Raw genomic sequence first — 48,374 nt, 5'->3', positions numbered from 1 at the left:
GACGACCGGCTCTTCCACGGTCCCGTGCTCGGTGATGGCCTCGCTCATCAGGCGTCTCCTTGATCATCGGATCCGCCGTTGATTAGACACTCCCTCGTTTCCTACAGGGACGCCGACGACGTGCAGGAGCGGCTGGAGGCGTACCTGTCGAGTCCTGAATTCCGCGCGGACATGGAGGGCTTCGACATCAGCCAGATCGTCGGCCTCGACGAGACCCTCCTGACGCCCACCGTGGACTCACCGTTGCGCTGACGGTCGGCCCGCGACGGGTGACCCGGCCAGAAGGGCCGGTATCCGGCGGCCCTGCGATGGTGGTTCCGGTGTCGTCGATGGCGACCCACCAGTGGTGGCCCTTGCCGGCATCGATACCGACCCATGAGCAGGGCACCTGTGTGGTCATGTGCATCTCCTCGGACTCGGACAGCGTGCCGTCCCGGCCCAAGGACACCCCGCCGTCAGCTCCGCAAACGGCGGCCGATTCCGAGACCTACCGGCACCGCGTCCAAGCCGCCACTCGCTTCGCCGGCCGAGTCCTGCGAACCAAGCGGCACGCCAACGCCATGCTCGCCAACCCCGACCTGCAGATCTTCCCCGGCAAGGGCATGACCTGCGTCCTGGACCCCATGCGGGCAGCCTGCCGCCTGCGCAGCGAGGAGGACAGCACCCGCCGCACCCCCGACCTCGACGACTGCCGCCCGAACTGCGTGTCAACATCGCGCGGACCGACCGCGACATCGGACAGGTCCTCGTCCAGATCGAGCGGCTCCGACCACTCGTCGACGACCCGCTGGCTCCCGCCTTCCGACACGCCCGCGAACAGCGGTGAGTACGACGGACGCGGTGATCCGCTTGCCCACGGGTTCACGAGTACCGCCACTCTGACCCACCTCGGCGAGCAGGGCGCCTCGCTGCTGATGCTCATGGCGAAGTCCCGGTACAAGAAGCCGGAGAACATCCGCCGCTACTTCAAGCCCTCCCCGGAGGCGATCGCCGAATTCACCCAGCCTGCTCGCCCCCGGTGAGCGTCCGCCGCTGAACCGTCGCCGCCCGGCAGGTGGGCGGCGGGGGCGGGGCCCGTGTCCAGGACGCGTGGCTGCTCGTCGGCCGCCCCGGGGCGATGAGCGAGGTGGCCGCCGATGGGGGGGAAGGGTGTCAGCCTTCGCGGCTGGGGAGCATGGCCAGGGCCTGGGAGCGCTGTGCGACGAGGTCGTCGTAGGTGCCTTCGCGCTCGGCCCAGCGGTGCATGAGGACGCCCTTCACGAGGATTTCGTGGGGGCTGGGGTCCTCTGAGAGCAGTTGCATGACCTCGGTGGCGAAGTCGTCGAGCGGCAGCGCGTGCGGGTTCACCTTTTCCTGGCCTGCTGTGGCGACGGCCGGGGGGACGAGCTCGACGACGCCGACACCGGTGCCGTCGAGCTGCGCGCGCAGTGCCTCGGAGTAGGCGTGCACCGCGGCCTTCGAGGCGGCGTAGCTGGGCATGGGCGGGAACGGTAGGAAGGCGATGCCGGAGGTGACGGTGATGAAGGTGCCGGCGCCCCGCCGGACCAGGTGCGGGGTGAAGGCGTCGATGACCCGGATGGTGCCGAGCAGGTTGGTGTCGATCGTCGTCTGTGCCGCCCCGAAGTGGGCGGGGTCGCGCAGGTCCTCCAGGAGCATGACGCCCGACATCGTCACCACGGTGTCCAGCTCGGGGTACCGAGCGAGCGCGGCGTCACGAACAGATGTGACAGAGGAATTGTCGGTGACGTCGATACCGAACGTGCCGAAACCCTCCCCGGCGAGTTCCGAGAGCGCCTGAGGGCTGCGGCCGCCAACGGCCACGGTGCTGCCGGCTGCGGCGAACCGCCGGGCCAGCTCTCGCCCGATACCCGAGGTCCCGCCGACGATGAGAACGGTGCGGTTGGAGAGATCCATGAGATCTTCCCTTCGGTCCAGGGCGCCGCCGGCGTTCAGGCCCGCGGCGCAGACAGTGATGTTCTCTGTCTCTTTCGAAACAGTGCTGCCGCAGTCTTGACGGCATCCGCCGGGTGTGGCAGGGCCCCTGTCTTCCCTGGTCCTGGCAGGGCCCCCTCTGAGACACTCGCACCGCATTACGGTGTCGGTATGAAGGATGAGGAATCCGGCAACCGGCTCGGCAGCTACCTACGTGCCCGGCGTGAGCTGGTCTCCCCGGCGCAGGCAGGCCTCCCGCCCGGCGGCAACCGTCGCGTGCCCGGCCTGCGCCGTGAGGAAGTCGCCCTGCTGGCCGGGATCAGTCCTGACTACTACCTGCGCCTGGAACGGGGCCGTGACAAGAACCCCTCACCCCAGGTGCTCGAATCCCTCGCGCGGGTCCTGCAGCTCGATGACATCGAGCGGGCGTATCTGCTCGGCCTTGCGGCGGCACGCCCCAGGGCGCGGCGCCGCAAGGCCGAGCATGTACCGGCGCGGGTGCACGAGCTACTCGCCCACCTTCAGATCCCCGCGTTCGTCGAAGGGCGCGCGTTCGATGTCCTGGCCTCCAACCCCATGGCCGTCGCGCTCTCCCCCCGGCTGCGGCCCGGCCAGAACCGGCTGCGTTCTCTCCTTCTTGATCCTGAGGAACAAGCCTTCCATCAGGACTGGGCGAAAGCCACCGCCGATTTCATCGCCGCCCTGCGTACCACCATCGGGGACGACACCGATGACCCCCGGTTCGTCGAGCTCGTCGGAGAACTCGCACTGTCAAGTCAGCGGTTCCGTACCCTGTGGGCCCGCCACGACGTCCGCAGTCTCGACGGAGGCACGACCATGGTCCACCACCCCGTCGTCGGTGAACTACGCCTCCACCGGGACAAACTCGCCATCGACGACGTCATCCTCGTCGTCTACTACCCCGACAAGGACAGCGGCAGCGACGAGAAACTGCGGCTCCTCGCCTCACTCTCACACACCGAGTCCGCCGGCACAGCACACGACAGGCCGACGGACATCCCGCACCCGAAGACACCCTGACGAACACGCGCCGTCCCGGCGTCGCAGCCAGAACGCCCGCGCCGGGGGTTCCGTCACCCGCGAGATCGCCTAGGGCCCTGGTCGCGAGCCGTCTGCGTCGTCCTTGTCGCGCAGCGGCCGCACGCCCCCGGGCAGCTGGAAGGAGTACCGGCCAAGCATGTTGATGTGGTGCCGCACAAACGGCGAGAGGCGGGCCACGTCCTCATCGCGGACATCGAAGCCGTCCGCGCGCAGCTGGTTCACCGCGGCGTCCATGTACCTGGTGTTGAACAAGACGAGGGCGTTCAGGACGTACCCCAGTGCCCCGATCTGGTCCTGCATACCGTCCTGGTAGCGCTGGTAGAGCTGCCCGTGCCTGGCGTGGAAGATCTTCCGGGCGAGGGAGTGGCGGCCCTCCTGGAGGTTGGCCTGCACCTTGATCTGCCTGCGGTAGCCGGGCTCGTCGGCCAGGCGCAGCATGTGCAGGGTCTTTGCGATCCGCCCGTAGTGCGCGATGGCGTCGCCGAGCGGGGGTGGGGCGGCCGTCACGGGACAGCATCCGGATCACGTCGTACGCGCGCACAGCGCCGGTGTGGATGGAGCAGATGATCCGAAGGATGTCCGCCCAGTGGCGTTCGATCCTGGCGAGGTCCCTGGAAGGCGCCGTGCAGCCACGACCTTCCCGCCCAGCCCGGCAGCCTGGTTGTTGATCATGTTGAGCCAGGTGGCTCCGCCCCGGCGTCCGAAGTACTTCGGGTTCGGCTGCGCGTACACCGACGGAACGGGGACGACGAACCGCATGCCGTCCACGGAGGCGACCAGGCCGCCGCCCCACGCCTGCGCGAGCGGGAGGGCCGTGGTCATGTTCAGGACATGATCACGGTGCCGCCCAGCACTCCGAAGAACAACCCTCCTGCACCGACTTCCCCACCATCACCATCACCAACGGCACAACACTGCCCGTTCGTCACGATGCTGAGTGGCTATCTACAGCTGCCTGGTAGTCGATCAGTGTGGTGTTCGCGGCCCGGTACGTCGCCAGCCGCAGATACGTCTGGTCGACATGGGACAGGCGCCCGTACTTCAGCGCGTCTGCGGCCCCGATGACCGGGGTGTAGCCGACGGTGCAGCTGTGCGCGACCAGGGACCCCGGACGTGATCGAGCCGGGTATTCTCCCGCTCGCCGTACACCTTCAGCACCGACGCATTCGCGATGCCGAGCTGATCGGCAAGGTAGTCGGCGACCTCCGCCGAAATGTCGATCGGGTCGTACGGGAACGCCCCGAGGTAACGCGCGGTCGTGAGCTGGGCCGCGAAGCCCAGCCGGTTGTGGGCCCGCCGCTTGCCCTCGATCAGCTTCCGGTCCGCGTCGTCCAGGAAGAAGAACCGCTCCAACTCCGCACGGGCCGGCGCCCCGTCGTACGCCGCATACTTCGCGGCCTGCTCATCCGTCAGAAACTCGACCGGCACTCCGGACCTCCAGACAGTCAGTGATCAACACGACTGCCGAAGGCTCTTCCTCTCACGAACCCCAGGTCAAGCGCTATCGGTCAACGGTGGGGCAGTGGTGTCTGCCCCGAGGTGGATCTCAGGTCCAGGTCGGCACGTTTCCCCCGGCGTAGCGGGCGCCGAAGCCGCCGTGGGGCAGGATCTCGTCGATGGCCTTGAGGTCGGCGTTGGTGAGGGTGAGGTCGGCGGCGCCGACGTTTTCCTCGATGCGCTTCGGGCTGCGGGTGCCGGGGATGGGCACGATGTGCTCGCCCCGGGTCAGGAGCCAGGCCAGGGCGAGCTGGGAGACGGTGGCGCCCTTGGTCGCCGCGAGGGCGGCGAGCCGGTTGACGGCTTCGACGTTCTTCTCGAAGTTGCCCGGCTGCCAGCGCGGGTCGACGTTGCGTATGTCGTTGCCTTCGTACCGGCCGGCGGGCTTGGCGGTGCCGGTGAGGAACCCGCGGCCGAGGGGTGAGTAGGCGACGAAGCCGATGCCGAGTTCGTCCAGGACCGGGAACAGCTGCTCGACGTCCCGTTCGAACAGGGAGTACTCGGTCTGCAGGACCGAGACCGGCTGCACGGCGTGCGCCCTTCGGATCGTCTCGGGCCCGGCCTCGCTGAGACCGAAGTACTTCACCCAGCCCGCGTCGATCAGCTCCTTGACGGTGCCCGCGACCTCCTCGATGGGCACCTCGGGGTCGACGCGGTGCTGATAGAAGACGTCGATGTGGTCCACGCCGAGGTAGCGCAGGCTGTTGTCGGCGACCTTGCGGATGTTGTCGGGCCGGCTGTTGAGAAGGCCGCCGATCTGCTCGGGCGGTACCGACATGTCGACGCCGAACTTGGTGGCCAGGACCACGTCGTCGCGGAAGTCCCTGACTGCCTTGCCGACGAGGATCTCGTTGGATCCGGTGCCCCAGCCGTACATCTCGGCGGTGTCGAAGAAGGTGACGCCCAGGTCGTGGGCGCGGCGGAGGGCGGCGACGCCGGCCTCCTCGTCGGTGGGTCCGTAGGCCATCGTCAGGCCCATCGCGCCGTAGCCAATCGCCGCGACCTCCAGGCCCTGGCTTCCGAGCGTCCGGTTCTGCATGGTGCGCTCCTCTGAAAGAAACTGCAAAAGTGACTTCTGAACGAAAGGCCCTTATGGGTGGTACGCCTCACGCGTCCTCTCGCCGAACCGAACGATTCTGCTGGGCACGCCTGCCGGCATGACCCTTTGGACCGGGGCAGACCCCACCCGTGACTTCCTGCGGAGTCGCTTTTCGCCTGTGCAGGGCGGGGCTGCCGGGGCGGTTCACGGACGGTTGTGTCAGTGCGTTGCGGCGGTCAGTCCGGCGCGGTGTATGCGGGTGTGCTCGGCAACGCGCTGGCCGAGGTGGCGGGCGGTGTTCAGGTCTGCATCGTGGACCGCGGGGGTGTCGTTGAAGCTTTGCGCGCCGGCGCCGAGGTAGAAGCCGAGGCGGTTGTCGTCCTGGGGGCTGGATGTGGTGGCGTTCCAGCCCGGCAGGAGGTTCAGGCTCACCCAGAGCATCCCGTGCTGGGCCGCCAGGAGCGCCAGGTACTGCAGGGTGTGCAGCTTGTCGCCGCTCATGGAGCCGGAGTTGGTGAATCCCGCCGCGAGCTTGTCGCTCCAGGCGCGGGTCATCCACCGCTTGCTTGTGGCCTCGGCGAAGGCGTGAAACGCCCCCGACGCGGTGCCCATGTAGGTGGGGGTACCGAAGATGATGGCGTCCGCGGCGTCCATCAGTTCCCAGTCGGCGTCGCTGAGGGAGGCGACGTCCACGCGGTGGACGCGCGTCCCGGCGATGGAGCGCGCGCCGTCGGCGACGGCAGTGGCAATCTGCGCGGTGTGGCCGTAGCCGGAATGCGACGCGATAACGATCGAGATATCGGACACGGGTGTTCCTATCCTGCCGCGATGGCGGCGTGTTCGGTGGTGTGCCGGCAGACGACGAGCTGCCCGGTGCGGCGGTCGGCCGCACTGCTCCACGAGTGGGGGGACTGACGTCCCGGGCCGGGGTGCGGCGCATGCCCAGGTGTCGCGGGCCGGCGCCGACCACCAGCAGCGTGGATCGTCGTTCCGGCTTAGACCGTATCACTGATAAGGCGGCGATACGCAACCTGGGATATCGTTGTTCCATGAACGAGGAACGACGCGCCGCGCGGCGCCAGGTACTGCAGGTGGCCGCCAAGCTTTTGGAAGAGGGCGGCAGCGAAGCGGTCTCCACGCGCGCTGTCGCCGCAGCCGCGGGCATCACGGCCCCCGCGCTCTACCGGATGTTCGACGACAAGGACGGACTCCTGGCCGAGCTGGCCGCCTACGGATTCGAGATGTACCTGGCCGAGAAGCAGGAGGCACTGGCGCTGACCCCCGACGACCCGGTGGCCGACCTCTACCGCGGCTGGGACCTGCACGTCGACTTCGGACTGCGGCACCCCGCGTTCTACGTGCTCATGTATGGCACTGCGCGGCCCGGGCGGCGGCCCCCGGCCGCGGACGAGGCGCACGCCCTGCTGGTGAGACTGCTGGGCCGGGCGGCCGAGGCCGGGCGCCTTCGGGTTCCGGTGGAGCAGGCGACCCGCGTCATCCATGCGGCGACGACGGGTGCCACGCTGGCACTGATCGGCGAAGAGCCCTCGCAGCGGGACCTGACCACTTCGACGCGGCTGCGGGACACCGTCATCGCCTCCATCACCACGGACTCGCCCGCCTCATCCGGGTCCGACCTGGCCTCGCACGCACTCGCCCTCGACGCCGCACTTGAAACCGCGCTCAGCACCGGGGTACCTCTGCGAGACACGGAGACAGCTCTGCTGCGCGAATGGCTACAGCAGTTGGCAGGCTGAAGGGGCCGCCAGTCAACTCGCCTGACAACGGGTCTCCTTGCTCGTGACCGGCCTCAACAACCACGTCACTACCAAGGGGCCCGTTTCTTCATGCCCACGACCACACTGGCATCTCTGCCCGAATGATCAACCGCACCGCAGGGTTCGAACGAGATCCGGTTTGCCACAACGCACTCCGATCGCACACGACTACGGAGCGTCTTCGTCATGTCGTGACTGAATCAGAGCCAGCCACCGACATCGAAAGCAACAGCTCGCAATCGGCGAGAGAACACAGTCGTGGCGTCGAGGACGGCCGGGTCGATGCCGGCCTCGGTCAGGTTGTTCGCCGCGACTCCGCGGCCGACCCTCGCTTGAGTGAGCGGCTTCAACGCCGCTCGGGTGCTCAGTAGGAACAACGTTGGATGCGCTGCTCGAACCAGATCGTCTTGCGGCTCTGGCTGTGGCGGCAGCCCCAGCGAGTGGTGAGGCTGGGTACTGCTGGAGTCGGTGACCTCTCAGACCAGAACGCCGTGGCGCATCAGCCGCAGCTCCGCCGGCTGACGGCAGAGCCGCCCCAGCAACCCGGACCGCGGTGCTGCTGTGACGACCGCGGTCGTCAGACCCACTTGCTCACGACCGTTCCTTCGGGTCGGGTGGTCACCGTGCGTCGGTGTCGAACAAGCGGCCAGCATTGTGGGTGGTGAGGTCCCGCCAGGTGACGGTGGCGGACGGGTGCACGGCGGAGTCGATGGAGGTGACCTGAGCGAGCACCGCGTCAATGGGCGTCCAGCAGTAGTCGCTGCCATAGAGGAGCCGCTCGGTGCCGAAGGCCGCGCCGAAGGCCGGGACCTGGCGGGGGAATGGCGTGCCGGCCATGTCGTACCAGAGTCGGCCGAGCTGCTCGACGGCGCTCGGCGCGTCGACGGCGCCGCCGCCGACGTGGGTGCGGAAGAGTTCCATCCGGTCGGCGAGCAGCGGCAGCACACCTCCGCCGCGTGTCAAGATCCAGCGGATCCGCGGACGGCGGGCGAGGACACCGCGCAAGAGTAGGTCGCTCGCAGAAGGACGGCCCCCGATTGCTCGTCGTCCCAACGCTCGGCGAGCACGTTCAGACGGTAGATGAGCTCCGCTCGCGGATCGTTGCCCGAAGCGGCCCGAAGCTCCTCGGGTACCGGAGGGAGAGGGGGCATGCCGGCCTCCAGCGCGGCCAGGCGGAGGTCGAGGAGGCTCGGCCAGTGCCGGTAGACGGTTGCCCTGCCGACGCCGGCACGAGTCGCAACCGTTTGATGTGTCACGGCCTCCAGCCCACCTTCCGTGAGCAACGCGGTGGCCGCCGCGACCATGGCCTGACGACTGCGCAAGAGACGCGGATCTGTTCGATCTTCCACCTGGTACACCTTCCGCTGATAGAACCCGAGTCGCTGCCACTATGGGACATCCATTGAGCAGGGGAGGGGAGCCGCAAAGACTCTGTTCGCCCCCCTCGAAGGTGGGCCCTCAAAGCACTGCTTGTCCCGCTACATGTGCACGACAGGTGCGGCGTTCTCGTTCTGCTGGGGCACACCCCGGCGGTAGAGCAGGGCGGTGACGACCAGGCCGGTGACGAAGACGGCCGCCGACCACCAGTAGGCCGTGGAATAGCCCTCCAGGCCGGCCTGAGCCAGCACGCCGGAGTTCTTGGGATTGCGACCGGAGAGGTAGCCGGTGGCGGCGTCGGAGGCCATCGTGCTGAGCAAGGCGATGCCAATGGAACCGCCCACCTGCTGAAGCGTGTTGACAGCGGCCGAGGCGACGCCCGCATCGGCGGCCGCCACCCCGGAGGTCGCCAGGCTCATGGCGGGCGCGATCACCGTGCCCAGCCCGATGCCGACGAGCACCAGCTGGGGCAGCACCTGCGTCACGTACCCGCTGCCCAGGTCCAACGTGGTCATCCACACCAGGCCCGCTGCCGCAATGGCCATGCCCACCGGTACCACCGGCTTCGGTCCTATGCGCGCCACCAGGACATTGTTGGCCACGGCGGAGGCGGACGACGAGGCCACGATCAGGGGCAGGAAGGCGAAGCCGGTGTTCAGGGCGCTGTAACCGAGGCTCTGCTGGAGGTAGTAGGTCAGGAACAGGAACACGCCGAACATGCCCGCACCGGTGACGAAGAGGGCGGCGAAGGAGGCGCCGCGGTTACGGTCCAGCAGGACCCGCAGGGGCAGCAGCGCATGCGCCGCCCTGCCCTGCCACCAGGCGAAGACGGCCACCAGTACGACGCCGACTGCCAGCATGCCCCAGGTCGCCACCGAGCCCCAGCCACGCGTTTCGGCGTTCGAGAATCCGTAGACCAGGCAGAACAGTCCGATGGAGGCCAGCAGAGTGCCGGGGACGTCGAGCTTGGAGGTCGTGTCGCGCGGAGTGCGGTGCAGCAGGGCCGCTCCACCGACGAACGCCACCACCGCGAAGATCACGTTGACGTACATGGTCCAGCGCCAGTCCAGGTACTGGGTCAGCACGCCGCCGAGGATCAGGCCGACGGCTCCGCCGGCACCGGCGACCGATCCCGCGACAGTGAAGGCTTTCGCCCGCTCGCGCGGATCGGTGAAGGTGGTCATCAGGACCGACAGGGCGGACGGGGCCAGCAGGGCGGCGAACAGGCCCTGGACGGCGCGCGTGATGACGAGCATGGCGAATCCGTTCGCCGCGCCTGCGACCATGGAGGCGGCCGCGAAGCCGGCCAGACCCACCAGGAACGTCACCTTCTGCCCGACCAGGTCGGTGACCCGGCCGCCGAGCAGCAGCAGGCTGCCGAAGGCGAGCGCGTAGGCGGTGACCACCCACTGCCGAGAGGCGTCGGAGAAGCCCAGGTCGTGCTGGGCGGACGGCAGGGCGATGTTCACGATGGTGCCGTCCAGGACGCCCATCAGCATCGACAGGGAAATGACCAACAGAATCCACCAGCGACGCCGGTGCGACAGGTCGGGCACATTCTCAGGTGCGGTCTCGGCGCCGCGAGCAGCGGCGGTGGCGTTCTGGGACATGGGGGCAGCCCTCCGGACAGCGGTGGGGGATGGCGTAAGAGAGAAAAGAACGGATGGAGTGATCCGGTACGGCTCATGCGGTACGGGGCGCCATTTCGCGCTCACGGGCGGGAGCAGTCGGCGGCTGCCCGCCTCGGTGAACGGAGGCGCGGTTATGCAGCTCGACGAGGCCGACGATTTCCTGCCTCAGAAAGGTTTACGAACACGCGCCCTTTGCACGCAGCGTCGGCATAGGGCTGCCGTGCAGGATTTGTGGAACCCCCCGTCGGGCGGTCTTCCCCGATGTCACGGGAGTGGCTCCGCCGTGTCGCAGCCCTGGCGTCGCCCGACTGCGGGCGCGGCTCAGGTGCGAGTGCCTGGGGCACAGCGCCTCAGGATGATCGGGTCAGCGGTCGGTGCCCTGGCCGTCACGATCGCCGGTGAGCCGGCTTTCCAGGCCCGTGATCAGCGTGTCCAGCACGAGGCGGAACATGTGGTCCTGGTCAGGGCCTTCATGTGCTGCAGCCGCAGGGCCGGGATCTGTGTCCGCGGCTTCCTCTTCGTCGATGTCGGGGCCGGGGGGTGTGAGGTTCGCCCACTGGTGGAGCGAGCCGTTGAGTTCGGCGCTGAGGACACCGACTACGACGGCGACCATCAGCGCGGCGATCTCCGAGACCCTTGACTGCGGCACTCCGGCAGCGGCCACGATGGCGGTGAGCGCGGTCCAGAACGGGTCGTCGGCCTGGATGAAGTCGGGCTGGTGGCTGAACGAGTAGGCCATCAGCTTGGGGTGCCGGTGCGCCAGCGTCCGGAAGTCCGTGGCGAGCAGGCGGATCCGCTCCTGCCAGGGAGCGTCCTCCAGCGTCACGGTGCGGAACTGGGCGCCCACCATTCTCGTCACGCCGCGCAGCACGGCTTCCTTGTTCGCTACATGGTGGTACAGCGACATCGGGTTCGCATCGAGCACGGTCGCGAGCTTGCGCATGGTGAGCGCCTCGACCCCGTCCGCGTCGATGAGCCGCAGGGAGGCGGCGTAGATCCCGGCCTCGGTCAGAGGCACGTCTCTCTTCCTTGTGCCCCGCGGGGGACGCCTCGGCTTTTCCATACCACGTACGGTATCAGTTCCATACGTCGTACGGAAATGAGCTTCCTCACAGCGGTCACCTGCCCACCCGGGTTGCACTCCGCTTTCCGTACCGCGTATGGTTTTGATGCCATACGACGTATGGTTCTGTCGTGCAGCGCGGCATCGACCGGCGCCCTTGCCCTTCCCCCTCTCTCCGTACAAAGGAGCAAGCCATGAGCACGAACACCGCGAACGACCTTCGCCCCATCCGGTCCCCGCGGGGGATCCCCCTCCTCGGCCACACGCCGCAGATCCCCGACACCAACCCGGTGGAGTACTTCGGTGAGCTGTCCAAGCAGTTCCCCGAGGGCCTCTACGGCATGGACATCGCCGGCATCGAGCAGGTCTTCGTCTACGACCCGGACCTGGTGGCCGAGGTCAGCGACGAGACGCGGTTCTTCAAGCAGATCGACAAGACGCCGCTGCACCACATCCGGGACTTCGCCGGCGCCGGCCTGTTCACCGCCCACCAGCACGAAGAGGAATGGGGCAGGGCACACCGGATCCTGCTGCCGGCCTTCAGCCAGCGGGCCATGAGGAACTACTTCGGGCAGATGCTGGAGATCGCCCAGAACCTGGTGGGCAAGTGGGAGCGCCGGGAGGGTCAGCCGGTCAACATCACCGACGACTACACCCGCCTGACGCTGGACACCATCGCCCTGTCGGGGTTCGGCTACCGGTTCGAGTCCTTCGACAAGGAGGAGCTGCACCCGTTCCTCAACGCGATGCTGGGCGCGCTGACCGAGTCGATGCGGCGCTCTCAGGAGCTGCCGATGATGACCAAGCTGCGCAGGGCCGATGCCAAGAAGTACGGCGAGAACATCCAGGTGATGCGCGAGCTGGTCGAGAGCGTGATCAAGGAGCGCCAGGAGGGCAAGGGCAGCGGTGAGGACGACCTGTTGGGCCTGATGCTGGAGGCCACCGACCCGGAGACCGGCAAGCGGCTGGACGTCGACAACGTGCGTGACCAGGTGCTGACGTTCCTGATCGCCGGGCATGAGACCACCAGTGGTCTGCTGTCGTTCGCCACGTACTCGCTGATGCGCAACCCGCATGTCCTGGCCCAGGCGTATGCCGAGGTGGACCGCCTGCTGCCCGGCGACACCGTGCCGGACTACGACACGATCATGCAGCTGGACGTGATCCCGCGGATCCTGGAGGAGACCCTGCGCCTGTGGGCTCCCATCCCGATGATCGCCAAGGCGCCCATCGACGACACCGTCATCGGCGGCCGCTACGAGCTGAAGAAGGGCACACGGGTCAGCATCCTTGAAGGCCCGCTGCACACCCATCCCAAGGCGTGGGAGCGGCCCGACGAGTTCGACATCGACCGGTGGCTGCCGGAGAACCGGGCCCAGCAGCACCCGCACGCCTACAAGCCGTTCGGCAACGGTGTGCGTGCCTGCATCGGCCGGCAGTTCGCGCTCACCGAGGCCCGCCTGGCCCTGACACTGGTGCTGCAGAAGTTCAAGTTCTCGGACACCACCGACTACAACATGGACGTGCGGGAGGCGCTGACGCGCAAGCCCGGCAACTTCGAGCTGATCGTCCGCAGGCGTCAGGAGCACCAGCGGACCGTCTTCGGCGCCGCGGACCTGCAGACCGACGACACCCAGGCGCAGACAGCGGTCAGCGGTGTGGGTGTGAACCTGACGGTGGCGTACGGCTCCAGCCTGGGTTCGTGCGAGGACCTGGCCCGCACCATCGCCGACCGCGGCGAGCGCTCCGGCTTCGGCACCACCCTCATCAGCCTGGACGAGCTGGGCGACAACCTGCCCACCGAGGGCCTGCTCGCCGTGGTGGCGGCCAGTTACAACGGCAAGGCACCCGACAACGCCCAGCGCTTCGACGACCTGCTCGCCGCCGGGCTGCCCGAGGGCTCGCTGGCGAACGTGCGGTACGCGCTGCTGGGCGCGGGCAACACCCAGTGGGTGGCCACCTACCAGGCCTTCCCCAAGCGGATCGAGGAAGGTCTGCTGGCCGCCGGCGCCACCCCCATCGTCGAGCGCGGCATCGCGGACGCCGCCGGCGACTTCGACGGCATGGCCACACGGTGGATGGACAACCTGTGGGCCACCCTGGCCGAGGAGTACGCCGCCGACACCTCCCAGGCCAGCGGCCCCCGCTACCAGGTCCAGCTGCTCACCGAGTCCGACGTACGCCCCGCCATCGTCTCCGAGCACGCGTACCCGCTCACCGTGGTGGCCAACGACGAGCTCGTGGCCGACGCGACCGGCCTGTGGGACTTCGCCATCGAGCCGCCGCGCCCGTCCGCGAAGTCCATCACCGTCGAGCTGCCCGAGGGCGTCACCTACGACACCGGCAACCACCTGGCCGTCTTCGCCAAGAACGAACTCGCCCTGGTGGAGCGCGCACTGAGGCGGCTCGGCGTCGACTACGACCAGGTGCTCCGGCTCGACCAGCCGGCCGGTGGCCGCACCCACCTGCCGGTGGGCACCCCGGTCACCGCCGGCATCCTGCTCACCGAGTTCCTGGAACTGCAGGACGTGGCCACCCGGTCCCAGATCCAGACGCTCGCCGAGCACACCGAGTGCCCGTGGACCCGGCCGCAGCTCCAGGCGTACACCGCCGACACCGAGGAGGCCGAGGAGCGCTACAGCAAGGAGATCCTCGGCAAGCGCGTCTCGGTGCTGGGCCTGCTGGAGCGCTTCCCGGCCGTCGAGCTGCCGCTCGCGGTCTTCCTGGAGATGATGGGCCCGATCCGTCCTCGCTTCTACTCCATCTCCTCCGCCCCGTCCGCCAACCCGCGCCACGTCCGCCTGACCGTCGGCCTGCTGGAAGGCCCGGCCCTGTCCGGCGACGGCCAGTACCGCGGCACCTGCTCCGCCTACATCGCCGGCCTCGAGCCCGGAGACGTCGTCTACGGCTACGTCCGCGTCCCCTCCCCCACCTTCGCACCGCCCGCCGACCCCGCCACCCCGCTGATCCTCATCGGCCCCGGCACCGGCATCGCACCGCTGCGCGGCTTCCTGGAGGAGCGGGCGACACAGCACGCGAACGGCACCCAGGTGGGCCTGTCCCAGGTGTTCGTCGGCTGCCGCCACCCCGAGCACGACTACTTCTACCGCCAGGAGATGCAGGACTGGGAGCAGGCCGGCATCGCCCAGATCCACACCGCCTACTCCGCGGTGACCGGCCACCCGGCCCGGTTCGTGCAGAACGCCATCGCCAACAACGCCGACACGGTGTGGCAGGCCATCCAGGACGGCGCGTACATCTACGTCTGCGGTGACGGCCGCCGCATGGCCCCCGCCGTCCGCGAAGCCCTCGCCGCCATCCACCGCCAGAAGACCGGCAGCGACGACGAGAGGGCCCAGCAGTGGCTCGCCCAGCTCGAAGCGGACGAGCGCTACCAGCAGGACGTCTTCGCCTGACCGTCGCACGCCGTCAAGGCGCGCCGACCCCCAGCCGCCGGGAGGCGTGCGGCACCCCCCGCTGCCGGCCGTACGCCTCCCGGCCACCACCAGCCCCTCACACACCCCATGGCACCCAGCGTCCCGGCTCATCGGGCGGTGCCGGTCACAGAAAGCAGACCTTCATGGACACCATGCTCGCCGGACGCTTCCACCTGGACAGCAAGAAGTTCGCCGTGGAAGAGGTCCCGATCCCCGTGCCGGGCCCGGGCGAGGTCCTCATCGAGGTCAAGGCCGCCGGCGTCTGCCTCTCCGACGTCCACCTCCTCGACGGCTCCCTCGTCCCGCTGTTCGCCACCTCCGACACCATCACCGTCGGCCACGAGGTCTCCGGTGTCATCCACACGCTCGGCCCCGACCTCAAGCGCGGCCTCACCGTCGGCACCCGCGTCACCCTGGAGGCCGGCAAGGCCTGCGGCACCTGCGCCGGATGCGTGCGCCACCGCCCCTGCACCCAGATGCTCACCGCCGGCATCGACTACGACGGAGGCTGGGCCGACTACGTCATCGCCCGCGAGGACACCCTCATCCCCATCCCCGACAGCCTCCCCTTCGACCAGGCCGCGATCATCCCCGACGCGGTCTCCACCCCCTACGCCGCCGTCGTCACCACCGCCGGCGTCCGTGCCGCCCAGTCCGTCGGCGTCTGGGGCGTCGGCGGAGTCGGCGCCCACAACGTACGCCTCGCCCGCCTGGTCGGCGCCGCCCCGATCATCGCCGTCGACCCGCTCCCCAGCGCCCGCGAGCGCGCCCTCGCCTTCGGCGCGGACCTCGCGCTCGACCCGGCAGCCCCCGACTTCGCCGACCAGGTCCGCACAGCCACCGGCGGACGCGGCCTCGACTTCGCCTTCGACTGCGCCGGCGTCCCCGCCGTCCGCGACCAGGCCGCCTCCGTGCTCGGCCTGGGCGGCTCCCTGATCCTGGTGGGCATCACACCCCGGCCACTGACCATCACCGAGGGCCTGACCTTCAACTACCTGCAGAAGCAGGTGCGCGGCCACTACGGCGGCTTCCCCGAGTCCGTCTCCGAGCTGGTGCAGCTGACCGCGGCCGGCCGCCTCGACCTGGCCCCCTCCATCACCGACCACATCCCGCTCGTCGACGCCGCCGACGCCGTCCACCGACTGGAGAACAAGATCGGCGACCCGATCCGCCTCATCCTCGTCCCCTGACACCCGTCAGCAGGACATCAAGCCACCCTGGGCAGGGGTGAGTGGGCGCCGGTGCGTGAGGGAACACCGGCGCCCACGGCTTTCCGGCAACCGCGGAGAGACACAACCATGCAGACGACCGACACCCCGGGCCGCGCACCGCAGCGCAGCGACGCTCGCGCGAACCGTCAACGCATCCTCACCACCGCTCGGCGGAAACTGCGGGACGACCCCGACGCAAGTCTCGACAGCATCGCTGTGGCGGCCGGCCTCGCGCGGCGCACCCTCTACGGACACTTCTCCAACCGGCACGCGCTCATCACCGAGTTGGCGCAGGAAGCAGCCCAGGCGCTTCGCCAAGCGTTCGCCATGACACGCATCCCGGGCGCTGATCCGCTGGAGGCGATGGCGCGGATGGCCCTGGCGGCATGGGCGGTGGGCGACCAGTACCGCATGCTCATCTCCCTCGGTCGCCGCCAGCTCGGAGAGGAGGCCATCCGCGCCACCCTGGCACCTGCCCGCCAAGAAGCCATCGCGGCCATACGGCGTGGCCAGCACGAAGGCATGTTCGCGAACCACGTCCCCGCGCCCGTCCTCGCACAAGCGCTGGAAGCACTGATGCTGGCCCTCGCCGCGGAGAACACCACGTCCACCTGGGCGGACCCCACGGGTGAGGCCGCGGCGACCGCGTTCCTCGTCGCCGCCGGCGTAGCACCACAGACCGCATCACGCCGGGTTCGAGCCGTGTTGCATGACCAAGTGGTGTCTGTGCTGCAGCCAGATGCAGCCATGACATGACCGGAACGCCGCCTGGCTGCGCGGTACTGGTGGTCACCCCGGTCGGAGCAGTTGTACCGACTCGTTGACCAGTGTGGATCGAAACGCCTCAGGCACGAAGTGCCGCGCCACTCGGTCCCGTCCACGTGGGAGCGAAGACCCTGACCCGCGGCACGAGGCTTCGACCTCTTTACCTGCTCTGTGCCGTTTCTTCGCTTCTCAATAGAAATATCCATCCTTGTAGGAGTTCGTTCATGCCTGCCATTCTGATCCACGGCGTACCCGACACCCACCACGTGTGGGACGGCGTGCGCGAGCACCTGACCCGCAGCGACGTGGAGGCTTGGGACCTGCCCGGTTTCGGTTCGCCGCGCCCCGAGGGCTTCCACTGCACCAAGGAGGAGTACGTCTCCTGGCTCATCGAGCGGTTGGAGGCACTCGGCGAGCCGGTCGACCTGGTCGGCCATGACTGGGGCTGCCTCCTCACCGCGCGCGTGGCTTCCGTACGGCCGGATCTGATCCGCACGTGGGCCGGCAGCAACGGCCCGATCAGCGCCGAGTATGTCTGGCATCCGCTGGCCAAGCTGTGGCAGGACCCGGTCGCGGGCGACCGCTGGGCCAAGGAGTACGACCCCGGCGCGTTCGCCAAGGACCTGACCGACAACCTCCAGATCCCGGCTGAGCTGGCTGAACAGACGGCCGGCCGTGTGGACGAGACCATGCGCGACAGCATTCTCAAGCTGTACCGCTCCGCATTGACGGTCGGTGCCGAGTGGGAGCCGGATCTGGCGGACCTGACCGGACCGTCCCTGGTGTTCTGGGGGGCGTTCGACCCAGTCTGCCCCGTCGACTTCGGCGAGAAGATGGCCGCTTCCGTGCGCGCCACCCGTTTTCTGAGGCTGGACAGCAGCCACTGGACGCCGATCCAGAAGCCGGCCGAGGTCGCCGCCGCCCTCGAGGAGCACTGGAGCAGCTCTCGGGGGTGACTGGCACGTCCAGCAACAGCGCCCGTGGGTGCATCTCGGGCGGCGCTGGCCCCATGCCGCCCGGCACCCATGGGAGGGCTCCCGCACCGCCGTGCATCCCGCCGAGCGGGGCGGGCGCTCATTCCAAGACGGCCGGAGCCTCGCTGTGGCGACGCCATGTCCCGTGGGACTGGCGATAGCGCCGCGGAGCTTGGCCAATGACACCGCAACGGGTCGCAAGCCTGGGCCGCCACGTGTCATCGGTGTCCACGACATCGTGGATCGCCGACGCCCCGGCCGGCAGGGCAACGGTGCCGTAGCACGGGGCCCACCCGACTTGGCCAGCAGCGGCGCACCAATCCGGACCCTCAGACGAGATCGGGCAGCGGGCGCCGCGTGACCTCGTGCGCGTCCTCCGGCGGGAGCCCGAGCATACGCAGGACCATCTCCGCCAGGTCGGAGGCGGCCTCGTCGCCGTCGAGGTCGGGGCGTCCCAGCCTCAACGCCACCAGCGACAGCAGGGTGCCGCCCAGGGCGGACAGGGCTGTGGTCGGGTCGGCAGCGGTGAAGCGGCCCGAGGCGATGCCGCGTTCCAGATCGCGACGTGCTCGTGGCGACAGGCCACTCTCGGAGTGGATGTGGGCCAGGCCGCGGTCGCGCAGGATCCGCATGAGCTCGGGGTGGGAGTCCGCCATCCGGGCGGAGAGCCGGAAACCCGCCGCAACCAACTCGGCGGGGTCCTCGATCCCTTGGACACGCTCGTCGATGACCTGGCCGAACTCCTCCAGCGCGTCCGTCACCGCCGCGTCGGAGAGCTCCGTCTTGGACTCGAAGTGGTTGTAGAAGCAGCCGAAACCGACATCGGCGCGCTCGGCGATGGCCTGGATGCCGGCGCTGGTGTCCCCGGTCTCCGCGAGGATCTGTCGGCCCACACGGATCAATGCCTGACGGGTCTCGGCGCGGGCCTGCGCCGTCCGTGCGGCAAGCGGCGTGGTTCGCCAATGGGTCCGGTCACACCACGGGGGTGAAGGTTTGCGGCGGAAGCAGCCGCTCCGGCCCTCGACTCCGTCTGGCGGACCGTCCGTCACGGCACCTTGTACTCGAGCTCAGCTCCTGGCCGATGGGCCGAGGGGCGAGACGGCCGCGATTTCGAGCGCCACGCGCACTTCCAGCGAGGTGATTGCCGTGGTGGTGACGGGCAGCAGTTCCTCCGCGCGTTTGACGCGGTACGTGACGGTGTTGCGGGCTACGTGCAGGCGTTCGGCCGCGGCGCGGGGACTGCGTTCCTCGGCGAGGTAGACGCGCAGAGTTTCGCGCAGCTCACGCAGGCGGGCCCCCTCGGAGGCCAGCGGCCCGAGCACCTCCTGCACGAACCAGCGTGCGTGTTCGGGGTCGGCCGTGACGAGGGCCGCCAGGCGGATGTCCTGGTAGTCGCAGAGCCAGGAGCCCGACGTGTGCGAGGCCATCCGTTGTGCCTGCAACGCCCCCAGATGGCTGCGCCGCATGCCGTGGGGCCCCGGTGCGGGCGGGCCGAGAGCCGCACGCACTCCTGCCGGCTCGGGCAGGGAGCCGCGCAGGTGCCGGACGTGGTCTTCGTCGGTCTTGCCGCTGACGGCGAACCATGCCCACACATGGTTGTCGTGAGCCGGGATGACGAGCGTCCTGGCCGCTCCCAGGGCGCGGGCCATGGTCGAGGCCGCGTGGTGCAGCCGTTGGGCGGTGGGCGCGGCGGTGGCGGTGTCGTCGCCCCACAGCACCGCGGCCACGTGCGTGCCTGACAGGTCGTACCGCAGACGCAGCGCGGCGGCTTCCCGGTCGACCGCGCGGCCGGCCAGCAGTTCGTCGATGACGGCGCGGCGGGCGGCTTCGTCACTGCCGCGCCAGCGGTCCCGTTCGGCGATGTACTCCTCGGCCATCACGCTCGAATGGGCGTCGACGTAGGTGAACATCAGGTCGTCGATCCGGCGCAGCTCGGCCAGGCGCTGGTCGGCCGGGACGTGCTCCTCGACTCCTGCTGCCAGGCCGCGTGCCAGCTGCGCGTGCCCGAGCCGCACCCCCCGCAGGACGAGCTCCAGCGGGATGCCGCGGCGCGCGAACTCCCGGCATCCTTCCAGCGCCTCCTCGGTGAGGGTGGGCAGGGGCCGGCCGATGTCGGACGCCATCAGGTGCAGGCCCGTCAGCACCGCGGACTGGGTCACACGCCGCAGGGTGGTCGCGGCAGCGGGACCGCCGCCGTGCTCGGGCACCTTCCTGAGGACCTCCTCCGCGATGGCGTCGGCGCTCTGGAGCGCCCACTCGACCGGGCCCGCGCCGAGCTCCGTGCGTGCCGCGGCCAGCTCCGCCGGGGACAGGACGGGCTCGGTCAGGCGGCCGGGGTCCGGCCGCAGCCACTGGAGCCACTGTCCCCTCACGCTTCTCGTCCCTCCGTCGCGGGGAAGGTGGGCGAGCGGGCCGCTCGCAGCTGCGACCCAGGTCAGGGAACCATATCTTCCCTGCTGAGTCGAGCAGCCGCGGACCCCGCCGCTGAGGACGACGAGCGCCGCCGTGCAGGCCGGCCGCAGGATGCGTCCTGCAGCCGGCCTGCACGGTCGCGCCGTTCACCGGCAGGGGTTGCTCACCCCGCGCGGCGGCGCGGCGCGGTGCGGCGCCGCCCCGTGCCGCGCGTCGCTGTGCTCGGCGCGGCCTGCCATGGGCACCTGCTGTGGCGCCGGCGGCTCAAGCGGTGACCTCCGGGGCGGGGGCCGCCGTGAGCCCGCCGCGCAGCGCAGTGACCAGACGCGGGAGGTCGGCCGTACTCTTGGCGCCGCCGAAGACGTAGAAGTCGGGGCGCACCAGCATGGCCTCGATGCCCGCACGGGCCAGGTCGGACAGGTAGGTGCGGTCGAGATCGACTACGTCATCGGGGCCGTTCGCCGCCGGGTCGTCGGTGATCCTCAGCAGGCGGAGCCGGACCTGCTCACACCAGGCCAGGGTGTCCTCGTCGAGCCCGTCACGCGGATCACCGGTGGTGAGCAGGGTGAGCCCGATGCCGACGGTTTCGTCGAACATGCCGGTACGGCCCCTGAACCGCACCCGTCCCTGCCGGCTGAGCTGCCCGGTCGGCTCCGCGGGGGCGCCGGTGCAGTCGCGGTCCAGCAGTCCGCCGGTGAAGGTCCCCAGAAACTGGTCTCCCTGTGGTACGCGGCCTGCCCGCTGGTCGGCGATCATGCGGGCGTCGCGCTCGACGGCCGCGGCCGGGTCCGGCTCGCAGATGACCCTCCCCAGCATCACGGACTTCTCGATCGCGTTCTGCAGATGCTGGCATCGCTCGGTGGTGTAGGTGTCCAGCAGACTGTCGTCGGCTTTCCCGGACAGCACCAGGTCGAGCTTCCAGCTCAGGTTGATGGCGTCACGGAGGCCCGAGCACAGGCCCTGCCCGGCGAACGGCGGCATCTGGTGGGCCGCGTCCCCGGCGAGCAGCAGCCGGCCGTCGCGCCAGGAGTCCGCCCAGCGTGCCCGGAAGGTGTAGACGGTCTGCCGCTCAAGGGTGGCGTTGTCCGGGTGCAGGTCCCACGGCTCGAGCAGCTTCCAGGCGGTCTCGGCCTGGTGGAGCTCGGCGATGGACTCGCCGGGCAGGCGCATGAATTCCCACCGACGGCGGCCGGGGCCGCCGACCACCGCTGTGGTCGGCCGGGCCGGATCGCAGAGCTGCAGGTTCCGTGGCGTCCATGCGCGGTCCCGGTCATGGGGCATGACGTCGAGGACCAGCCAGTCGTACGTGAAGCCGAGGTCGGTGACGGAGGTGGGCATGCACGAGCGGATGAAGCTGTTGGCGCCGTCGCAGCCGACGACGTACGCGGCCCGGAGGGTACGCTGCGCGCGCACCCCGTCACGGAGCAGGGGCTCGTCTCCCGCGCTCTCCGCCACGGTGACTTCCACCGCCGTGGGGCCCGCCTGGACGGCCACGGCTTCCCAGCCGCGCAGGATGTCGATCCCCGGCAGCGACTGGACGCGCTCGTTCAGGGCCGCTTCCACGGTGGGCTGGTTGAACGCGCTCATGTTGGGCCAGCCGGAGTGGTTGTCGTCCGAGAAGTCGAAACGGAGGAGTAGCTGACCGTCTCCGTTGCGCCACTCGTAGTCGACAGCGGGTTCACTGACAGCGGCCATGTCCAACCCCAGCGATGCCAGGATGCGGCCGGCCTCGTGGTCGAAGACGACAGCGCGTGGCAGCGGGTAGGGCTGGGGCCAGCGTTCGACGATGCCGACCCGGCGGCCTCGGGTGGCCAGCTGGATGGCCGTGGCCAGCCCGACCGGACCGGCGCCGACGACCAGCACGTCGTAGGTCTCCGCGGCGAGACCCTCGGTCGAGGTGCTCATGATTGCGTTCCTTTTCGTCTGTTCAGCCGGCGTCGTGCGCGCCGGTCATCATCGCGGCGAGGTCCTCGGGGCGGAGGAAGGACGGCGGTACGGGCGGGCCCCAGTTGTACAGGGCGAGGCGGGCGTCCTCCCACGTCCCGGGGGTCCACAGTTGGTCGTCGACGATGCAGTCCATGTCGGAGTAGTACTCGGAGAAGTTGCCGGCCGGGTCCCGGAGGTACCAGAAGAAGTTCGACCCCAGCTGGTGGCGGCCCAGACCCCAGACGTGGCGCTCGGGGTGGTCCTCCAGCATCCGGGTGGCGCCGCGTCCCACCTCGTCCACGTCGTCCACCTGCCAGGAGGTGTGGTGCAGGAAGGAGATGGGGGCCTTCTGGACGAGGACGTTGTGGTGGTCGGTGGAGCACCGCAGGAACGCCGCGCCCGGTACCAGGTCGCTGACCTTGAAGCCGAGCCCTTCGGTGAAGAAGCGCTGGGAGGCTTCCTGGTCGGTGGAGCCCAGGACCACGTGTCCGAGGCGGCGGACGCGCACCGGACCCTCACGCAGCACGCCGGGGGCACGCTCGCCGGTCCGCTCGATCCGCCCGGGAGCGTTGTACGGCATCCGCGCGGCGGCGGGCTGCACGATGCGCGGCTGCACCTCGACGGTCACCGTCACCTCGGTGCCCGGGTCGACCGCGCGCAGGCGGTGGGTGTCCCGGACGAACGGCACCTCGAGCCGGTCGAGGGCCGAGCCGATCCGCCCGAGGTCGTCCTGGTCGTCGGCGCTCAGGGTGAGTTCCTCCAGGCGGCGCCGCGCCGCGTGAACGATCTTGAGCTGTTCGCCACCGTCGGCAGTGGCGAATCGGCCGTCGCCGAGGTCGGTCAGTCCGAAATCGGCGTAGTAGGCCGAGGTGTCGGCCACATTGGGCACCCCGATCGTGATGTGCGCCACGCGGTGCAGGGCCATGACAGTCTCCTCAAAAAGCTTCAGTGTGCGGGTGGTGTACGCAGACGGGTGTGGGGCCGCGCGTCAGACGGCCTGGGTGCCTTCGGGGTAGGTGGGGCCGGCGACCAGGGGGTTGCGCAGCTCACCGATGCCGTCGATCCAGCTGCGCAGTTCCTCGCCGGGGGCCAGGAACCGGCGCGGGTTCCGGGCGCCGCCCACGCCGGCCGGGGTGCCGGTGAAGATCAGGTCGCCGGGCAGCAGCGTGCAGATCGACGACATCCAGGCGATCTGCTGGGACACCGAGAAGATCATCTGGGAGGTACGGGAGTCCTGCATGGTCTCGCCGTCGATCGCGCAGCCGAGCGCGAGGTCGTCGGGGTCGTCGAACTCGTCCGGGGTGACCAGCACCGGCCCGGTCGGGCTGAAGCCGGGGAACGACTTGCCGAGGGAGAACTGGGGCGCCGGTCCCGACAACTGGATGCCGCGCTCGGACAGGTCCTGGCCGAGCGTGAGGCCGGCCACGTACCGCCACGCGTCCGAAGCGGCGACCTGGTGCGCCTCACGACCGATCACCGCTACCAGCTCGACCTCCCAGTCGACCAGGGCACTCGGCAGCTCGACCGTGGCGTAGGGCCCGGTCAGGGACGTGACGTACTTGGTGAAGACAGCGGGACGCTCCGGTACGGCGACCCCCGACTCCGCCACGTGGTCGGCGTAGTTCAGCCCGACCGCGAAGACCTGCCGCGGGCGCGGCACCGGCGCGCCCAGCTGCTGCTCCACCACGGCGATCCGCTCGTGGCCGGTCGAGGCCGCCGACCGGGCCCAGTCGCGGAACTCGGCCCAGCGGTCGAAGACCGCCTGCGGGTCCGAGGAGAACAGGCCGTCGCTGGCCTTCTCCACATCTACGGCGCCGTCGGGGAAGACGAGCACGAGACGGCTGTCGAGCGTGGCTGTCCGCATGGCACAACACCTCCATGTTCAGAAAGCGAAAAGGGGAAGGGGGAACGGGACGATCGAGTGATCAGTCGGACGGTCGTTGTCGCTGCTCCGGCTGTTTGGCGGGAGACCGGGCCCGTCCTACGTCGTCAGGCATCGGCCCGCCGCCAGACAATGCGCACCTGGGAGTCGTCGGCCCCGGCAGCTGTCAGCTCCAGCCGTCCCGGGCCGAACTGGACCTCGCGCACCAGGTCCGTCCCCGTCCACGGCGCGTAGTGACTGGTCTGAACGTGGTGCACGACCGACCCGTCCGCCTCGCGCTCCCAGCGTCCGGCGTACGCCACGGTCCCGGCGGCTGCCTCCTCGAACGGGGATACGAACGGGGCGTCATCGGGATGGACTGTCAGCAGTGCGCTCATCCAGCCGTCGGCGGCGTAGTGCAGCACCCCCCTGGGACGCTCCCCGAGCGGACGGACGACCGTCCCCTGTCGTGTCAGCGAGAAGTCCTCAAGGACCCAAGCTCCGAGCAAACTGTCCATGTGTGCCTCGCACCGTGCTTCAGTTCCGTCGGCCCGGCCGCGCAGACATCGTCACAGCACCACGGTGACCGCCCGGCGGCCGGGCCGAGTGGCCGGCTCCTGCCACCCACACAGAGCAGTCAACCCGCGACCGCGGCACGGGATCTTGGTCCCCGGAACTCAAAATTCCGCTTGCTTTGGGCTCACCGCACCCATGTGAGCAGCGCCGGTCCGCAACCCGCGCTTCGAAACGAAATGGAGTAGCTCGCGCGCCACCGGTGTCGTGCGACGCCCTCTCTTCGTGCCGCAGGCACGAGCAGAGGTTCGTGCCGGTGCGTACTCCTCGCCGGCCTCTGACCCGTTCCGGGAGACGTTTGCGGCCACTCGTCCTGTTAGCGAGCCCACGGCGGGGCTGGCAGACTGACTCTGTGGTTCCGCTGATGGTCGCGGCGGATCAGATCGCGTCCTCATCGCTTACCGGCGCCAGTGTGGTATCAGGCTGCGCACTGCTCTTCACCGTCGCGTCGTTCTGGTGGCTCAACGCCCGACAGGGACGCCTGCAGGCGTGGGAACCTCATTCCTTCGCGGCGATCGTCCACGGTTCCACGGCACGCCTGCGACTGCCGCTCGTCCTGCACAACACCGGTCCCAAACCGATCGTCGTGCAGGACCTCATCCTGACCTTCCCCGATGAGCCCGCCTCTCATCTGCCACTCCTGTGGGTGTCCTCCCCGTCCCGGCTCCAACCGGGGCCGGACGAGGAGGCGAAGCTGCCGGCGGGGTTCGTCGTGCCCGGCAGAGAAGCGCAACAGCTCTTCCTCGAGTTCGAGGCACCGTTTTCCGGCTTCCTCCCGGAGGCCCGTGACTACAAGGCCCAGATACAGGTGCGGGTCGGCCACCGCAAGGGGTGGCGCCCCTTGCTGACGTTCAGCTTGAGGGCCGCCAACATCATCGATCCAGGTCGCTACACCGTCTACAACAACGCACCGGTCGAGCTGACGAAGGAAGACCAGAAAAGAGCGGATGCCGCGCTCCTCGAGCTGCTGGAAGAGCACGGGGACGGCTCCCCTCCGGGCGGCAGGAGACAGGGGGACCCGCCTGAGGACGGCGACGCCGACACAAGCGGCTGATGCCGAGTTCCGAATCGGCGCAGCGGGCATTCTCTCCCTGGTCATGGTCCACCGCCGAGAACCTTCCCGAAGCTGGGCGTAGCGTGAAGTGACGGGTGCCTGTCCGGACTCGTACTGCAGCGAGCGGTGCGGGGCTCGGCAAACCGGTGAGCCCAGAGCCCTTGCATGATCATCTCGGGTGAGCCGGTTAAGGGTCTGGAAGAGTCCAATGCCGATCACAACCTCGGCACCCGCCCGGGCGCCGACCCCAGCATCGCTCTGCCTGGAGCGTCCGCCGGGTTCCTCGTGGACCGGGAGACGAAAGGCCACTCATGCCTCGATCCATGCGCGCGCTCGTAGCCGTAGCGGCCGGCGAGCCCGCCGATGTCCTGCGGCTGGAATCCCGGCCTGTTCCCATGCCGGACGCCGGTCAGGCGTTGATCCGTGTGAAGGCGACCCCGGTTCACGCGAGTGATCTGCACGTGCTGCGCGGCCGGTACGGCTTCTCGCCGGAGTTTCCCGCTGTCGGGGGCTACATGGAATGCGTGGGCCGCATCGCTGACCTGGGCCCGCAGACCGAGGGGCTGAAGGTCGGTGAGCGCGTGGTGGCCGCCGTGATCCCGGCCGTACCCGGGCCCGCTGTGGCAGGCACCTGGCAGGAATACCTCGTCGCCGACTCACACAGGCTGCTACCGGTCCCCGACCAGCTGAGCGACTCCAGCGCCTGCCAGCTCGCCGTCAATCCATTGACCGCGCTGCTCCTCGTCACGCACGAACTCGACGTGCAGCCGGACGAGTGGCTGTTGCAGACCGCCGCGGGCTCCACCGTCGGCCGGCTCGTGATCCAGCTGTCCCGGCATCTGGGGATTCGCACGATCAATGTCGTGCGCCGGCGTGCTGCTGTCGAGGAGATCACAGCGATCGGTGGAGACGAGGTCATCTGCACAGAGGACGAGGACTTGGTGCAGCGCGTCGCTGAGATCGCGGGACCGGCTGGCGTGCGGAAGGCCATCGACTGTGTCGCAGGCCCCGTCGGCGCCCAAGTGTCCCAGTCACTGGCTCCGCGTGGAGAGCTGCTGGTGTACGGCGCGCTCTCCACCCACCGGCAGACCGACCCGGCGGCGCTGACTATTCCGCTCCAGGCCCGCTCGGTCATCTACGAGACCAAAACAGTCCGTGGGTTCTGGCTGAATCGCTGGTTCGGCAGCGCCTCACCGGAGGACGCGCTGCACGCGCTGGCCCAGGTGCGCGGTCTCGTCGCCGATGGGGTGCTGAGCATCCCCCAGGGCCGGCCGTTCCCGCTCGAAGCCTTCGCAGAAGCCGTCGCGCTGGCCGAAGCACCCGCACACGGCACCAAGCCACTGTTCGTCTTCGACGAGGGGCGGGACGAAGGTGATGGGTAGGGAGCCGCCCTGCTGGCGCGACCGCTGAGCACCGCTCGCGCGGCGGCCTGAGCGTCGAGCGGGTCCGACTTCCCGAGCAGCCGGCGGACCGAGCGGTCGGGCCGGTTCACTTCGAAGACCTGAATCTGCTGGGCCAGCAGGTAGCGGGACAGGCCCGCGCCGAAGGTGCCGGTGCCCTTCACACCGGCCCGGCGCACCGTACCCCGCTTGCGGGCCCAGACAAGAAGCTGCCGATAGCCGACTGTCGTTGCCGGAAAGGGCTCGGTTCCCAAGATCTTCCCGAGCGGGGAGATCACGGCGCGACATGCACCTCGCCGTGCACGCGTAGGTCTGCGGCGGTGGCCGCAGCACGGCACCCGCCGTGTGCGAGGCCCTGGCCGCCGTCTACCGGGCGCTCCCGGCGCTGTCAACCATCCCGGACGGGGATCAGAGCCACCCGCGGCGAACTGCCTGCGCGCCCGCCTGGAACCGGCTCGTCGCCCCGAGGCGGACGGTCAGGTCGGTGATCCGGCGGCGCAGGGTGCGTTCGCTGAGACCGAGTTGGCGGGCTATGGTCTCGTCCTTCAGTCCGGCGTGGAGCAAGTGGAGCAGAGCACGCTCCGCCTCGCCGAGGTCGGGATGGTCGTCCGTCTCCCGGGCCTCGCTGCCGAAGACGGGCGTGGCCTGCCGCCAACTCACCTCGAAGAGGTCGACCAGTGCGTCGCACAGCGGTGACCGGTGGACCAGGGCGGCCGTACTACGCAGGCCGTCGACGCCGGCGGTGAGCGGAACGATGGCATCGCGACGGTCGAAGACCAGCATTTTCAGGGGCACATGGGGCAGCACCCGGGCCTGTTCCCCGAGGAGCACGAGGTGCTGGAGCAGATCCGCGCGTTCGGGGATGGCCAGCACCTGGCTCGAGTAGACCGCCCGTGCCCGCACGCCACGGGCCAGCAGCTCCTCCTCGGACTGCAACGCACTCGCGTCAGCCGTGAGGTAGGGCGGGGTGTCGAAGCACAGCACCTCGTGCTCGGCGCCCGCCATCAGCGCGGTCAGCCAGTCGGTGATTGCGGTCGGCCCTTCGATGATCTCGACCAGCCCACTCGGATCGGAGCTGAGCTTGCGTTCGTTGAACTCGGCGCCGTAGGCGTCCAGCGCGGCCTCCGCGCGCTCCAGCTCCAGACGGCGGGCGCGGATCAGAGCGGCCAGGCCGATGCGCGGATCCAGCGGGGCGTAGCGGGTGGGTCGTCCCGCCGAGGGGACCGCGAGGCCCGCCGCGACCAGGTCGTCGAGCATGCGGCGGGCCTGTGCCGTGCCGCAGGACTGATGCTTGGCCATTTCGGTCGCGGTCAGTGGCGGCGAAGCCAGCAGATGGCGGTAGGTGCGCTCGGTCGCATCGTCCAGACCCAGGGACTCCAGCACAGGTTCGCCTCCTCATGTATGTCCCGGCCGAGGCGGCGCCTGGCCGCTACCGGCTGCTGACCGGTATCGGCCAGCCGTTCGTCTCCCGGTGAGCCGGGTGCGCTGGAACAGTACCGGCATCCCCTGCAGGGCGGTTCACCAGTGCTTCTTCGACACAACCGCCCTGCTCCCACCCGAGAGGCGCGTGGTCACTTGAGAATGCGTGGAAAGGGCATACGCTCCGGCATGGTCGCCACCGTGCTGGGGCTCGCCGCCGGCCTGCTGGTCACACCGTCGGCTCAGGCGGTCCCTCAGCAGGGCGCGAAGAGCGTCCGGCTGACCGCCGCCGCGATCGAGAGGCTCAGCAGGCGGTACGAACCCCGGATCGACGGCACGCCCGGGCAGGTCGCCGCCCAGGAGGGGCCCGCGGCCGCCGCCCCGGTGCTGCCGGGCACGAAGCCGAGCGTGATGGCCGGCCCGGGCGAGCACACGGACACCCCGTCCTCGTCCGGCGCCCCGGGTTTCCAGCGGACCGGTCGGTGGGAGACAGCCCGTGGCTTCGCCGAGAGCCTGGCGCTCGGCGGCACCAAGGACTGGGTGGGCGTCTTCAGCGGCGGGACCGTCGCCCGGTACGACGCCCAGGGCAGGCAGGTGTGGAGCCGCGGAGCCACCTCCTTGTACAAGGACTGGCAGGTGACCCCCGACAACTGGTTCCAGCCGTACCCGTATCTGCCGAACCTCTACGCCGGCTACAACCCGTACCAGATGTCGGCCACCGGCAAGCAGCCGTACGTGACGGGCGACTTCGACGGCGACGGTGTCCAGGACGTCGCCGTCGCCTACGCGGTGGGCGACTGGCCGTTCCGGCCGTTCTCCTCACCCGGTTCGAAGGTGGACTACGGCACATTCGTCACCGTCCTGGACGGCCGTAGCGGGAAGACGGCGTGGAGCAAGCTGGTTCCCGGCTACGTCGGCACCATGCTGTTCCAGGACGGCAAGCTGATCGTCGCCAACACGGTCGGCCCGGACTGGGGCGGCGATCCGGTACCCGAACAGGGCGACAGCCGCAGCAATCTGACCGCCTACAGCTTCGGCCACGCCGGTGACGGCAAGCTCACCGGGACCGCAGACTGGACCTACTCGACGCACGCGCCCTGGGCGTACTGGGGCGATCTGACGTCGATGGGAAGCGGCCGGATCGCCGCGTCGTGGTCCGACACCCCGATGGACCTGGGAAGCCCGCGCCCGGCGGACGGCAACGTGCTGGTGCTCGAGACCTCCGACGGCAGCGTCACGGCGCACACCAAGACGCCCGGCTACCCGCGCATGCTGGTGAAGGATCCGGGCGCGGACCGTGTTCTGGTGGTCGAGCAGAACGACCCGTTCGACAAGGTGCGCTGGGACCTGACCGCGATCGATGCGCACAGCGGTGAGCGTGCGGTGCTCGCCTCTCGTGAGGGCACTGTGCCGGAGGCGTTCAAGGTCCTGCCGAACGCGCACGGCGGGCAGCCCCGGTTCGCGGTCGCAGAGCTCGGCATCGACGCCGACTTGTCGGACGGTCAGAGCACGATCTCCGGCTGGGACGCTCAGGGCCGCACCCTCTGGTCGTACACCACGGCCTCCACGACCGGCGGGCCGAACGCCCCGACCATGGCGCTGTCCTCCGATGCGAAGGGCAGCGAGGTGTTCGCCTCGCTGTCCGACCCGACGAAGGCCACCGCCGACACCCCGGCGGGTCCCGAGCACACCCAGCTCATCGGACTGAAGGCCGCGAGCGGTCAACTCGACTGGCGAAAGGACGGCGCCGTCTCCGGCGACACGCTCACCCAGTACCAGGGCGGACTCCTCACCGTCGGCTATGACGACACCGCCTACACGGTCAACCCCCACAGCGGTGCGTCGCACGCCATGCCCCTGGCCGGTGACCCCTACGCGGCCGTCGCCACGGACGTGAACCGGGACGGGACCAAGGACCTGGTCGTCGCCGGCCAGAGCCGTGGTGTCTTCGCCGTCGACGGCAGAACCCTGAAGAAGGCGGCGCCGACCGTTCTGTGGCGGGCCACCGTCGACAGCTCGGTGCACGCCCTGCGCCTCCTGCCGAACCCCGGCAAGGACGCGGCCGGCGACGGTGTGGTGGCCGCGACCGACCACGGCTTCGCCGTACTGGACAGGCACAGCGGTGAGGTGCGCGCGAACGTGCACACCGGCGGCTATGCCGCTTCGCTCACGGTCGTGGGCGACGGCCGCGGCGGATCCGAGATCGTCGTCCCGGGCAGCAGCCTGACCGCGTACAGCGAGCAGGGCAAGATGCTGTGGACGTACCGGCCGAAGGGTACGGCGGGCAAGAGCCTGGTCTTCTCCAGCGTCACCACGGACGGCGCTGGACACCTGTTCTTCGAGTACGGCGGCACACACCACGGCATCGGCCTGCCCACGCAGGCCACCGACCCGGCGCCGACGGCGGTCAGCCTGGACGCCGCCACCGGCATCCCGAACTGGACCGAGACCCCGACCGGCTCTGATGCCGTCGCGATCGTGCCGACCAACCCCGCCCTGGCCGACCCGAACATCCCGGGCGCCAGCGGGCACGGTGTCGCCTTCGCCTACACCGGCGATTTCAGGAACTACAGCCACCTGGTCCAGATCCTCGATGCGCGCTCCGGCGCGGTGATCAAGAACTACGACAGCCCCGGAACGTCGCAGGGCTTCGTCGCGTCCAAGAAGACCGGCCTGGTCGAGATGCGCGAGTTCAACGACTTCGTGTACCCGGCGAACGGCGGTGAGCCCTACGACGTACCCACCTTCCTCGGCTTCCACTCCGCAGTGTTCGCCAGATCCGTCGGCGGAACCGAGGCGTTCGTCGGTGCCTACCAGAACCTGTGGTCCTACGACACTCCCTTCGCGGACAACGACGGCTTCCTCCGCGAGAGCGCGACGGACTTCGCCCTGGGGGCGAGCCAGGTGAAAACAGCGGCGCTGGGCGACGGCCCCGGCGACGACCTGATCGGTCTCGCGCTCGACTGGCGGGCTCTGAACATCGCGGCGCAGTCGATCGGGGACGCCGTCAACGACATCGACTACTTCCCGCATGGCCTGACCACCTACAAGCTCTCCGAGGACGAGCCCACCCGGATTCCGACTCCTCCGAACGGCGACACGTCGGCCGCGGCCCCGCAGACCGCCGCCAAGGCGGGTCAGCTCAACGGCGACCGGATGCACAGCGCGAGCCCGCTGAAGGACCTCGGCATGCCGATCGGCACCGCCTCGGTCCCCATCGAGATCCAGTCGAAGACTCCGGCAGCCAAGAGGCTGAGCGCGGGCCAGGACAACGCCCAGGAGGTCGCCCCCGGCTACACCCCGCAGCAGGTCCAGGCACGCTTGGGCCTCAAGGGTGACGGCACGGGCCAGACGATCGCGATCGTCGACGCGTACCACTACCCGACGGCGAAGGCGGACCTGAACCACTTCGCCGCGCACTTCAACCTGCCGCAGACCTGCGACACGGCCGGCACGGGAGAGGACTGCTTCGACTTCCAGCAGGTCTACGCGGACGGTACCCAGCCGGACGTGGACACCGGCTGGAACGAGGAGGCGGCGCTGGACATCGAGTGGGCGCACTCGGCGGCCCCGCACGCCAAGATCGTCCTGGTCGAGGCCAAGGATCCGACCATGGCAGCGCTGTCCCGGGCCCAAGACGCGACCGCGGCGCTGCACCCGGCCGCGGTCAGCAACAGCTGGGGCGCCGGCGAGTTCTCCGAGGAGGCCTTCTACGACGGCCACTGCAAGCTGACCGACTCGGTCTGCGTCCAGTCCACCGGAGACTTCGGCTATCCCGGCAGCTACTCCGCCACCAACCCCTACGCCCTGGCCATCGGCGGCACCAACCTCCGACTGGACGCCGACGGCAACACCATCGACGAGACGGCGTGGAGGTCCACCGGCGGCGGCCTGAGCTACTTCGAGCCGCGCCCGGCCTACCAGGACGGCGTGCAGCCCTCGCCACTCAGGGCCACACCGGACGTCAGCTTCGTGGCCGACCCCGCCACCGGCGTGCCGGTCTACCTGACGATGACGTACGGCGGCGCCTCCCACTCCATGTGGTTCAAGGTGGGCGGCACCAGCCTGTCCGCCCCGATCTGGGGTGCGATCATCGCCTCGGCCGACCAGCTCCGGGCCACCGCCGGCAAGCCGCACCTGGCTTCCGACGGTCCGGACGGCGACACGGCGCACACCGATGTCTACGCGCTCGGCAGCAGCTACCTGCGAGACATCACCGCCGGCTCCAACGGCCGATGCGGCGCGGAGTGCACAGCCGGCCCCGGCTACGACACCGTCACCGGCCTCGGCTCCCCCACCGCGGGCGTCGACGGGGCCCTGGCAGCCATGAAGTAGCCATCCGGTGCGAGCACGCAGGGTCCCGGCGTCCTTCTGGACGCCGGGACCCTGAGCTGTCTGTCGTCGAGGCTCTCAGCCGAGGTCGTGCAGGGGGCGCTGGGTGACCTTACGAGCGGCTGCTGTCACGCCTTGGACCTGACCAACACCGGCCCGCTCACCTTGCTGACCGGCTAGCAGACCCCCGCCGCCATCCGCCGTACGGCGCCAAGCGGCTGGAAACCTGGCTGCGCAACCGCCATGTCGTGCACCCGGACCGGATCGCCCAGATCGCCATCGAGGCCGCTGAGCAACAGCACATCAGCCTGCCCGGCGAGAAGCTGGCCGCTCAGCTGGTGCATACGCTCGCGAGGGAGGTGATAGGGCTCAACCAGCAGGTCGCCGAACTCGACAAGGACATCGAGGCCAGGTTTCGCGACCACCGAGCTTTCGACGTGATCACCAGCATGCCCGGTCTGGGCATCACCCTTGGCGCCGAGTTTCCTGGCCGCCACCGGCGGCGACATGACGCTCTTCGGCACCGCCGACCGACTCGTCGGCTTCGGCGCGTCGCCCCGGTGCCCCGCGATTCCGGGAAGATCAGCGGCAACCTCCGGCGTTCCCGGCGATACAACCGCCGTCTCCAACGCGTCTTCTACATGTCGGCGTTGTTCAGCATCCGGCACTGCGACGAGTCACGCCGGTTCTACGACCGCAAACGCGCCGAGGGCAAACGCCACACCCAAGCAGTCCTCGCCCTCGGCCCTCCGCCGCGTCAACGTCCTCTGGGCGCTCCTACGCGATGGGTTCTGCTACGAGCTCACCCCACCCAGATCCGCCGCAGCTTGACAGGCCGCATTAGGAATCACCGACAGAGAACTCGAGGATCGTTGCGGCCGTCACGAGCCCGTGGCCGATCTCGTGACGGATCCGATCAGGGACAGGGCCGTGGACATGGGCCGATGACACCGGAGGCGATCCATCTTTGCGGAGTTGCTTCAGTTCCTCGTCCTCCGCGGTGGTCAGCCGGTCGTCGCGTTCGCCGGCGTCCGCCTCGGCCTGGCGGACCCAGCCGCGCAGGGCCTCCTTGTGGACGCCCAGGTCCTTGGCGACGTGCGCGGCCGACGGCGAACGCGACCCCGAGGCGCTGGCCGATCTGCTGACCGGCTACCAGACCCCGGCCGCCCTCCGCCGGCGCGGCTTGGCACGCCTGACGGCCTGGCTGATCAATCGAGGTGTCCGCGACGCGGACCGCGTGGCCGCCACGGCCGTGGAAGCGGCCCAGGCCCAGCAGACCGCCCTGCCCGGCGAGGACACCGCCGCCCAGATCGTCGCCGACCTGGCAACACAGATCCTGGCTCTGGACGACCGGCTGGGGCGCATCGACCGGCAGATCCGCGACGCCTTCCGCACCCACCCACAGGCCGAGATCATCGAGTCGCTGCCCGGCATGGGCCCCATCCTCGGAGCCGAGTTCGTCGTCGCCGCAGGCGACATGACCGCCTACGCCGACGCCGGCCACCTGGCCTCAGCCGCCGGCCTGGTTCCCGTCCCCCGCGATTCCGGCCGCCGCACCGGCAACCTACACCGCCCCGAGCGCTACAGCCGCCGCCTGCGCAGAGTCTTCTACCTCTCCGCGCAGACCAGCATCATCCGCGACGGCCCCAACCGGGACTACTACCTCAAGAAACGCGGCGAGGGCTGCAAACACGTCCAGGCCGTCATCGCCCTCGCACGAGGCCGCACCAGTGTGCTGTGGGCCCTCCTGCGCGACGACCGAGCCTTCACCCCCACCCCGCCAGCCACACAGACGGCTTGACTCGGTCACTGAAACTCGCGGCCAAAGCCGCTAGGCCGACCGCGCGTCCAAGGCGCAGGTTCCAGCAGGAAACTCGCCCTTGGTGGCGACCGCGGTCACCTGTCACGATCAAGCATGGACAACAGCTTGCTCGGGCCGACGACGAACCTCGGCAGCGTGGCTGAGGCCAGTGGGGGTGCAGCGAGGCACACGCGCGCCTGATCGGTCGGTGCACCCGCCGTCGTGGCTGACTTTCGCCGGCTGAGGCACAGGCACCTCCACGGGCTCCTGACCTCGATCATGGACGGCACCCCATCCGCTTGACTCGGCCATTGAAACTCCCGGCCAAAGTCGCTACGTCGACCGCTCGGTACCGTGCACCGCGAGGGACGGCAGGTCAGTCGTCACCCCAGTCGCGGAACGTCCCTGCCCAGCGGCGGAGACCCGCCCCGATCAAGCCCGGTCGGCATCCATAACGCTTGTGACCTGCAACACATTACCCCACATGCCCACATATGTCCGTTTTAATTGATAGAACCATCAGAACCGAGGATATGATCCCTTACGAGACGGAGCAGCACATGGCATTCACGTTCCGCGACCCTGCGTGTACGGCTGCAGGTTGCGTGCAGGAGCCACACCTGATGCATCACCGAGCTGGGCCGTCACTCGTTCTCTCGCGCACCTTGCCGCAACCACGATCCGTGCTGACAGTCGCCTTGCTGTTCATTCTGACGATCACGCTCATCGATCTTCTGCTGCCTGACTCAGTTCATCTCGGCGACTTGCTGATCATGGCGCCTGTACTCACTTCCTGGTACGCGAGCTCACGGGTGACCTCACTTGTCGCCATGATGGCCGTGTCGGCTTTGATGGCCATCTTCCTGGTCCGCCAATCGGTGAACCCGCCGCAAGCGGCTGCCCTCATTGCGACCTCGGTGGCCGTCGTGATCGCCCGGTACCTGACGGAACACGGACAGCGAAAGCTGGTCCAGCTGCGCGCAGTCGCCGAGGCCGCGCAACGCGCCATACTGCCTCCCCTCCCCCAGCGACTCGGCCCCCTTCACCTGGCCTCGATGTACCTGGCGGCGGAGGACGAAGCACGCATCGGCGGAGATCTCTACGCCGCCGTGCGCACGCCCACGGGCACACGGTTGATCATCGGCGACGTTCGAGGCAAGGGCCTGGCGGCGGTCGGCATCGCTGCCCACACAGTCAGCACGTTCCGCGACGCCGCACGCCGGCTGACCACGCTGCCGGAACTCGCCGCCTACCTGGATTCAAGTGTCCGCAGCAACGCATCCGAAGCAGTGAGCCCCGAACAGGCCGAAGAGGCGTTCGTCACCGCCACTCTCCTCGAAATCCCCGACGCCGAGCCCGTCGTGCGGAGCGTCATCTGCGGAAACCCCCCACCGCTACTTCTACGAACGCACGACGTCGTGCCCCTGGAAGCCGACCAACCCGCGCCCCCGCTGGGACTGGGCGCATTGACGCAAACCACCTACCACCTCGACACCTTCGCCCTACGCGCCGAAGACACCCTCCTCCTCTACACCGACGGCGCCATCGAAGCCCGCGATACCGACGGCGAGTTCTACCCGCTTGCCAAACGACTCACCCCCCAGGACCACCGCAATCCCACGGCACTCCTCAACCACCTCCGCGGCGACCTTCTCAACCACGTCGGAGGCCGACTTGACGACGACGCCGCGTTGATCGCAATCAAACGTCAACCCGCTGACGGCACAGCGCCATCGGCTGACCAACCGACCTGTGATGAGTGGGGCGTCTCGATGTCCTTCGATATGCGGTCACGCAGCACTGCTGACCTGGGGGAACGACCCAGTGCAGTACAGCAGTGAAGTACAGCAACCACCACGACCGCCACGGACCGCCAACGGTCCTTGGCGCTGGGCGGCTCCTCACGGACCGGAACGCTCTGACCTGGAGTTTCATGCCCGCGCTGGACTGGCATAGACATCCCTGGACGGTCTCTACAACCTGTGCCATGTGGTACCCAGTGAGGGACCCACGATCAGGACCGGGGCGTCTTCTGGCCCGTCGAAGCGGTATTGCAGGGTGTTCGTCGGTGTCTCACTCACGCGTCAGACCCTCTCACGCCTCACGGACGCCCCTATAACAGGGGGACGCCGGACGTCGTCTGATCAGGTTGAACACCTCGCGGGCGGCATATCGCTTGAGGCATCGGATGATCTCACGCCGGGTCTTGCCCTCCTGGGTGCGGCGTTCGTAGTCCGCCTGGGTGCGCGGGTCGTGGCGCAGCCGGGTGAACACGATGCGGTGCAGGGCGGCGTTGGCCTGGCGGTCGCCGCCGTGGTTGAGCCGGCGCGTGCTCATGTCGACGGTGACGGCGGCGGTGACCCGGCCCTGGTAGCCGTAGACCATCGCGAGCCGGCGTGCCTCCAGGGAGCCCTGGGCGATGACGATGTGGTCGGAGTAGGTGGGCACGCCGACCGACTTGATGTTGAGTCCGAACTGGGTCGACCAGAAGACCGGGATGGCCAGGTGCGGGCGCTGCAGCGGCCCGGGGTTGACCATGTTGTAGGCGGCCACCGCGGCCTGCTCGACCGCGTTGCCCCAGTGTTCGAGGGACAGCATCTGGTAGCCGAACAGCGGGTGGGGGAAGCGGGAGACGTCGCCGGCCACGAAGACGTCGTCGGTGACGATCCCGTACATGTTGAAGGCCCGGCAGCCTGCGTCGCAGGCGATGCCGCGTGGGCCCGCCGCCAGCCCGGACTCCGCCAGCCACTCCACGTTGCGTATCGCGCCCAGCGCCACGACGCACACGTCCGCCTCGACGCGGCTGCCGTCGGACAGCTGCGCGCCGGTGAAAGCGCCGTTGCCGTCCAGGGCGGTGACCGTCACTCCGGTGCGCAGGTCCACGCCGTGGTTGCGCTGCATGACGGCGGCCAGTTTGGACAGGGTGCCGCCGAGCGCACCTACCAGGGGTGCGGGGCCGCGTTCGGCGACGGTTACCTCAAGGCCCAGTTCCCGGCAGGCGGAGGCGATCTCGGAGCCGGTGAAGCCGCCGCCGATCACCAGTACCCGCTCTGGTCTCGCGGCCAGCCGCTCGGCCAGTCCCGCGCCGTCCTCGCGCGTGCGCAGGGTGAACACCCGGTCCAGGGCGCCTTCCTCCGGGTTGGGCCAGGGCCGTGCCCGGGTTCCGGTGGCGATCAGCAGCCGGTCGTAGGGCAGCGACTCGCCGTCGGCCAGCAGTACCCGTTTCGCCAGCAGGTCCACACCGGTGGCGCGCACGCCGAGGCGCCATTCGGCGTCCGGGTCCCGACGCATCGGCAGCTCGACGGTGTCCGCCGTCGCCTGCCCCAGCAGCACCTGCTTGGACAGCGGCGGCCGGTCGTAGGGCGCATGGGGCTCGTCCCCCACCACCGTCAGTGAACCCGTGAATCCTTCCTCGCGCAGCGCCTCGGCTGCTCTCAGCTCCAGCATGGGGCCAGAGCTGAGTCCCTGCATGCCTTGTGATCGAGAGCTGGTATTCGGGCCGGCAGGGTGAGGGGGAAGGAGATGAACTCCCGGCAACGACACTCCAGTTACTGAGAAGCGTTCGGGTGCGTCTCCTTCGACCAGGTGGTCCGGGTGACCCGAGTCACTGTCACCGCCGCCCCATTTCCATACGTCGTATGGTTATCCTGGCAGGGCGATTCCATACGGCGTATGGAACTGTTTGACGGACAACGCCACACAACGCCAGGCGCCTCACATCGCCTGCAAAAGCAGCCGTTGGTGCAGATCGCACCAACCGGAAGGAAAGATCATGAAGAAGCTCACGAAGCGGATTGCTGTCGCCGTTTCCTCCGTGGCGGTCACGGGTGTCGCCGTTGTCGGTGCCGGGGGCACCGCTTCGGCCGCGACTCCCGCCTCCGTACACGTCCAGCGGTCGGCCGAGGTCAACCCCGCCGACTACCGCTGGGACCACGGCGTGGGCTACCTGATTGAGCAGGGCTACTGCTGGGACGGAAAGCGTGGCTGGCACCACGACGACCATGTCGCCGGCTCCCTCTGGCACAGCCGCGACGGTCGCTGCTACCGCTGGGACGATGAGGGGCGCGGGTGGAAGTCCGACAGGTCCTACCGGCACGACTGGAACCGCTACGAGAGCGACGGCCGGGGCTGGGACCACCACGACCGGAACCGCGGCGACCGGGACTACTTCGGCTGGGGCCACTACGACCGGAACCACGGTGGCTGGGACTCCTACGGATGGGACCACTACGGCCGGAACCACGGTGACCGGTAGGACAGGTCCCGCCTGTGCCCCTGAGCGGAGGCTGTACCTCCTCTCACCTCAATGCCTGTCGGCGGCGGGGATGCGACCGCTGGTCACGGATCAGCGGTCCCCTGACCGCCGCCCGGGCGGGCGATCGAGCGAGGGCCTGCATCCTGCTCCCCCTCTGAAACTGCCTGCGGCACCACCACGTGCCACAGGCGCGCGTCGCTTCAACTGCCGCGACGCCACGACCCGCACGGGCCGCCGATGCTGTCCGGCGCCCGGGCCCTGCTGAACACCTCCTGATTCCATGCGTGCTTGTCGCCACGAGCTCCGGGGCGCAGCCGAGACAAGGGGGGTGCCCTGGAGTGAATGCCCATGGAGTCTTCGAGGACCGTGGTTCGGGCGGTGACCGCGCAGCTCGTCGTCTCGCGCACCTACTCACAGCCCTTGTGCATGCGGCTGCGGTATGAGCCTGCAGATCCCTACGTCGTCCGTGCCGCCTTTTTCATCCACAGCGACGAGCCGGTCGAATGGGTCCTGGGGCGTGACCTTCTGGCCGACGGCCTGAACGGTTGCGCAGGTCATGGGGAGGTCCGGATCTGGTCGGCCGCAGGGCGGGGTGACGAGTCGATCTACATCGCCCTCGGTTCTTCCGCAGGCACCGCCTTGCTCGAGGTCCCCGTGCGGGACATCTCGTCCTTCCTTCAGGACACCCAGGCTTTGGTGCCACGGGGGACCGAGTCCGGACTCATCGACTGGGATGCCGAACTGGCACACCTCCTCCCCCGAGGCTGACCGCCGACCATCCATGCTCAGAAGTAAAGGAACCAGTGTCATGTCGCAGTACCAGCTTCGCGTCTACGCCCTGCGCAGCTCCGACGCGCTCGCCGCCTACGAGAAGATCTGGGCGCAGCACATTCCCGGTATGGCCAAGCACCGGACCACCACCCACGGCGTCTGGACGGTGCCCGCGGCGCCCGGAAGCGACACTCCCCGGCTGTACGCCCTCGTTTCCTACAGGGACGCCGACGACGTTCAGGAGCGCCTGGATGCGTACCTGTCGAGTCCTGAATTCCGCGCGGACATGGAGGGCTTCGACATCAGCCAGATCGTCGGCCTCGACGAGACCCTGCTGACGCCCACCGTGGACTCTCCCTTGCGCTGACGGTCGGCCTGCGACGAGTGACGCGGCCAGAAGGGCCGGTATCCGGCGGCCCTGCGATGGTGGTTCCGGTGTCGTCGATGGCGACCCGCCAGTGGTGGCCCTTGCCGGCATCGATACCGACCCATGAGCAGGGCACCTGTGTGGTCATGTGCGTCTCCTCGGACTCGGGCAGCGTGCCGTTCCGGTCCAAGGACACCCCGCCGTCAGCTCCGCAAACGGCGGCCGACTCGTACATTTCAATCAGCGGCCGGGCGTCCCGAAGAGCCCGGCGGCCACTCCAGCGGGGGCAAGCGACTTCAGAGCCACACCCCACTCTTCCGGACCGCCAAACACCTCACGGAGCGGTTTTGCAGTCGAGCCCTTCCGGTCAGGGGTTGCCTCAGCCGCGTTGCAGTCGCTGGGGCCGTTACACCGACTGCGGTTGGGGCCGCGGCGTCAGCTGCGTGTGGGACGACAACCACCGCCGGCTTCGAGGTGGGGACCGTGACGAGTCCGTTCACCACAACCACGACAGCGTCGATCGCTGCCAAGGGCGCCCCTTGTCCGGCAACCGCCGTTGGCCACATCTCCGTGACGGCCCCGGCCGGCAGTGGTGGCCTCGCCTGCTCCCGTCGGCCGGGCGCCCTTGCAGCGGCACGAAGAACTGCTCCTGCGGGTGTCCTCGTGCCGACCGCCACCGGTCCTCGCAGTAACCGCGTCCCTTTGCAGCCCCTTTGAATCCGACGACAGCCCTTCCGATGGCCCTCCCCGGACGACTCGAAGCACCAGGAGTAAGACCCAATGAAGTCATTGAGAACTGTGATCCAGGGGCTACCTGTGAAGCTTGTCGGCGTGCATGCGACGTCCTTGCCCATGATCATGAATCTGCGGTACGAGCCGAGTGATCCCTATGTGGTCCATGCCGCATTCACCACCGATGTCGACAGCGACGAGCCGGTGGAATGGATCATCGGGCGCGATTTGCTGATCGCCGGCCTGGAGGGCCCCGCCGGCGAGGGAGACGTTCGCACATGGCCCACCGGCGAGGAGGGCTGCCGCGACTTGTACATCCTTCTCAACCCGCCGTCCGGTACGGCCCTGCTCAAGGCCCCAGCACAGGAATTCAAGGCCTTCCTGCAGGAAACGGAGGCAGTGGTGCCCCAGGGGGCCGAGCTCGACCACAGCGACTTCGACCGCTTGCTGGCGCACTTCCTCGCCGAAGGGTGAACCCCGTCAGGGTGCGACCTGAGGCAGGCACACGGACGTCTGCGCCTCGGCGTTCACCGCCATGGTGAGTGGATGCCCGCAGTCGTGGCGTCGAGGACGGCCGGGTCGATGCCGGCCTCGGTCAGGATGTTCGCCGCGACTCCGCGGCCGACCCTCGCTTGAGTGAGCGGCTTCAACGCCGCTCGGGTGCTCAGTAGGAACAACGTTGGATGCGCTGCTCGAACCAGATCGTCTTGCGGCTCTGGCTGTGGCGGCAGCCCCAGCGAGTGGTGAGGCTGGGTACTGCTGGAGTCGGTGACCTCTCAGACCAGAACGCTGTGGCGGATCAGCCGCAGCTCCGCCGGCTGACGGCAGAGCCGCCCCAGCAACCCGGACCGCGGTGCTGCTGTGACGACCGCGGTCGTCAGACCCACTTGCTCACGACCGTTCCTTCAGGCCGGGCGGTCACCGCGCGTCGGTGTCGAACAAGCGGCGAGCATTGTGGGTGGTGAGGTCCCGCCAGGTGACGGTGGCGGACGGCTGCACCGCGGAGTCGATGGAGGTGACCTGAGCGAGCACCGCGTCAATGGGCGTCCAGCAGTAGTCGCTGCCATAGAGGAGGCGCTCGGTGCCGAAGGCCGCACCGAAGGCCGGGATCTGGCGCGGGAATGGCGTGCCGGCCATGTCGTACCAGAGTCGGCCGAGCTGCTCGACGGCGCTCGGCGCGTCGACCGCGCCGCCGCCGACGTGGGTGCGGAAGAGTTCCATCCGGTCGGCGAGCAGCGGCAGCGCACCTCCGCCGTGTGTCAAGACCCAGCGGATCCGCGGACGGCGGGCGAGGACACCGCGCAGGAGCAGGTCGCTCGCAGTGCGGGCAGTGTCGAAGAGGAACTCCAGCATCGGCCGTGGCCGGCCCAGAGCAAGCTCGTCGGCGTGGGGCGCTGACGTAGGGTGAACGAAGACGACGGCGCTGCGGCGGTCGAGCTCCTCCCAGAGCGGCTCGAACCGGGGGTCACCGAGGTAGAGGCCATGGTGGTTGGTTTCCACCACCACTCCGTCCGCACCGAGGACGTCGAGCGCGTGGGCGGCCTCGGCGAGCGAGCCCTCGACGTCCGGCAGGGGCAGGGAGGCGAAGAGACCGAACCGCTGCGGGTCCTCCGTGCGGACCCGGGCGCCGAACTCATTGACCTCACGTGCGAGAACCCGGGCCTCGCTGTCGTCCCCGAAGTGCACTCCGGGCGAGGAGATCGACAGGTAGGACTTGTCGATCCCTGAGCGCTTCATCATGTCGAGATGCTCTTCGACGCTCCACGCGGGCCAGCCGGGCATCCCGTCGGGATGTTCGACACCTGCGGCTCGAGCCGCCGCGACATAGCTGTCGGTGACGAAGTGGGCGTGCACATCGATGAATCCGGTCGCGACCATACAATTCTCCCTTTCTGCGGGATCCCTGTCAGTGCCAGCCACCGTAGGAAGCGTGCCGTACATTGGCAGCGGTGATTCCGATGAATGAAATGGTGACCGCCGACGGTGGTTCCCCCGGGAGACGCGGGGGCAGGCCGGCTGAGGGACAACCGGTGATCGACCGGGCTTTCGCCCTGCTCGGCAGCTTCGACGGTGACCATCGTGCGCAGACGCTTGCCGAACTCGCACAGCGAAGCAGCATCCCCCGCAGCAGTGCTCTCCGGCTCGCCCGGTCTCTGATGAAAGTGGGCGCTCTGGAACGCCTCGGCGACGGCCGCTTCGTCGTGGGTCTTCGGCTGCTGGAGACCGCTTCCCTGGCTCCGCGCGGTCACGGGCTGCGATCGGTGGCGATGCCGTTCATGGAGGATCTCTTCCACGTCACGCGTCAGCATGTACTGCTCGCCGTGCGGGACCAGGGGGAGGCGCTGCTCGTCGAGCGGCTGTCAGCGGGTGATGCGAGCCCCGTGCGCTACCGCGTGGGGGGCCGCCTTCCTCTGGCATCCACCGGCGTAGGACTGGTGCTTCTCGCCTTCGCACCGCCGGCCGTCCAGGAGCAGGCAATCGCCGCCTATGCGCCGGAGCACGGCGACGACGACATCCGCACCCCCGCCGACCTGCGTCGCGTGCTGGCGGAGGTACGACGCGGCGATCACGCTGTCGGCCACCAGAACCGTCCATGGCAGGTGAGCACCGTGGCCGCGCCGGTACGTGACGGCAGCGAGGTGGTCGCGGCGTTGTCGGTCGTGGCGCCCGGCACCGATACGCAGAACCCGGGGTACGGACCGGCCGTGCGCGCGACGGCGCGGGCGATTTCCCGCCGTCTTGTCGAGGACGGTGGTCGGACCATGCCAGTCGAAGCCGCATACGGGCACCCTTAGCGTAACCGGGCACGCCCGCGCGGCTGCCGTTGTGCGCCCCGCAGTTCTCCTGCTGGGAAGATCAGTCGGTGCTGGTGTCGAGCCTCGGGCGTGGCGAAGCCGGTGTCCTCCTCCCTGATCCTGCGGTCGATCGTCTGCCTGTACGCACGGCCCCGCCGACTGCGTTGACCCCAGGGACGAAGCCGACGGTGCTCCTCGCTGTCCTCGGTGAGAACAGTACGGAAGTCGTTGCGGTGCACTCGATGAGGTGTCGGGCTTGGCCGGTTCCAGGCAGTGCCGCCGAGGTCTGAGCGGGTCCGTGGTCCGGAGCGAGCGAGCCGAACGCTGGCCTCCAGGGTCCTGGCCACTGCCAGAGGCTGCGGTTCCTGGAGCCCTGCCGGGGCCATGTACATCGTCCAGGCGAGCAGAGCAACGGCGAACGTGGTCGGCGAAGCGCTGCGGAGAAAGGCGTAACCGGCTGCGAAGAATTGAAGGGCGGAGACCTTGTCGGACGGATGGCCTGGCTTGCTTCGCGGCCGCAAGCCGATACGCCTAGGACCAACCTCGCAAAGCGGCGTCCACGACGGCGTTCACGGTGTCGCGTCCCAGGTGGTTCCCGGCGAAGAAACGCTCGAAGAACAGAGGTCCGGCGGTGGCCATGGCGAATGTCTCGGGGGTGACGTCGGGCCGGAGCTGGCCGCGCTCGACGGCTGTGGTGACCGCGGGACGCAAGGCGTCGGCCATACGCCGCCCTGGTCTGCCACCACACAAAGACGGAAACCAGTACGGCGCCGGCCGCCGGCATGCCCCAGGTCTCCGGGGAACCCCAGCCGTGCGTCTCGGCGTTCGAGAACCCGTAGACCAGGCAGAACAGGCCGATGGAGACCAGTACAGTGCCGAGGACATCGAGCTTGGAGGACGTGTCGCGCGGGATACGCTGCAGCAGCGCGACACCACCGACGAACGCCACCCCCGCGAAGACCACGTTGACGTACATCGTCCGGCGCCAGTCCAGGTACTGGGTCAGCACCCCGCCGAGGATCAGGCCGATGGCTCCGCCGGCACCAGCGACCGATCCCACGACGGTGAACGCCTTCGCCCGCTCACGCGGTTCGGTGAAGGTGGTCATCAAGTCCGACAGGGCCGAGGGGGCCAGCAAGGCGGCGAACAAGCCCTGGACGGCGCGCGCGATGACGAGCATGGCGAAACCGTTCGCCGCACCTCCCACCATGGAAGCTGTCGCGAAGCCGGCCAGACCCACCAGGAACGTCACCTTCTGCCCGACCAGGTCCGCGACCCGGCCACCGAGCAGCAGCAGACTGCCGAAAGCCAGCGCATAGGCGGTGACCACCCACTGCCTGTCGGCGTCCGAGAAGCCCAGGTCGTGCTGGGCGGACGGCAGGGCGATGTTCACGATGGTGCCGTCGAGGACACCCATCAGCATCGACAGGGAGATGACCAACAGAATCCACCAGCGACGCCGGTGCGACGGGTCGGGCACATTCTCAGCTGCGGTCTCGGCGCCGCAAGCACCGACGGTGGCGTTCTAGGACATGGGGGCAGCCCTCCGGATGGGGGATGGAGGAAGAGAGAAAAGATCGGACCGAGAGATCGGGTGGGTCTCATCCGGTACGGGGCGCCACTTCGCGCTCATGGGCGGGAGCACTGGGCGGCGTAGCCGCCTCGGTGAACGGATGACGCGGGTGATTCAGCTCGACGAGGCCGAGGTCTCCCCCTTCAGGACAGAGACCAGGAACAAGCCAACCACTATGGTCATTTCACGGCTCAGCGTTGACATACGGCTGCCGTGTAGAGGCTGGATGTGGAACCACCCGGCTGGGCGGTCTCACCCGACGTGACGGGGCGGCTCCCCTGTGTCGCAGCCTGATATCGCCCGACGGCGGGCGCGCCTCAGGGGCCAGCGCCTGGGGCGCAGCGCCTCAGGCTGACTGGCTCAAATGGCCAGCGTGCCGGCCGTCACGACCGGTGGTGAGCCGGCTTTCCAGGCCCGTGATCAGCGTGTCCATCACGAGGCGGAACATGTGGTCCCGGTCGGGGCCTTCAGGGGCCGCACCCGTAGAGCCAGGGTCTGCGTCCGCGGCCCCGTCTTCGTCGGCTTCAGGGCCGTGGGGCTTGAGGGTCGACCACTGGTGGAGTGCGCCGTTGAGTTCTGCGGTGAGGACACCGATGACGACGGCGACCATGAGTGCGGCGATCTTCGAGACCTCTGACTGCGGTACCCCGGCAGCAGCCACGATGGCGGTGAGCGCGGTCCAGAACGGGTCGTCGGGCTGGATGAAGTCCGGCTGGTGGCTGAACGAGTACGCCAGCAGCTTGGGGTGACGGTGCGCCAGGGTCCGGAAGTCCGTGGCGAGCAGGCGGATCCGATCCTGCCAGGGCGCGTCCTCCAGTGTCACGGTACGGAACTGGGCGCCGACCATTCTCGTCACGCCGCGCAGCACGGCTTCCTTGTTCGGCACGTGGTGGTACAGCGACATCGGATTCGCGTCGAGCTCGGTGGCGAGTTTGCGCATGGTGAGCGCCTCGACGCCGTCCGCGTCGATCAGCCGCAGGGCGGCGGCGTAGATCCCGGCCTCGGTCAGAGGCACGTCTCTCTTCCTCGTTCCCCGCGGGGGACGTCTCACCTTCTTTTCCATACCTCGTACGGTACCGGTTCCGTACGGAGTATGGAAATGAGCTTCGCCTCAGCTCCCGGGATTGCACTCCACTTTCCGTACCGCGTATGGTTCCAGTTCCATACGGCGTATGCTTCCGTACGGCGCCACGGCATCGACCTGCGCAGCGCGCCCTTGCCCATCCCCCTCCACCCTCCGCGCAGAGGAGCAAGACATGACCACGCACTCCGCGAACGACCTTCGCCCCATCCGGTCCCCGCGTGGGATCCCCCTGCTCGGCAATACGCCGCAGATCCCCGACACCAATCCGGTGGAGTACTTCGGTGAGCTGTCCAAGCAGTTCCCCGAGGGCCTCTACGGCATGGACATCGCCGGTATCGAGCAGGTCTTCGTCTACGACCCGGACCTGGTGGCCGAGGTAAGCGACGAGACGCGGTTCTTCAAGCAGATCGACAAGACGCCGCTGCACCACGTCCGGGACTACGCGGGGGCGGGCCTGTTCACGGCCCACCAGCATGAAGAGGAATGGGGCATGGCGCACCGTGTCCTGCTGCCGGCGTTCAGTCAGCGGGCCATGAAGGCGTACTTCGGGCAGATGCTGGAGATCGCCCAAAACCTGGTGGGCAAGTGGGAGCGCCGGGAGGGGCAGCCGGTCAACATCACCGACGACTACACCCGCCTGACGCTGGACACCATCGCTCTGTCGGGGTTCGGCTACCGGTTCCAGTCCTTCGGCAAGGAGGAGCTGCACCCCTTCCTCAACGCGCTGCTGGGCGCCCTGGTGGAGTCGCTGCGGCGCTCGCAGGAGCTGCCGATGATGACCAGGATGCGCAAGGCGGACGACCGGAAGTACCGCGACAACATCCGGCTGATGCAGGACCTGGTCGAGAGCGTGATCAAGGAGCGCCGTGAGGGGAAGGGCACCGGTGAGGAGGACCTGCTGGGCCTGATGCTGGAGGCCACCGACCCGGAGACCGGCAAGGCGCTGGCCGACGACAATGTCCGCGACCAGGTGCTGACGTTCCTGATCGCCGGTCACGAGACCACCAGTGGTCTGCTGTCGTTCGCAACGTACTCGCTGATGCGCAACCCGCACGTCCTGGCCCAGGCGTATGCCGAGGTGGACCGGCTGATGCCCGGTGACACCGTCCCGGACTACGACACGATCATGCAGCTGGACGTCATCCCGCGGATCCTGGACGAGACCCTGCGCCTGTGGGCCCCCATCCCGATGATCGGCAAGGCGCCGTTGAAGGACACCGTCATCGGTGGCCGCTACCTTCTCAAGAAGGGCACGCGAGTAAACATCCTCGAAGGTCCCCTGCACACCCACCCCAAGGCGTGGGACCGTCCCGACGAGTTCGACATCGACCGGTGGCTGCCGGAGAACCGGGCCCAGCAGCACCCGCACGCCTACAAGCCGTTCGGCAACGGTGTGCGTGCCTGCATCGGCCGGCAGTTCGCGCTCACCGAGGCCCGCCTGGCCCTGGCGCTGGTGCTGCAGAAGTTCAGGTTCTCCGACACCAGCGACTACAAGATGGACGTACGCGAGGCGCTGACTCGCAAGCCCGGCGATTTCCAGCTGGTCGTCCGCAGGCGTCAGGAGCACCAGCGGACCGTCTTCGGCGCCGCGGACGTGCAGACCGGCGACACGCAGGCGCATGCAGCGGTCAGCGGTGTCGGGGTGAACCTGACCGTCGCCTACGGCTCCAGCCTGGGCTCGTGCGAGGACCTGGCGCGCACGATCGCCGACCGCAGTGAGCGCTCCGGCTTCGGCACCACCCTGATCAGCCTGGACGAGCTGGGCGACAACCTGCCCACCGAGGGCCTGCTCGTCGTGGTCGCCGCCAGCTACAACGGCAAGGCTCCCGACAACGCCCAGCATTTCGACGACCTGCTCGCCGCCGGGCTGCCCGAGGGCTCGCTGGCGAACGTGCGGTTCGCGCTGCTGGGCGCCGGCAACACCCAGTGGGTGGCCACCTACCAAGCATTCCCCAAGCGGATCGAGGAAGGTCTGCTGGCCGCCGGCGCCACCCCCATCGTCGAGCGCGGCATCGCGGACGCCGCCGGCGACTTCGACGGCATGGCCACACGGTGGATGGACAACCTGTGGGCCACCCTGGCCGAGGAGTACGCCGCCGACACCTCCCAGGCCAGCGGCCCCCGCTACCAGGTCCAGCTGCTCACCGAGTCCGACGTCCGCCCCGCCATCGTCTCCGAGCACGCGTACCCGCTCACCGTGGTGGCCAACGACGAGCTCGTGGCCGACGCGACCGGCCTGTGGGACTTCGCCAT

At 69.0% G+C, this 48,374-nt stretch carries 37 protein-coding genes and 9 pseudogenes; 20 read left to right on the top strand and 26 right to left on the bottom strand.

All coding sequences use genetic code 11. The features are described 5' to 3' along the window. Nucleotides 1-78: 78 nt before the first annotated feature. Complete coding sequence (locus ACFY2Z_RS38030; RefSeq protein WP_390748563.1) at nucleotides 79-252, top strand: NIPSNAP family protein; 174 nt, start codon at nucleotides 79-81, stop codon at nucleotides 250-252. Between the two features lie 626 nt (nucleotides 253-878). Further along, a pseudogene (locus ACFY2Z_RS38025) lies at nucleotides 879-1,023 on the top strand (site-specific integrase); the annotation flags it as partial. Between the two features lie 129 nt (nucleotides 1,024-1,152). Here ACFY2Z_RS38025 and ACFY2Z_RS38020 read toward each other — a convergent pair. After that, the gene (locus tag ACFY2Z_RS38020; RefSeq protein WP_390748562.1) at nucleotides 1,153-1,914 is read right to left on the bottom strand and encodes an SDR family oxidoreductase; all 762 of its coding nucleotides are present in this window, start codon (nucleotides 1,912-1,914) and stop codon (nucleotides 1,153-1,155) included. A 189-nt stretch (nucleotides 1,915-2,103) separates the two neighbouring features. Between ACFY2Z_RS38020 and ACFY2Z_RS38015 the strand changes: the two genes are divergently transcribed. Further along, the gene (locus ACFY2Z_RS38015) at nucleotides 2,104-2,973 is read left to right on the top strand and encodes a helix-turn-helix transcriptional regulator (RefSeq protein WP_390748561.1); all 870 of its coding nucleotides are present in this window, start codon (nucleotides 2,104-2,106) and stop codon (nucleotides 2,971-2,973) included. A 69-nt stretch (nucleotides 2,974-3,042) separates the two neighbouring features. Here the strand turns inward: ACFY2Z_RS38015 and ACFY2Z_RS38010 are convergent. The 4 genes and pseudogenes from ACFY2Z_RS38010 to ACFY2Z_RS37995 all read right to left on the bottom strand — a co-directional run. Further along, nucleotides 3,043-4,093: pseudogene (locus ACFY2Z_RS38010) on the bottom strand (Tn3 family transposase); the annotation flags it as partial. Continuing rightward, complete coding sequence (locus ACFY2Z_RS38005; protein ID WP_390748560.1) at nucleotides 4,036-4,422, bottom strand: DUF4158 domain-containing protein; 387 nt, start codon at nucleotides 4,420-4,422, stop codon at nucleotides 4,036-4,038. The gene ACFY2Z_RS38005 and the pseudogene ACFY2Z_RS38010, both read right to left, overlap by 58 nt. 118 nt (nucleotides 4,423-4,540) lie before the next feature. Next, a complete protein-coding gene (locus tag ACFY2Z_RS38000) occupies nucleotides 4,541-5,530 on the bottom strand; it encodes an aldo/keto reductase (RefSeq protein ID WP_390748559.1) in 990 nt (329 codons plus the stop codon). A 219-nt stretch (nucleotides 5,531-5,749) separates the two neighbouring features. Continuing rightward, entirely contained in the window at nucleotides 5,750-6,337 is a 588-nt protein-coding gene (locus ACFY2Z_RS37995; protein ID WP_390748558.1) for a flavodoxin family protein, read from the bottom strand. Nucleotides 6,338-6,579: 242 nt separating this feature from the next. Between ACFY2Z_RS37995 and ACFY2Z_RS37990 the strand changes: the two genes are divergently transcribed. Further along, on the top strand, nucleotides 6,580-7,287 hold the full coding sequence (locus ACFY2Z_RS37990; protein ID WP_390748557.1) for a TetR/AcrR family transcriptional regulator: 708 nt from the start codon (nucleotides 6,580-6,582) through the stop codon (nucleotides 7,285-7,287). Between the two features lie 639 nt (nucleotides 7,288-7,926). On the opposite strand, the gene ACFY2Z_RS37985 is transcribed toward ACFY2Z_RS37990, so the two are convergent. From ACFY2Z_RS37985 to ACFY2Z_RS37970, 4 genes are all read right to left on the bottom strand, one after another. Beyond that, the gene (locus ACFY2Z_RS37985; RefSeq protein ID WP_390748556.1) at nucleotides 7,927-8,271 is read right to left on the bottom strand and encodes a hypothetical protein; all 345 of its coding nucleotides are present in this window, start codon (nucleotides 8,269-8,271) and stop codon (nucleotides 7,927-7,929) included. After that, nucleotides 8,268-8,612, bottom strand: a complete 345-nt coding sequence (locus ACFY2Z_RS37980; protein ID WP_390748566.1) for a TetR/AcrR family transcriptional regulator — start codon at nucleotides 8,610-8,612, stop codon at nucleotides 8,268-8,270. The genes ACFY2Z_RS37985 and ACFY2Z_RS37980 overlap by 4 nt, the downstream gene beginning before the upstream one ends. Nucleotides 8,613-8,786: 174 nt before the next feature. Then, nucleotides 8,787-10,295, bottom strand: coding sequence for an MFS transporter (locus ACFY2Z_RS37975; RefSeq protein WP_390748555.1), 1,509 nt, complete (start codon nucleotides 10,293-10,295; stop codon nucleotides 8,787-8,789). Nucleotides 10,296-10,680: 385 nt separating this feature from the next. After that, nucleotides 10,681-11,334: a TetR/AcrR family transcriptional regulator gene (locus ACFY2Z_RS37970; protein WP_390748554.1), complete on the bottom strand. Its 654-nt coding sequence runs from the start codon at nucleotides 11,332-11,334 to the stop codon at nucleotides 10,681-10,683. A 239-nt stretch (nucleotides 11,335-11,573) separates the two neighbouring features. Here ACFY2Z_RS37970 and ACFY2Z_RS37965 point away from each other — a divergent pair, with 239 nt between their 5' ends. The 4 genes from ACFY2Z_RS37965 (at nucleotide 11,574) to ACFY2Z_RS37950 (ending at nucleotide 17,748) form a co-directional block, all read left to right on the top strand. Then, complete coding sequence (locus ACFY2Z_RS37965) at nucleotides 11,574-14,795, top strand: bifunctional cytochrome P450/NADPH--P450 reductase (RefSeq protein ID WP_390748553.1); 3,222 nt, start codon at nucleotides 11,574-11,576, stop codon at nucleotides 14,793-14,795. A 164-nt stretch (nucleotides 14,796-14,959) separates the two neighbouring features. Next, nucleotides 14,960-16,006, top strand: coding sequence for a zinc-binding dehydrogenase (locus ACFY2Z_RS37960; RefSeq protein WP_390748552.1), 1,047 nt, complete (start codon nucleotides 14,960-14,962; stop codon nucleotides 16,004-16,006). Between the two features lie 108 nt (nucleotides 16,007-16,114). Next, entirely contained in the window at nucleotides 16,115-16,783 is a 669-nt protein-coding gene (locus tag ACFY2Z_RS37955) for a TetR/AcrR family transcriptional regulator (RefSeq protein WP_390748551.1), read from the top strand. A 233-nt stretch (nucleotides 16,784-17,016) separates the two neighbouring features. Continuing rightward, nucleotides 17,017-17,748 carry an alpha/beta fold hydrolase gene (locus ACFY2Z_RS37950; protein WP_390748550.1) on the top strand — a complete coding sequence of 244 codons (732 nt, stop codon included), beginning with the start codon at nucleotides 17,017-17,019 and terminating at the stop codon, nucleotides 17,746-17,748. 347 nt (nucleotides 17,749-18,095) lie between these two features. Here ACFY2Z_RS37950 and ACFY2Z_RS37945 read toward each other — a convergent pair whose 3' ends face one another. The 6 genes from ACFY2Z_RS37945 to ACFY2Z_RS37920 form a co-directional block, all read right to left on the bottom strand. Then, nucleotides 18,096-18,659, bottom strand: coding sequence for a TetR/AcrR family transcriptional regulator (locus ACFY2Z_RS37945; protein WP_390748549.1), 564 nt, complete (start codon nucleotides 18,657-18,659; stop codon nucleotides 18,096-18,098). A 174-nt stretch (nucleotides 18,660-18,833) separates the two neighbouring features. After that, the gene (locus tag ACFY2Z_RS37940) at nucleotides 18,834-20,138 is read right to left on the bottom strand and encodes a PucR family transcriptional regulator (RefSeq protein ID WP_390748548.1); all 1,305 of its coding nucleotides are present in this window, start codon (nucleotides 20,136-20,138) and stop codon (nucleotides 18,834-18,836) included. A gap of 304 nt (nucleotides 20,139-20,442) precedes the next feature. Continuing rightward, entirely contained in the window at nucleotides 20,443-22,083 is a 1,641-nt protein-coding gene (locus ACFY2Z_RS37935; protein WP_390748547.1) for a bifunctional 3-(3-hydroxy-phenyl)propionate/3-hydroxycinnamic acid hydroxylase, read from the bottom strand. Between the two features lie 22 nt (nucleotides 22,084-22,105). Continuing rightward, nucleotides 22,106-23,029, bottom strand: a complete 924-nt coding sequence (locus tag ACFY2Z_RS37930) for a VOC family protein (RefSeq protein ID WP_390748546.1) — start codon at nucleotides 23,027-23,029, stop codon at nucleotides 22,106-22,108. A gap of 63 nt (nucleotides 23,030-23,092) precedes the next feature. Continuing rightward, entirely contained in the window at nucleotides 23,093-23,968 is an 876-nt protein-coding gene (locus ACFY2Z_RS37925; protein WP_390748545.1) for a fumarylacetoacetate hydrolase family protein, read from the bottom strand. 125 nt (nucleotides 23,969-24,093) lie between these two features. Then, nucleotides 24,094-24,483 carry a lipocalin-like domain-containing protein gene (locus ACFY2Z_RS37920; protein ID WP_390748544.1) on the bottom strand — a complete coding sequence of 130 codons (390 nt, stop codon included), beginning with the start codon at nucleotides 24,481-24,483 and terminating at the stop codon, nucleotides 24,094-24,096. Nucleotides 24,484-24,890: 407 nt separating this feature from the next. Between ACFY2Z_RS37920 and ACFY2Z_RS37915 the strand changes: the two genes are divergently transcribed. Further along, the gene (locus ACFY2Z_RS37915; protein WP_390748543.1) at nucleotides 24,891-25,592 is read left to right on the top strand and encodes a hypothetical protein; all 702 of its coding nucleotides are present in this window, start codon (nucleotides 24,891-24,893) and stop codon (nucleotides 25,590-25,592) included. A 323-nt stretch (nucleotides 25,593-25,915) separates the two neighbouring features. Continuing rightward, nucleotides 25,916-26,974 (top strand): zinc-dependent alcohol dehydrogenase family protein, encoded by a 1,059-nt coding sequence (locus ACFY2Z_RS37910; protein ID WP_390748542.1) that lies wholly within the window; start codon nucleotides 25,916-25,918, stop codon nucleotides 26,972-26,974. A gap of 77 nt (nucleotides 26,975-27,051) precedes the next feature. Here ACFY2Z_RS37910 and ACFY2Z_RS37905 read toward each other — a convergent pair. After that, nucleotides 27,052-27,270: pseudogene (locus ACFY2Z_RS37905) on the bottom strand (IS110 family transposase); the annotation flags it as partial. Nucleotides 27,271-27,400: 130 nt separating this feature from the next. Further along, a complete protein-coding gene (locus tag ACFY2Z_RS37900) occupies nucleotides 27,401-28,375 on the bottom strand; it encodes a helix-turn-helix domain-containing protein (RefSeq protein WP_390748541.1) in 975 nt (324 codons plus the stop codon). Nucleotides 28,376-28,600: 225 nt separating this feature from the next. On the opposite strand from ACFY2Z_RS37900, the gene ACFY2Z_RS37895 reads away from it, so the two are divergent. Next, nucleotides 28,601-32,746 carry a hypothetical protein gene (locus tag ACFY2Z_RS37895; protein ID WP_390748540.1) on the top strand — a complete coding sequence of 1,382 codons (4,146 nt, stop codon included), beginning with the start codon at nucleotides 28,601-28,603 and terminating at the stop codon, nucleotides 32,744-32,746. 173 nt (nucleotides 32,747-32,919) lie between these two features. Here ACFY2Z_RS37895 and ACFY2Z_RS37890 read toward each other — a convergent pair whose 3' ends face one another. After that, complete coding sequence (locus tag ACFY2Z_RS37890) at nucleotides 32,920-33,267, bottom strand: hypothetical protein (protein ID WP_390748567.1); 348 nt, start codon at nucleotides 33,265-33,267, stop codon at nucleotides 32,920-32,922. On the opposite strand from ACFY2Z_RS37890, the pseudogene ACFY2Z_RS37885 reads away from it, so the two are divergent. Further along, nucleotides 33,193-33,375, top strand: a pseudogene (locus ACFY2Z_RS37885) (IS110 family transposase); the annotation flags it as partial. The gene ACFY2Z_RS37890 and the pseudogene ACFY2Z_RS37885 sit on opposite strands and share 75 nt — an antisense overlap. Before the next feature lie 208 nt (nucleotides 33,376-33,583). Here the strand turns inward: ACFY2Z_RS37885 and ACFY2Z_RS37880 are convergent. Continuing rightward, a complete protein-coding gene (locus ACFY2Z_RS37880) occupies nucleotides 33,584-33,805 on the bottom strand; it encodes a hypothetical protein (RefSeq protein WP_390748565.1) in 222 nt (73 codons plus the stop codon). Nucleotides 33,806-33,881: 76 nt separating this feature from the next. Here ACFY2Z_RS37880 and ACFY2Z_RS37875 point away from each other — a divergent pair. After that, nucleotides 33,882-34,544 (top strand): annotated as a pseudogene (locus tag ACFY2Z_RS37875) (transposase); the annotation flags it as partial. Nucleotides 34,545-35,227: 683 nt separating this feature from the next. After that, entirely contained in the window at nucleotides 35,228-36,385 is a 1,158-nt protein-coding gene (locus tag ACFY2Z_RS37870; RefSeq protein ID WP_390748539.1) for a PP2C family protein-serine/threonine phosphatase, read from the top strand. A 141-nt stretch (nucleotides 36,386-36,526) separates the two neighbouring features. Here the strand turns inward: ACFY2Z_RS37870 and ACFY2Z_RS37865 are convergent. The 3 pseudogenes from ACFY2Z_RS37865 to ACFY2Z_RS37855 form a co-directional block, all read right to left on the bottom strand. Beyond that, nucleotides 36,527-36,625, bottom strand: a pseudogene (locus ACFY2Z_RS37865) (3-oxoadipate enol-lactone hydrolase); the annotation flags it as partial. Nucleotides 36,626-36,638: 13 nt separating this feature from the next. Next, nucleotides 36,639-36,869 (bottom strand): annotated as a pseudogene (locus ACFY2Z_RS37860) (IS110 family transposase); the annotation flags it as partial. Nucleotides 36,870-36,875: 6 nt separating this feature from the next. After that, nucleotides 36,876-37,991: pseudogene (locus tag ACFY2Z_RS37855) on the bottom strand (NAD(P)/FAD-dependent oxidoreductase); the annotation flags it as partial. 325 nt (nucleotides 37,992-38,316) lie between these two features. Between ACFY2Z_RS37855 and ACFY2Z_RS37850 the strand changes: the two are divergent. The 4 genes from ACFY2Z_RS37850 to ACFY2Z_RS37835 all read left to right on the top strand — a co-directional run bounded on the left by ACFY2Z_RS37850 (nucleotide 38,317) and on the right by ACFY2Z_RS37835 (nucleotide 41,143). Further along, nucleotides 38,317-38,799 (top strand): hypothetical protein, encoded by a 483-nt coding sequence (locus tag ACFY2Z_RS37850; protein WP_390748538.1) that lies wholly within the window; start codon nucleotides 38,317-38,319, stop codon nucleotides 38,797-38,799. Between the two features lie 348 nt (nucleotides 38,800-39,147). Then, nucleotides 39,148-39,567, top strand: a complete 420-nt coding sequence (locus tag ACFY2Z_RS37845; protein ID WP_390748537.1) for an SsgA family sporulation/cell division regulator — start codon at nucleotides 39,148-39,150, stop codon at nucleotides 39,565-39,567. A 40-nt stretch (nucleotides 39,568-39,607) separates the two neighbouring features. After that, nucleotides 39,608-39,937 (top strand): NIPSNAP family protein, encoded by a 330-nt coding sequence (locus ACFY2Z_RS37840; protein ID WP_390748536.1) that lies wholly within the window; start codon nucleotides 39,608-39,610, stop codon nucleotides 39,935-39,937. Nucleotides 39,938-40,753: 816 nt separating this feature from the next. Then, nucleotides 40,754-41,143, top strand: a complete 390-nt coding sequence (locus tag ACFY2Z_RS37835; RefSeq protein WP_390748535.1) for an SsgA family sporulation/cell division regulator — start codon at nucleotides 40,754-40,756, stop codon at nucleotides 41,141-41,143. Between the two features lie 444 nt (nucleotides 41,144-41,587). Here ACFY2Z_RS37835 and ACFY2Z_RS37830 read toward each other — a convergent pair whose 3' ends face one another. Continuing rightward, nucleotides 41,588-42,547, bottom strand: coding sequence for an amidohydrolase family protein (locus tag ACFY2Z_RS37830; RefSeq protein ID WP_390748534.1), 960 nt, complete (start codon nucleotides 42,545-42,547; stop codon nucleotides 41,588-41,590). 152 nt (nucleotides 42,548-42,699) lie between these two features. On the opposite strand from ACFY2Z_RS37830, the gene ACFY2Z_RS37825 reads away from it, so the two are divergent. Beyond that, nucleotides 42,700-43,464 (top strand): IclR family transcriptional regulator, encoded by a 765-nt coding sequence (locus ACFY2Z_RS37825; protein WP_390748533.1) that lies wholly within the window; start codon nucleotides 42,700-42,702, stop codon nucleotides 43,462-43,464. 531 nt (nucleotides 43,465-43,995) lie between these two features. On the opposite strand, the gene ACFY2Z_RS37820 is transcribed toward ACFY2Z_RS37825, so the two are convergent. From ACFY2Z_RS37820 to ACFY2Z_RS37810, 3 genes and pseudogenes are all read right to left on the bottom strand, one after another. Continuing rightward, nucleotides 43,996-44,187, bottom strand: a complete 192-nt coding sequence (locus ACFY2Z_RS37820) for a TetR/AcrR family transcriptional regulator C-terminal ligand-binding domain-containing protein (protein ID WP_390748564.1) — start codon at nucleotides 44,185-44,187, stop codon at nucleotides 43,996-43,998. After that, nucleotides 44,186-44,944: pseudogene (locus tag ACFY2Z_RS37815) on the bottom strand (MFS transporter); the annotation flags it as partial. The gene ACFY2Z_RS37820 and the pseudogene ACFY2Z_RS37815, both read right to left, overlap by 2 nt. A gap of 439 nt (nucleotides 44,945-45,383) precedes the next feature. Next, on the bottom strand, nucleotides 45,384-46,052 hold the full coding sequence (locus ACFY2Z_RS37810; RefSeq protein WP_390748532.1) for a TetR/AcrR family transcriptional regulator: 669 nt from the start codon (nucleotides 46,050-46,052) through the stop codon (nucleotides 45,384-45,386). Nucleotides 46,053-46,293: 241 nt separating this feature from the next. Here ACFY2Z_RS37810 and ACFY2Z_RS37805 point away from each other — a divergent pair. Next, nucleotides 46,294-48,374, top strand: a 2,081-nt coding sequence (locus ACFY2Z_RS37805; RefSeq protein ID WP_390748531.1) for a cytochrome P450, incomplete at its 3' end; no start/stop codon positions are given.

The sequence above is a fragment of the Streptomyces sp. NPDC001222 genome, from assembly GCF_042896945.1.
Lineage (GTDB): Bacteria > Actinomycetota > Actinomycetes > Streptomycetales > Streptomycetaceae > Streptomyces > Streptomyces gibsoniae.
Note: the sequence above shows the minus strand (reverse complement) of the source record. Positions and strands in the feature narration are given on the sequence as shown.

Coding starts and splice junctions, on each gene's coding strand:
- ACFY2Z_RS38020 (WP_390748562.1), bottom strand. CDS start 1,914: ATGGATCTCTCCAACCGCACCGTTCTCATCGTCGGCGGGACCTCGGGT.
- ACFY2Z_RS38015 (WP_390748561.1), top strand. CDS start 2,104: ATGAAGGATGAGGAATCCGGCAACCGGCTCGGCAGCTACCTACGTGCC.
- ACFY2Z_RS38000 (WP_390748559.1), bottom strand. CDS start 5,530: ATGCAGAACCGGACGCTCGGAAGCCAGGGCCTGGAGGTCGCGGCGATT.
- ACFY2Z_RS37990 (WP_390748557.1), top strand. CDS start 6,580: ATGAACGAGGAACGACGCGCCGCGCGGCGCCAGGTACTGCAGGTGGCC.
- ACFY2Z_RS37980 (WP_390748566.1), bottom strand. CDS start 8,612: ATGGTCGCGGCGGCCACCGCGTTGCTCACGGAAGGTGGGCTGGAGGCC.
- ACFY2Z_RS37975 (WP_390748555.1), bottom strand. CDS start 10,295: ATGTCCCAGAACGCCACCGCCGCTGCTCGCGGCGCCGAGACCGCACCT.
- ACFY2Z_RS37965 (WP_390748553.1), top strand. CDS start 11,574: ATGAGCACGAACACCGCGAACGACCTTCGCCCCATCCGGTCCCCGCGG.
- ACFY2Z_RS37960 (WP_390748552.1), top strand. CDS start 14,960: ATGGACACCATGCTCGCCGGACGCTTCCACCTGGACAGCAAGAAGTTC.
- ACFY2Z_RS37955 (WP_390748551.1), top strand. CDS start 16,115: ATGCAGACGACCGACACCCCGGGCCGCGCACCGCAGCGCAGCGACGCT.
- ACFY2Z_RS37950 (WP_390748550.1), top strand. CDS start 17,017: ATGCCTGCCATTCTGATCCACGGCGTACCCGACACCCACCACGTGTGG.
- ACFY2Z_RS37935 (WP_390748547.1), bottom strand. CDS start 22,083: ATGAGCACCTCGACCGAGGGTCTCGCCGCGGAGACCTACGACGTGCTG.
- ACFY2Z_RS37930 (WP_390748546.1), bottom strand. CDS start 23,029: ATGGCCCTGCACCGCGTGGCGCACATCACGATCGGGGTGCCCAATGTG.
- ACFY2Z_RS37925 (WP_390748545.1), bottom strand. CDS start 23,968: ATGCGGACAGCCACGCTCGACAGCCGTCTCGTGCTCGTCTTCCCCGAC.
- ACFY2Z_RS37920 (WP_390748544.1), bottom strand. CDS start 24,483: ATGGACAGTTTGCTCGGAGCTTGGGTCCTTGAGGACTTCTCGCTGACA.
- ACFY2Z_RS37910 (WP_390748542.1), top strand. CDS start 25,916: ATGCGCGCGCTCGTAGCCGTAGCGGCCGGCGAGCCCGCCGATGTCCTG.
- ACFY2Z_RS37895 (WP_390748540.1), top strand. CDS start 28,601: ATGGTCGCCACCGTGCTGGGGCTCGCCGCCGGCCTGCTGGTCACACCG.
- ACFY2Z_RS37850 (WP_390748538.1), top strand. CDS start 38,317: ATGAAGAAGCTCACGAAGCGGATTGCTGTCGCCGTTTCCTCCGTGGCG.
- ACFY2Z_RS37845 (WP_390748537.1), top strand. CDS start 39,148: ATGGAGTCTTCGAGGACCGTGGTTCGGGCGGTGACCGCGCAGCTCGTC.
- ACFY2Z_RS37840 (WP_390748536.1), top strand. CDS start 39,608: ATGTCGCAGTACCAGCTTCGCGTCTACGCCCTGCGCAGCTCCGACGCG.
- ACFY2Z_RS37830 (WP_390748534.1), bottom strand. CDS start 42,547: ATGGTCGCGACCGGATTCATCGATGTGCACGCCCACTTCGTCACCGAC.
- ACFY2Z_RS37820 (WP_390748564.1), bottom strand. CDS start 44,187: ATGGCCGACGCCTTGCGTCCCGCGGTCACCACAGCCGTCGAGCGCGGC.